This window comes from Streptomyces sp. NPDC002790 (assembly GCF_040295505.1).
In the GTDB taxonomy this organism is placed as follows: domain Bacteria; phylum Actinomycetota; class Actinomycetes; order Streptomycetales; family Streptomycetaceae; genus Streptomyces.
Map to the genome: position 1 here is coordinate 166097 of NZ_JBEOVM010000002.1, position 56800 is coordinate 222896.

The following is a 56800-nucleotide window of genomic DNA, read 5'->3' on the forward strand; positions in this document are numbered from 1 at the left end:
GAGGAACAGGCCCGCGAGCGCGCCGGGCGGGGTGAGGCGGCGCCACCAGATGCCCAGGATGAGCAGGGGGCAGAACGAGGACGCCGACACCGCGAACGCCATGCCGACCGCGTCCGCGACCGGCACCCCGTCCACCAGGAGCGCCCCGCCGAGCGGCATCGCGATCGCGAGCAGCACGGCGAGCCGGAAGTGCCGTACGCCGCGCGCCTGCAGCACGTCCTGGCTGACGACTCCTGCGACCGCCATGGTCAGCCCCGACGCGGTGGACAGGAACGCCGCGAACGCGCCGCCCGCGACCAGTGCGCCCAGGAGGTCGCCCGCCACCCCGTCGAAGACGCGCCCCGGCAGCAGCAGCACGGTGGCGTCGGCGTCCTGGGTGGCGGTGAGTTCGGGCGCGTACAGGCGGCCCAGCCAGCCGTACACGGGCGGCAGCAGGTAGAAGAGGCCGATCAGTGAGAGGACCACGACGGTGGTGCGGCGGGCCGCGCGGCCGTTGGGGCTGGTGTAGAAGCGGACGACGACGTGCGGCAGGCCCATGGTGCCGAGGAACGTGGCCATGATCAGGCCGTACGTGGCGTAGAGCGGGTGGTCGGCGCGGCTGGTGGCGAGCGGCCGGCCCGCGCCGACGCCGGCGGTCGGCGGGGTGAGGGTCGCGGCCTCCGGTGGCGGGGCGCCCTGGCCGTGCCAGGCCAGCAGGAGGAAGAAGGCGGGCACCAGGAGGGCCGTGAGCTTGAGCCAGTACTGGAAGGCCTGGACGAAGGTGATCGAGCGCATGCCGCCTGCCGCGACCGCGAGGACCACGACCGCGGCGACGAGCGTCGCGCCGAACCAGCGGGGCGCACCCGTGAGGATCTGGAGCGTGAGCCCCGCGCCCTGGAGCTGGGGCACCAGGTACAGCCAGCCCGCCCCGACCACGAACAGGCTGACCACGCGCCGCACCTGGCGGGATTCGAGGCGTCCTTCGGCGAAGTCGGGCAGCGTGTACGCGCCCGAGCGGCGCAGCGGGGCCGCGACGAAGACGAGCAGGACCAGGTAGCCGGCCGTGTAGCCGACCGAGTACCAGAGCATGTCCGGGCCGTGGATGAGGAGCAGGCCCGCGATGCCGAGGAAGGACGCGGCCGAGAGGTACTCGCCGCTGATCGCCGCCGCGTTGAGGCGGGGGCCCACCGTGCGGGACGCGACGTAGAAGTCGGACGTCGTGCGGGAGACGCGCAGGCCGAAGCCGCCGATGAGGACGGTGGCGAGGACGACGACGGCCACCGCGGGGATCGCGTACGCCTCGTTCACGGCGTTCCATGGTCGTGCGCGTCGGCCGGGCGGCCGCGTACGAGGTCGGCGAAGTCGCGTTCGTTGCGCTCGGCGCGGCGGACGTACCACCAGGCGATGAGCACGAGGAACGGGTAGCAGCCGAAGCCGAGGACGAGCCATTGGACGGGGGCGTTGCGCAGGGCGCCGAAGAAGAGGGGGAGGGCGGCGACGGGGACGGCGAGGAGCATGAACGCGGTGATTCCGGCGCGGAGTTGGCTGCGCATGAGGGAGCGGACGTAGGCGGCGCCGAGTGTGGTTTGTTCGTCGATCTCCCACTGCGTGCGGGGGCCTGCCGGGCCGGGGGGTCGGCGGGGTTCGCCGGTCACGGTTTCGCGTTGCGGGGGATCGTGCACGGGCGGAGTTTAGGCAGGTGGGGTTGGATCGGGGAAGGGGTGGCTCGCGGTTCCACGGGGGTGCGGTCGCGGGGCGCTGCCCCGGACCCCGCTGCTCAATCGCCGCAGGGGCTTCAGTGGCGCATCAGTAGTTCTCTCACTCGGCTTGCGTGGCGGCGGCTCACCGGGATCTCCGCCGTGCCGATCCGGACCGTCATTCCCGCGCCGTCGAGGCGGAGTTCGTCGATGCGGTGGAGGGCGACGAGGTGGCTGCGGTGGACGCGGACGAAGCCGAGTTCCTGCCAGCGTTCCTCCAGGGTGCTGAGCGGTATCCGTACCAGGTGGCTGACGCCGTCGTCCGTGTGCAGGCGCGCGTAGTCGCCCTGCGCCTCGGCGTAGGTGATGTCGGCGATGGCCACGAGCCGGGTGATGCCGCCGAGTTCGACGGGGATGCGGTCGGCGACGGTGGCCGGCGGCGCGCTGCTCGCGAGGCGTTCGGTGACCCGGCTGACGGCCTCCGCGAGGCGCTCGCGGCGCACCGGCTTGAGGACGTAGTCGACGGCCTTCAGGTCGAAGGCCTTGACCGCGAAGTCCTCGTGGGCGGTGACGAAGACGACGAGTGGCGGGCGGGCGAAGCCTGCGAGGAGGCGTGCCACGTCGAGGCCTGTCAGGCCCGCCATTTGGATGTCGAGGAAGAGGACGTCGATCGCGCCGTCCCCGCCCTCGAGTGCGCGGCCGATGCGGCGCAGCGCCTCGTTGGCGTCGGTGGCGCCCTCGGCGGTGCGGACGCGCGGATCGGCCCGCAAGAGGTACAGGAGTTCGGCGAGGGCGGGTTCCTCGTCGTCGACGGCCAGTGCGCGCAGCATGCGGCGGAGTGTAATCGCGCGGTCGCTTGAATGAATCAGCCGCCTCCTGCGTACCGGTAACCGACAGCAGGAGGAAGGCATGTGGTCCCTGGAACGGCATCGCGACGTAGGCGCCTACGCGCTCGGGGTTCTCGACCCCGCGGAACGCTTCCGCTTCGAGGACCACCTGCCCGAGTGCGCCACGTGCGCGGCCCTGGTCGGTGAACTGGCGCCCACGACGGGCGCGTTGGCGCTGTACGCGCGGGCGACGCCGCCGTGCGTGGAGGTGCTGGCGCGTCCGGCTCCGAACCTTCTCGACCGGTCCGTTGACCGGCTCGGGGCGCTGCACCGCAGGGCGCGGCGCCGGCTGTGGGGTGCGGCCGTCGCGGCGGTGCTCGTGCTCGCGGCGGCGGGGCAGGGAGTCGCGATGGTCACCGGGGTCGGTGCGGGCCCATCCCGGCACACGGCGACCTTGAGCGGGCACGACAACGGGAGCGGTGTGGCGGCGACGGTGACGGCGGACGACCAGGACTGGGGCACGCAAGTGGGCCTGGACGTCCGGGATCCGGGCGGGCCGCGGGTGTGCGAGCTGGTCGCGGTGGGCCGGGACGGCTCGGAGCAGACGGTGGCGACGTGGACGGTGCGCGGGGACCCGGTGACACTGGACGGCGGGGTGGCGGCGCGGCCCGCGGACCTCGCGCGGTTCGAGGTGCGGGCGGCGGACGGACGGCCGCTGCTGTCGCTCCCCATGCGCTGAGCGACTGGCCGAGCCGCTACTTGAGCAGCCTCGACATCCTGCGGTCCGCGAGCGGCTTGCCGCCCGTCTGACAGGTCGGGCAGTACTGGAGCGCGCTGTCGCTGAAGCTGACCTCGCGGACCGTGTCCCCGCACACGGGGCACTTCTCCCCGGCCCGTCCGTGCACGCGAAGCCCGCTCTTCTTCTCGGCCTTGAGCTTCCCGGCGGCGACTCCACGGGAACGCTCGACGGCATCGGTCAGTGTCGTCCGCATCGCCTCGTACAGGGTGTGCACGTCCTCGGCGCCCAGCCCGGCCGTCGGCTTGAACGGTGACATGCGGGCGGCGTGCAGGATCTCGTCGCTGTAGGCGTTGCCGATGCCCGCGATGAGTGACTGGTCGCGCAGGGCGCCCTTGATCTGGCGCCGCTCCCCCTTCAGCAGGCGCGCGAAGGCCGCCTCGTCGAAGTCGTCCGCGAGCGGGTCGGGGCCGAGGCGGACGATGCCGGGGACATCGCCGGGGTCCCGGACCACGTACACGGCGAGTTTCTTCGTGGTGCCGGCCTCGGTGAGGTCGAAGCCCTCGCCGGTCTCCAGGGCGACGCGCAGCGCGAGCGGTCCCTTGCCGGGCTTCGGAGGGCCGTCGGGCAGCCGCTCCTTCCACTGCAGCCAGCCCGCGCGGGCCAGATGCGTGACCAGGTGGGGCCCGCCCTCGGTGCTCACGTCCAGGAACTTGCCGTGCCGCGCCACGGCCGCGACCGTGCGGCCCTCCAGGGCGGTGAGCGGCGGGTCGTACGTCTTCAGGACGCTCACCGCGACCGGCAGGACGCGCACGATGTCGCGGCCCACCAGGTGCTCGGTGAGGAAGTCCTTGAGCGCTTCGACCTCGGGGAGCTCCGGCATGTCCTCCAGCCTCTCACCCGCGCGCGGGCACCACGAATTCGCACCAGACGCATTTGCCCGCGCCGCGTGCCTCCACGCCCCACACGTCGGCGAGCTGGTCGACGAGGAACAGTCCGCGTCCCGAGACGCCGTCCTCGCCCGCCTCGCGGCGGCGCGGCAGGGCGCTGGAGGTGTCCTCCACGTCGACCCTGAGTCGGCGGTCGGCGCCGGTGAGGACGCGCAGGGTGACGATCGCGGGTCCTTCGGTGTGCAAGAGGGCGTTGGTGATCATCTCGTCGGCGACGAGTTCGATCTCGTCGGCGCTCTCCGTCGCTCCCCAGGCGCGGACGGCGTGCCGGACCATGTGGCGGGCGGCCGTGAGCGCCTCCGGGTCGCCCGGCGGCACGTGTTCGGTGAGCCGGCCGCCGCGCTGCACCGCGCCCGCGCCGCGGCGGCGCAGGAGCAGCAGCGCCACGTCGTCCTCGACGTCGCGTTCCTCGCACGAAGCGACGAGCCGGTCGGCGAGTTCGTCGAGGTCGTCGGGCCCCGTACCGATCAGGGTGGTGAGGTCCTGGAGCCCGTCGGCGAGGTCGGTACCGGGCTGTTCGACGAGCCCGTCGGTGCACAGCACCAGCGCCTCACCGGGGTCGAGTTCGGCGGTGGTCACGGGGTATTCGAGCCGCCCGAACTCGGCGGACAGGCCGAGCGGGAGCCCGCCCTCCACCGGCAGCCTGTGGCAGTTGCCGCCGGGCAGGCGGAGCAACGGGTCGAGGTGTCCGGCCCGTACGAGCTGGACGACGCCGGTCGACAGGTCGGCCTCCGCGTACAGACAGGTCGCGAAGCGGTCGGTGTCGAGTTCGTGCAGGAAGGAGGAGGCGCGGGCGATGACGGTGGCGGGTGTGTGGCCCTCGGCGGCGTAGGCGCGCAGCACGATGCGCAGCTGCCCCATGACGGCGGCGGCGTGCGTGTCGTGTCCCTGTACGTCGCCGATGACCACGCCGACGCGGCCGCCGGGCAGCGGGATCACGTCGTACCAGTCGCCGCCGATGTCCCGGCCGAGGGAGGCCGCGCGGTAGCGCACGGCGAGGTCGGCGCCCGGCACGTCGGGGATGGTGCGCGGCAGCATGGCCTGTTGCAGGCCCTGGGCGAGGTCCTTCTCCTGCTCGTAGAACATGGCGCGCTGGAGGCTCTGCGCGATGCTGCTGCCGAGCGCGACCATGACGTTGCGCTCGGATTCCGTGAAGCCCTGGCGGTCGTGGAAGAGCAGGCCGACCACGCCGATGGGCTTGGCCTGCGCGATGAGCGGCAGGTAGGCGGCCGAGGTGATCTGCATGTGGGTGAGCCGCGCCCACAGCTCGGGGTACTGGGCGGCGAACTCCTGCGGCGACCCGATGAAGCGGGGCTGGAGGGTGCGCACGGCCTCGCTCATCGGGTACGGGTCGTCGACGCGGGTGGCGTGGATGCCCGGCACGAACGCACCCTCGGGGCCCTCGGCGACGAGGTGGATGCGCCCGGCTCTGACGAGGCCCATGACGAAGCTGGTCGCGCCGCGGTGGTCGACGCCGTGGGTGTCGCGCAGCACGTCGATGACGTCCTGGACGGTGCGGGCGTGCGCGAGGGCGGCCGTCGTGTACTGCACGATGCCGGTGTCGCCGTGCCGGAGGACGCGCCGGGCATCGCGCTCGGCCTGCACGGTGGCGTCGTTCAGTTCGTCGGTGGCGTCGCGGACGATGCCCAGGATGCGGCGCGGTCGGCCCTGCTCGTCGCGGCGGATGTAGCCGCGGGTGTGGGTCCAGCGCATCTCGCCCGTGCGGGTGCGGATGCGGAAGTACGTTCCGTAGGTCTCGTCGCCGCTCTTGAGAGCCCGGGACACGAGGGCGTCGAGCCGTCCGCCCTCACTGGGCGGAACCCGCAGGCCGAGGGTGGTCGGCCGGTCGTCGTACTCCTCCGGAAGGATGTCGAAGACCTCGTGGGCCTGGCTGTCCATGGCCATGAGCCCCGTGTCGAGGTCCCATTCGAAGCTGCCCATGCGCAGGCCGCGGCCGTACGCTTCCAGAAAACCCCGCGAGGAGTCCTCCGGGCTCTCCCCTCCTGGGGCGTTCCCGGACTCCTCGCCGCCCCCGTCACCCGCGCCCATGATCCCCACGCTAGGGCGAGCCCCCGTCGCCCGCACGTCAGACCCTTGCCGCGCGGCGGGGCACACACTGGAGGCATGGACTGGTTCGGCGCCTCGGACTACTGGCTCGCCCGCCTGGTGTTCCAGCGGGGCCTCGCGGCGCTCTACCTCGTGGCGTTCGTGGCGGCGGCGCTCCAGTTCAGGGCGTTGCTCGGGGAGCGCGGGATGACGCCGATCCCCCGGTTCGTGGCGCGCGTGCCGTGGAAAGCGGCGCCCTCGCTGTTCCGGCTGCACTACTCGGACCGGTTCTTCGCCGGGTGCGCGTGGGGTGGGGCGGTGCTGGCGGCCGGGCTGCTCGCCGGGGTGGACGGGTTGTTGCCGCTGTGGGCGGCGATGCTGCTGTGGCTGGTGCCGTGGGCGCTGTATCTGTCGATCGTGAACGTCGGCCAGACCTGGTACGGCTTCGGCTGGGAGTCGCTGCTCCTGGAGGTCGGTTTTCTGGCGGTGTTCCTCGGGAACGACGAGGTGGCGCCGCCGATCCTGGTGCTGTTCCTGCTGCGCTGGGTGCTGTTCCGCCTGGAGTTCGGGGCCGGGCTGATCAAGCTGCGGGGCGACGAGTGCTGGCGGAAGCTGACCTGCCTCGACTTCCACCACGAGACGCAGCCGATGCCGAACCCGCTGAGCTGGTTCTTCCACCACCTGCCGCGCCCGCTGCACCGGGTGGAGGTCGCGGCGAACCACGTCACCCAGCTGGCGGTTCCGTTCCTCCTCTTCACGCCGCAGCCGGTCGCCACGTGGGCTGCGGCCCTGATGATCGTCACCCAGCTGTGGCTGGTCGCCTCGGGCAACTTCGCGTGGCTGAACTGGCTCGCGATCGTCCTGGCCGCCTCCGCGCTCGACCTGTCCGCCCTGCACACACCACCGGCGCTGCCCGACGCACCGCTCTGGTACGAGGTGGTGGTCATCGCCGTCACGGTGGGGGTCGCGGCGCTCAGCTATCGGCCGGTGCGCAATCTGCTCTCCCGCCGCCAGTCCATGAACCGCTCCTACGACTCCTTGCACCTGGTCAACACGTACGGGGCGTTCGGCTCGGTCGGGCGGGTCCGGCAGGAGATCGTGATCGAGGGCACGGCGGACGAGGTGCCACGCCCCGAATCGGGCTGGCTGGCCTACGAGTTCAAGGGCAAGCCCGGTGATCCGCGCCGCCTGCCGCGCCAGTTCGCGCCGTACCACCTGCGGCTCGACTGGATGATGTGGTTCGCCGCGCTCTCACCCGCGTACGCCAGGCCCTGGTTCGAGGGCCTGGTCGAGCGGCTCCTTGAGGGCGACCGGGACACGCTGCGGCTGCTGCGCCGCTCCCCGTTCCCCGCCGACGCGCCGCCCGTGCACATTCGGGCTCGCGTGTACCGCTACCGGTTCACGTCGTGGCGGGAGCTGCGGGAGACGGGTGCGTGGTGGGAGCGGACCTACGTACGGGAGTTCCTGCCGCCGACCCGGCTGAGGTAGACGCGGCGGGCCGTCTCGCCGAGGACGTGCGGGTCCGCGCCGCCGACCAGCTCCTTTGCCGTGTCGATGACTTGGCGGTAGGTGGCCGCGAGCGTGCACACCGGCCAGTCGGAGCCGAACATCACGCGGGCGGGGCCGAAGGCGTCGATGACCGCGTCGGCGTACGGCCGCAGGTCCTCGACGGTCCAGCCCGACGGGTCGGCCTCGGTGACCATGCCGGAGAGCTTGCAGACCGTGTTGGGCAGCGCGGCGAGCGCGCGGATGTCGTCCCGCCAGGGTGCGAGGCCACCCGAAGCGATCGGCGGCTTGCCCAAGTGGTCGAGCACGAAGCTGAGTTCGGGGTTCTCGGCGGCGGCCTTGGCGCAGGCCGGCAGTTGGTGCGGCAGCACCACCAGGTCGTAGACGAGCCCGGCGTCCGCGACGGCGGCGAGCCCGCGCCGCACATCGGGACGGAGCAGCCACTCGGGGTCGGGTTCGCCCTGCACCTGGTGCCTGATGCCCACCAGGTGCCGCCCGCCCGGCAGTTCGCGCAGCCGCTCCAGGGCCTCGCGGGCGTCCGGCCGAGTGAGGTCGGTCCAGCCGACGACCCCCTCGACGATTTCGCTGCGATCGGCGAGTGCCAGGAGCTCGGGCGTCTCCTCGGCGACCGTCACCGTCTGCACGAGCACGGTGGCGTCGACACCGGCCGCCCGGAGCTCGGGGGCCAGGTCGTCGAGGGTGAACGTGCGGCGGATCGGGGCGAGTTCGGGACCGGTGATCCAGTCCTGGTCGCGTACGGAGAGGTCCCATACGTGGTGGTGCGCGTCGACGATGCCCGGCGCGCCGCTGTCCTCCGGTGTCACGGCAGCTCCCATACGACGGGCAGCCCGGCGTCCGCGCCCTCGGCGGAGTAGTCGTGGACGACGTCGAGGAGTTCGTCCATGCGGGCCTGCCAGGCGATGTTCACGGGGAGCTTGTCGAGTTCGGCGAGCATGCGGGCGTAGTCCTCGCACTCGATGAGGTGGAACAGCTCCGTCCCGCTGCGCCAGATCGTCCACTGCCGCGCGCCCGCCGCGCGGATCGCGGCGACGAGTTCGTCCGGCACCTCGCGGTGGGCTGCCTCGTATGCGTCGATCAGGTCGGCGCGGACCTTGGTGTGCAGGGCGATTCTCACGCGTGCGGCTCCTGTTCCAAGGGGACGGGCACGTCGGCCGGGAGGAGGCGCCGTTCGCGGGCCTCCTGCCAGAACGCGGCGGGCACCTTCGCGGTGAACTGCTGTGCCGTGTCGGCGACTTCGGCCGCCGAGCGGGTCCCGACGAGCACGCTCGTGACGCCCGGGTGCCCGAACGGGAAGGCGAGCGCAGCGGCGCGCAGAGTGATGCCGTGGCGTTCGGCGAGGTCCTTCAGTTGCCGGGCGCGGGCAAGGACCTCGGGTGGGGCCAGGGCGTAGTCGAAGGTGCCGCCCTGCCGGGGGTCTGCGAGCAGTCCGGAGTTGAAGACGCCGCCGATGACGACGGAGACGCCGCGTTCGGCGGCCGCGGGCAGCAGATCCTTCAGGGCGCGCTGGTCGAGCAGGGAGTAGCGGCCGGCGCACAGCACCACGTCCACATCGGTGTCGCGGACGAAGCGGGTGAGCATCGCGGACTGGTTCATGCCCGCGCCGATGGCACCGACGAGCCCCTCCCCGCGCAGCCGCTCCAGCTCGGGATACGCCTCACCGAACGCCTGCTCCGCGTGGTCGTCGGGGTCGTGGAGGTAGGCGACGTCGATGCGGTCCAGGCCGAGGCGGCCGAGGCTCTCCTCGATGGAGCGGCGCATGCCTGCCGCACTGAAGTCCCACACCCGGCGCGTGGTGGCGGGCACGGCGAAGCCGTGGGCACTGTCGTCGCCGCCCGCGTCGTGCGGTTCGAGCAGCCGGCCCACCTTGGTGGACAGGGTGTACGAGCCGGTGGGCCGGGTGCGCAGGTACGCGCCGATCCGGCGCTCGGACAGGCCGAGGCCGTAGTGCGGCGCGGTGTCGAAATAGCGCAGGCCCGCGTCCCAGGCCGCGTCCAGGGCGAGGTGGGCGTCGTCGTCGCGGACAGGCGTGTAGAGGTTGCCGATGCCCGCGCCGCCGAAACCGAGTGCGGTGACCGGGACGTCGCCGCGGCCGAGTGTGCTGGTGCGCATGCGGATCACTGTTCCACGGGGCGCAGCCGCAACCCCTGCATGCCGCCGTCCACGGCGACGGACGTGCCGGTCGTCGCCCCGGACAGTGGACTCGCCAAGTGGGCGATGGCGCCCGCGACTTCGGCGGCGGAGACCAGGCGCCCGGTGGGCTGGCGGGCTTCGAGGGCGGCGCGCTCGGCGGCCGGGTCGTCCGCCTTGTCGAGGAGCCGGCCGATCCAGGGGGTGTCCGCGGTGCCGGGGTTCACGCAGTTGACGCGGATGCCCTCACGGATGTGGTCGGCGGCCATGGCGAGCGTCAGGGAGAGGACGGCGCCCTTGGACGCCGCGTACAGGGCCCGCTGCGGGAGCCCCGCCGTGGCGGCGATGGAGCAGGTGTTGACGATCGCGGCGTGCTCGGAGTCCCGGAGCGTGGGGAGCGCGGCCCTGGCCACGCGGACCATCCCGATGACGTTGACGTCGAGGACCCGGTGCCATTCGGCGTCGTCGTTGTCGGCGACGGTGCCCTGGGCGCCGATGCCCGCGTTGTTGACGAGTACGTCGAGGCCGCCGAGCCCGGCGACCGCCGCGGCCACGGCGGCGCGCACGGCGGTGTCGTCGGTGACATCGGCGGCGTACCCGCGCAGCGGCTTGTCCACGTCGGTGATGTCACGGTCGAGCACAGCGACGTCGGCGCCACGCGCGGCGAGCAGTTCGGCCGTGGCCCGGCCGATGCCGGAGGCGCCGCCGGTGACGAGGGCCTTGAGGCCTGCGAAGTCCTGAACACTGTGGACGCTGGCATCGCTCATACGGCGGCTCCGTTCGGGTCGGTGGTGCCCTGTTCCTGTGCGGTGGGGCCCGCGAGGTCCTTCGCCCAGAACTCGCCGTCCGGGTAGGTGAATTCGACGATGGACGAGGGGTGCATGGTGGCGGAGAATCCGGGGGCCGTCGGGGCTGTGTAGTGGCCCTGGCGGACGACGACCGGGTCGACGAAGTGCTCGTGCAGATGGTCGACGTACTCGATGACGCGGTCCTCGGTGGTGCCCGACAGGGCGACGTAGTCGAACATCGACAGGTGCTGGACGAGTTCGCACAGGCCGACTCCGCCCGCGTGCGGGCAGACGGGGACGCCGAACTTCGCGGCGAGCAGCAGGATCGCGAGGTTCTCGTTGACGCCGCCGACGCGCGCGGCGTCGATCTGCAGGATGTCGATGGCGCCGGCCTGGAGGAGCTGCTTGAAGACGACCCGGTTCTGTACGTGTTCGCCGGTTGCCACCTTCACGGGTGCGACGCCCTGACGGATCGTCGCGTGTCCCAGGATGTCGTCGGGGCTGGTGGGTTCCTCCACCCAGTAGGGCTCGAACTCCGTGAGGGCGTTGGTCCATTGGACGGCGTCGCCGACGTTCCAGCGCTGGTTGGCGTCGATGGCCATGCGGATGTCGGGGCCGACGACGGCGCGGGCGGTGCGGCAGCGGCGGATGTCGTCGTCGAGGTCGGCGCCGACCTTCAGCTTGATCTGAGTGAAGCCGTCGGCGACGGCCTGCCGGGCGAGGCGGGTGAGCTTCTCGTCGCTGTAGCCGAGCCAGCCGGGCGACGTGGTGTAGCCGGGGTAGCCGCGCTCGACGAGGCGCGCGGCACGGTCGGCGGCGCCCTGCCGCCCGGCCCGCAGCAGCTCCAGGGCCTCTTCCGGGGTGAGGGCGTCGGCGATGTAACGGAAGTCGACCTGAGACACCAGCCACTCGGGGTCCGCCTCGGCGAGCAGCCGCCACAGTGGTGTGTCGGCCCGCTTGGCGGCGAGGTCCCAGGCCGCGTTGACGACGGCTCCGATCGCCATGTGCATCACGCCCTTCTCGGGCCCGAGCCAGCGCAGTTGGCTGTCACCGATCAGGTCGCGGTTGAGGCTGCCGGGATCGGCGCACAGCTCGTCGAGCGGGCGGCCGACGACGTGGTGGCTCAGCGCGCGGATCGCGGCGACCTGGACGTCGTTGCCGCGCCCGATGGTGAAGGTGAACCCGTGCCCCTCGTGTCCGCCCGGGTCGTCGGTGCGCAGCACGACGTACGCGGCGGAGTAGTCGGGGTCGGGGTTCATGGCGTCGGAGCCGTCAAGCTCCCGGGAGGTCGGGAACCGGATGTCGTACGTGTCGACGGCGGTGACGCGGGCCGGTGTTGAGGACAACAGGGTGCCTTTCGGGCGGGGTGGGCGGGGGCCGTTCCTGAGCGCGGGTCAGTCCTGGGCGCGGCCGGTGGTGACGCGGGCGACCATGAGGGCGAGCAGGATGATTCCGCCGTAGATGGCCTGGATCCAGAAGGACGGCACCTGGGCGAGGGTCAGCATGTTCTGTACGACACCGAGCAGCAGTACGCCGGTCAGGGCGCCGAACATGGTGCCCTTGCCGCCGTCGAGGCTGATGCCTCCGATGACCGCGGCGGCGAACACCGTGAAGATCATGTTGTTGCCCTGGTTAGCGCTGATGGCACCCACGTATCCGGTCTGCATGATGCCGCCGACGGAGGCGAGGACGCCCGCGACCACGAAGACACCGAGCATGACGCGCTCGACGCGGATGCCGGCGGCGCGGGCGGCCTCGGCGTTGCCGCCGATCGCGTACAGGGCGCGGCCCACGCGGTGGTACTTGAGGACGAGCCCCGCGACCCCGAACGCGATCGCGGCCAGCCACACCGACATCGGGACCCGCAGGAACGTGGAGGTGGCGAGCGCGAAGAACGCGTCGGGCATCCCGAACAGCGTCTTGCCCTTGGTCGCCCCGACGAGCAGTCCGCGCAGCACGATCAGCATCGCGAGCGTCACGATGAACGCGTTGAGCTTCAGCTTGACGACGAGCACACCGTTGAAGGCGCCGATGCAGGCCCCGGCCACGAGCACCGCCAACAGCGATACGGCGACTGGGAATTCGGTGCCGAACCCGGACTGCGCGACGGGCAGGACGAGCAGGGCACCGAAGGCGGGCGCGATGCCGACGACCGATTCCAGTGACAGGTCGAACTTGCCGCTGATCAGCACGAGGGACTCGGCGAGCACCACCATGGCGAGGGCGGCGGAGGAGCCGAGGATGGAGATGATGTTCTGCTCGGTCAGGAACGAGTCGTTGAGGACGGCGCCGAGGACGAGGAGCAGCAACAGGGCGGGTACGAGGGCGAGTTCGCGTGCGCGGCGGAGGAGGACGTTTTTGGCGGGAGCCGTGGTTGACGTCGCGGGGCTCTGCCCGCCCCGCGGCCTCTCGTCCAAAAGGCGGGCTTGATTACTGGACGTCACTGGAAACCCCCTCGATAGACGCGATCAACGCATGGTCCGCCCACCCGGCCGGGTGCTCCGCGGTGACGCGACCGTGGAACAGCACAAGGACCCGGTCGCAGCGCCGCAGATCGTCGAGCTCGTCGGACACGACGAGGACCGCCGTCCCGTCGTCCCGCGCACTGTCGACCCTCCGCAGCAGCGATTCCTTGGACTTCACATCGACCCCGGCCGTCGGATTGATCAGCACGAGCAGCCGCGGGTCAGAGGCGAGCGCACGGGCCATCACCACCTTCTGCGCATTGCCACCGGAAAGATCGGACACGGGCTGGTCGGGCCCCTCCGCATGGATGTCGAGCCGCTCGATCAGCTCGCGGGCGAACCGCCGGCGGCTCTCCGTGCCGATGAACCCGCGCCTGCCGAGCCGCCCGAGCACCGACAGCGTGGAGTTGTCACCGATGGACATCCCGGTGACGAGGCCCTGGTCGTGCCGATCACGCGGCACACACCCCACACCCGCGGCGAGCGCGGCGGACACATCACCGAAGGGCAGCGGACGCCCGTCGAGCCGGGCCGTGCCGGAGGTGGGTGTGTGCAGTCCGGCGAGGGACTCCGCGAGCGTGATCTTTCCGCTGCCGCTGGAGCCCGCGAGCCCGACGACCTCACCGCGTCGCACGGTCAGGTCCACGTCCTCGTACGTGTCGGAGGTCAGCCCCGCCACTTCGAGTACGACGGGCGCGGCCGCGTCGTCGGCCGCCTGCTCGACGACCGCCTCCGCCGCGGCCGCCGCCTGTTCCGCGACGGCCTCCCCCGCCATCGCCTCGACGAGGGCGGGCCGCGGCAGTTCGGCGACCGGGGCGGTGGTGATCCAGCGAGCGTCACGCAGGACGGTGACCGTCTGGCACACCTCGTAGACCTCTTGGAGGTGGTGCGAGATGAACAGGAAGGTCACGCCCGAGTCCTGGAGGGCGCGCATGCGGGCGAAGAGGCGGTCGATCTCGCGGCTGTCGAGCTGTGCGGTCGGCTCGTCGAGCACGATGAACCGGGCTCCGCCGCTCAACGCCCGTGCGATCTCGACCATTTGCCGGTCCTCGACCTTGAGCTCGGCGGTGCGCGCGCCGGGGTCGACACGCACGTCCCACGTATCGAGCAGCTCCCGGGCCTCGGCGTCGAGTTTCCTCCAGCTGAAGAAGCCGCGCCGGGCGCCCGGCTGCCGGTTCAGGAACAGGTTCTCCGCGACGCTCAACTCTGGGATGACAGTGGGCTTTTGGTACACGCAGACGACTTTTGCGCGCCACGCCTCCCGGTCGCCGAGCGGCGGCGCGGGCTCCCCGTCGAAGGTGAGCGTGCCCGCGTCGGCGCCCTGCAGCCCGGTGAGGACCTGGACGAGCGTGGACTTGCCCGCGCCGTTGCGCCCGACGAGCGCGTGGGACTCGCCCGCGTGCACGGTGAGCCGGCCGTCGGCGAGGGCGACCGTGGGTCCGTAGCGTTTGACGATGCCGCGGGCCTCGACCAAAGGCGGTGTGGCTGCGGTCATTTGGCGGTGTTTCCCCACAGCTCGGGGTCGTCGACGTTCTTCTTGGTGACCAGCGGGGCGGGCAGCTGGTCCTCAAGGGTGCCGCTGGGCAGCTTCACGATCTTCGAGCCGTGGTCGGTGGGACCGGGCTTGAACTTCTTCCCCTGCATGGCCGCCTTGACGTAGTACATGCCGTACTTGGCGTACGTGTCGGCGGGCTGCGAGACCGTCGCGTCGATCTGGCCCTTGCGGATGGCGGCGAACTCCTGCGGGATGCCGTCGTTCGACACGATCGTGATGTGCTTGGCGGACCCCGCCTTCTCCAGCATCCCCTTGGACTTGAGGGTCTGCAGGGTCGGCGCGAGATAGACGCCGCCCGCCTGCATGTAGATCCCCTTGATGTCGGGGTTGGCGTTGAGGAGGGTGTCGAGCTTGGAGGCGGCCGTGTCCGACTCCCACTTCGCCGGAATCTCCAGGACCTTGAGCTTCGGATACTTCTCCTTCACGCAGTCCCGGAACGCCTTGGACCGCTCACGCCCGTTCACCGACGCGAGGTCGCCCATGATCTGGACGACCTTGCCGGACTTCACGTGGTCGCCGAGGTACGTACAGGCCTTCTTGCCGTACGCGACGTTGTTGGCCCGTACGACCATGGCGACCTTGCCCTTGTCGGGCGCGACGTCCACGGCGACGACCGGCACGCCCTTGCGCTCGGCCTGGTCGAGCCCGGCGCCGATGGCGGCGCTGTCGAGCGGCGCGACGACGAGGCCCTTCACGCCCTGGTTGAGCTGGTTGTTGATGTCCGTGATCTGCTGCGAGGGGTCACTGTTGGAGTTGACGGTCTTCAGCGCGTCCACGCCCTCGGACTTCGCCATCTTCGGCACGTAGTCGTTGTACGACTGCCAGAACGGCGAGGTCAGCAGCGGCAGGATGACACCCACCTTGCCCTTGCCATCGCCACCCGCGCCGCCACCGCCCGCACCGGCCGCGGTGTCCTTGGTGCTGCCGCAGGCGGCGAGGGTGAGAGCCGCGCAGCCGAGCAGGGCCACAGCGGCCAACCCCCGCCTTCCGGAACCGCGGGCGCGTGCCGCCCTGTTCCTCCCGGTCGTTCCCTTCGGGTCCATCGTGGTGCCAGTCGTGCCAGTCATCGGACTGCTCCTCGGCTCCTGAAGTCATGGGCACGGCCGGTCCCCGCCCCTCCGGTTCCGGCCCGCGCCGAGATATTTATCAGACCACTTCGGTGCGCCAACACCCTTCGTAGGCAAGTTTTCCCGGTATTTACGCCCTCTGGTGTCGCGAAGAGGTCCGACTTCCCTGGTAGTGGTCGGACCACCTGGCTGGTTACACTGCGCGGCATGCAGAAGGCCACGGTCACCCAGCGGGCCATCGACCAGCTCAAAGCGATGATCGGCAGCGGCGAGCTCCAGCCGGGCCAACGGCTGCCCACCGAGCGAGACCTGGCGGTGCAGCTCGGCATCTCGCGCAGCTCCATGCGGGAGGCGATCCGCGCGCTCACCGTGCTCGGCGCCCTGGAGGCGCGGCACGGATCCGGTATCTACGTCACGCAGTTGGAGGCGGGCGACCTCCTGGAGACGTTCGGGGTGGTCGCCGACCTGTCGCGCGGGCCCCAACTGGTGGAGCTCCTGGAGGTGCGCCGCATCCTGGAGTCGACGGCCACGGCGCTCGCCGCGGCGCGCATCACCCGTGCGCAACTCGCTGAGGTGGAAGACCACTTGGCGGCGATGGAGGCGACGGACGACCCGGACGAGATCCTCTCCCACGACCTGGCGTTCCACCGAACGATCGCCGCGGCAGCCGGCAACGACACGATGGCGGCGATCCTGGAGGGGCTGTCCTCCCGGACCTTCCGGGCGCGGGTGTGGCGCGGCTACGAGCAGGAGGGGGCCTTCGAACGCACCCGCCGAGAACACGCCCGCATCCTGCGGGCCCTCGCCGCGCATGACCCGGAGGCGGCGAGAGCCGCGGCGGCGGCGCATGTGGGTGAGGTGGAGGAGTGGTTGCGGGGGCAGTTGGGGTGAGCGGTCCGGTCGGCCGGGGTTGACGTCGCGGGGCTCCGCCCCGGACCCCGCGCCTCAATCGCCGGCGAGGCTTGATAGGCGTACTCAATCGCCGGCGGGGCTTGAAGTGGCCGCGGCCTCCAAGGCTGTCAGCAGCAGTTCCAGCGCCACCTCGAATGAGCTTCCCGTCATCAGCGGCAAGTGATGGCGCACTGAAGCGAGTTGGGGATGCGTGTCCGCCGACAGGGTCGCGTACTCGCCCGTCCATGACCTGTCGTCCGCCTCCCGGCGCTCCGCGGGGAGTGCCAGGTATGCCGCGTCGAGGGCCGCGTGGCCGAGGACGGTGTCGACGAAGGCGGAGTAGTGCCGCACCGCGTCCTCGTCGCCGAAGCCGGCCCGCCTGAGCAGGCCGATCCCCGCGTCGACCGCCCGGAACTCGTGCGCCCGCCGCGTCACCCGGTACGCCGCGAGCGCCGCCACCCGCGGGTGCGCGCGGTACCCGCGGTGGATGCGGAGGCCGAACTCGCGGAGCCCGTCGCGCCAAGCCGTCCGCTCGGGGTGGAAGCCGTCCATCGCCTCGCCGATGATCCGGTCGGAGACGGCGAGCAGCAGGTCGTCCGTGCTGTGGAAATAGCGGTACAAGGCGCTCGGGTCGCAGCCCAGGGCCGCGCCGAGCCTGCGCACGCTCAGCGCGTCGCCGCCGTGCTGCCCGACCAGGCGCAGCGCGCAGTCGACGATCACGTCTTCGGACAGCAGCACCCCCGACTTCGTCGGCTTGCGGCGCCGCCGCTCCACCGGGATCCGCCCTTCCGACATGACCGTCACCTCCTCCTCGTCCAACACTTCCTCCTTATGACAACACCATTGACGCAAGCAGGCAAGGCCGATTTGATCGCGGTCACCGCCCCTCGCGCACCCCTCTCTCCCCCGCCTCCCCTGCCGCCAGGAGATCCATCATGAGTAGCGAACCACCAGGCCTGCGCCGCTCCCTCGGCATCGTCGACGGCATCGCCATCGCCGCGTCGAGCACCGCCGCGACCACGAGCATCGGCATCGGGATGGGTTCCCTCGCCGCCACGGTCGGGCTGCACGCACCGGCCGTCCTGCTCGTGGCGTTCCTGCCGATCCTGGGGATCGCGGTGGCCTACGCGCGCCTCAACCGCCAGGAGCCGAACATGGGCAGCGGCTACGTCTGGGTGGGCCGTTCACTCGGCCCGTGGCTCGGCTTTCTCACGGGCTGGGTCACGCTCGTCGGCACGCTGATCTTCATGGCGTACACGAGCGCGGTGACGGGCTCGGTCTTCTTGCAGTTCGCCAACAAGGCCCACCTGCATACAGTGTTGGGGCTGGACCTCGATCCGAATTCGACGGCGCTGTCGACGGTCGTCGGCCTGCTCGTGCTCACCGCCGTCACCGTCACCGCGGTCACCGGCGTCCGCAAGGCGACCCGCCTCCAGGCCTGGCTGCTCGTCTTCGAGTACGTGGTGCTGCTCGGGTTCTGCGGCTGGTCGCTGGTCACCGGCGCGCACGCCTTCCAGTGGTCGTGGTTCAACCCGTTCGACATCCACGGCGGCACGGCCTTCGCTCAGGGCCTGGTCCTCGCCGTGTTCTTCTTCTGGGGCTGGGACGCGGCGTTCACGGTGACCGAGGAGACGAAGGACGTGCGGGACGCGGGGCGCGGCGGCCTGATCGCCCTCTTCGCGATGCTCGCGCTGTTCCTCTACGGTTCCGTCGCCTTCCAGCGCGAGATGTCGCTGCACGAGCTGGTCGAGCAGGGCCCACAGGCCCTCACCTACCTCGGTGCGAAGCTCGCCGACGAGCCGGTGGCCAGCCTGCCGCTCCTCGCGCTGCTGTTCTCGGCGGTGGCATCCCTGCAGGCCAGCGTGATCCCGACGGCGCGCGGACTGCTCGCGATGGGCCGGGACAGGACGATGGGGCAGGTGTGGACGCGGGTGAGCCCCCGCTACGGTTCGCCGGCGGCAGGTACCGTCGTCGTGATGTCGATCGCGGCGGTGATGGCCCTACTGGCCCTGGCGATACCGAAGTTGAACGAGATGATCCTCGCCGCCGTGAACTCCATCGGGCTCACCGTCGCCCTCTACTACGGCCTCACGGCCCTCGCCTGCTCGGTCCGCTTCCGCTCACTGCTGCGCACCGCACCCCGGGAGGCGGTGCGCGCGGTCCTCGTGCCGGGGGTCAGCGCCCTCGCGCTGCTCGGCATCGGGGCGTATCTGGCCTACTCGTACGCCACGATGAGCGACCACTTCCAACTGTCGCCGGACAATGGGTGGTTCATGCTTGCGGTGCCCGGGGCGATCGTCGTGTCCGGCCTGGTGATGGCCGCTGTCGCCAAGTACGGGCGCCGCTCCCCCTACTTCACAACCGGGCGCGGCACGAACGCCGCCGCCGTCGAACTTGCCGGGCCGCCGACGGCCAATTGACCGACACCCCGCCTCGTAACACCCGCACATGCACTAGGAGTTGAGACCATGCCCGCACCCGCCGACCTCGTCTTCACCGGCGGCCCCGTCCACACCGGCTCCCCCGCCCGCTCGCGCGCCACCACGGTCGCGGTGCGGGGCGAGCGGATCGTCGCCGTCGGCCACGACGAGGTGCGTGAACTGATCGGCCCGCGTACCGAAGTGGTCGACCTGGCCGGGAAGTTGCTGATCCCCGGCTTCCAGGACGCGCACGCGCACCCCGTCGGGGCGGGCATGGAGATGGGGCAGTGCGACCTGAGCGGTTCGACGACGCTGGCCGAGTACCGGGAGCGGATCGCCGCGTACGCGAGCGCGCATCCGGACGTCGAGTGGATCACCGGGGGCGGCTGGGCGATGGAGGCGTTCCCGGGTGGTCTGCCGACGGCGGCCGAGCTGGACGCCCTGGTGTCGGACCGGCCGGTGTACCTGGTCAACCGCGACCACCACGGCGCCTGGGTCAACTCCCGCGCCCTGCGGGCCGCCGGGCTCGACGCCCGCACCCCGGACCCTTCGGACGGCCGCATCGAACGCGACAGGGACGGCGCGCCGACGGGCATGCTCCAGGAGGGCGCCGCGAACCTCGTCGGACGGCTGCTCCCCACGGTCACCCGCGAGGAGAAGATCGCGGGGCTGCTCCGCGCCCAGGAACACCTGCACTCCCTCGGCGTCACGGCCTGGCAGGACGCCATCCTCGGCGACCACGCCAACCTCACCGACCCCACGGAGGCGTATCTCGCGTGCGCCGACGACGGGCGGCTCACCGCACGTGTCGTGGGCGCGCTGTGGTGGGACCGGGCGCGCGGCACCGAGCAGATCCCGGAACTGCTCGCCCGGCGCGAGGCCGGCACCCGTGGCCGGCTCCGCTCGACGACCGTGAAGATCATGCAGGACGGGGTCGCGGAGAACGGCACGGCGGCGCTGCTCGGCCCGTATCTCGACGGCTGCGGCTGCCGCTCGGACAACAGCGGCATCAGCTTCGTACCGCCCGAGGCGCTGAAGAAGTACGTGACCGAACTGGACGCCCACGGTTTCCAGGTGCACTTCCACGCGCTCGGCGACCGGGCCGTCCGCGAGGCACTCGATGCCGTGGAAGCGGCACGGGGGGCCAATGGTTGGACGGATACGCGTCCACACCTCGCGCATCTTCAGGTGGTGCACCCCGATGACATCGGCCGGTTCCGGGAGCTGGGCGCGACGGCGAACATGCAGGCGCTGTGGGCCGCGCACGAGCCGCAGATGGACGACCTGACGATCCCGTTCCTCGGGGCGGAGCGCTCGGCCCGGCAGTACCCGTTCGCGGCGCTGCTGCGGGCCGGGGCGACGCTTGCGGCGGGCAGCGACTGGCCGGTGAGCAGCCCGGATCCGCTTCAGGGGATCCATGTGGCGGTGAACCGGGTACTGGCCGACGCGCCCGCGGGCACGCCGGTGTTCCTGCCGGAGCAGCGCATCGGTCTGGGCGACGCGCTCGCGGCGTATACCTCCGGTAGCGCGTATGTGAACCATCTGGACGCGGAGACGGGGGTCGTCACGGCGGGCCACCTCGCGGACCTCGCAATCCTGGACCGGGACCCGTTCGCAGGGCCGGTCGAGGAAATCGCCGCGACTCGAGTCGAGCAGACTTATGTGGGTGGCCAACGGGTGTTCGCAGGCTGAGTCTCCACAATCAAGCCCCGCCGGCGATTGAGGCGTGGGGCCCGGGCAGAGCCCCGCGGCCCCAGCCCCGGCCCAGCGAAACTAATCCACGCTCGGCAGAATGTGCGGCTCCGCCAAATCGTCCTCGTACCCCGCGAGGCGAATCGGCGCCGACCTCGCCCACACGTCGAGACTTCCGAGCTTCTCCGGCCTACGACGGCCGGCCCGCTCGGTTCGGTCCTTCGGGCTCTGTTCGCGATTCGTCTTCTCTGGTGTCACCGCGCACTCCTTGTGTGTCGGGTAACCCGCTTCGGCAGTCCGGCCCAGCGTCGCGCGGGGTCCGGCGCCCGATCGGGCTTGTGTAGAAGGCCAGTTCGGGCGCGGTGGCGCCGGTTGTCGCTGGTGGGGTCGGCCGTGGTTCTCGGTCTCTCCCTGTACGGCCACCATGGGTCAAGGTGTCGGACCCACTTGCGGTAACCGTGCGGCTACAGCCTAACCATATGAGCGGGAGCCCGCTCACTGGGGCTGGAATCGCTGCGTCTTTCGGAGGTCGCCCGGCGTTCATTCAGCCACGGGTGGTCGGCCCCGCGCGACAGGTTTTCGCTCGTACGGGGGCACTTCAGGACAACACGGCGTGTCACCGTGCGGTGTTGACGCGGCCCCGGGCGTCGCCCGGGGCCTGCGGGGCGCGTGGGGCGGGGCGGTCGCCGCCGGAGATTGGCGTCAACTCGCCCACTGCCACCGGGCGCTATTCGCTCTCGACGGGTACGTTCTCCGCTCGCCCGCGCAGGGCCCGTACGAGGAAGAACGCGCCGACCAGCACGACGACCGCGACGAGCACGAGCAGGTCCGGGACCCGGTCGCCGATGCCGCGCGCCCACTGCTCGGCGGCGAACGAGTTGTCGACGTCGAGGAGTCCGGGCAGCGCCGTCGTCCCGTCGAAGACGAGGAACAGCGTTCCGAGCGCCAGGAAGAACAGGCCGGAGGCCAGCGACGTCGAGTGCGTCTCGAAACGGCCGATACGGACCGGGCGCCCGCGCAGCCACCGCTTCCCGCCCAGTTCGAACCGGTCCCACAACAGGGCAAGCAGGAACAGCGGCACGGCCATGCCCAGGGCGTACACCGCGAGCAGCGCCCCGCCGTACACCGGGTGCCCGCCGAGCGCGGCGACCGTGAGGACGCTGCCGAGGATCGGTCCCGCGCAGAAACCGGCGAGGCCGTAGACCGCGCCGAGCGCGTACACGGACACGGCCTTGGTGGGGCGGATGCGGCCGGAGAGTTCCGACATGCGGCGGGAGGCGAAGCCGCGGCCCGCGATCTGGAGCACCCCGAGCGCGATGATCAGCCAGCCGCCGACGGAGACGAGCAGGTCACGGTTGCCGTAGAAGAAGCGGCCCGCGTACGAGCCGGCGGCGCCGAGCGGGACGAGTGTGGTGGCGAGCCCCAGGTAGAAGACGCCGGTGCGGGCGACGAGCCGGGTCGGGCTGTCGATGGAGTACGCGAAGAAAGCCGGCAGCAACAGGGCGCTGCACGGGCTGAGCAGAGCCAGCAGGCCGCCGAGGAACGCCGCGAAGTAGCCGATGTCGATCACTTGCCGCCGCCGGACTTCGCGGACTGCGCCTTCGCCGCGTCGATGACCTGCTCGAACGCGGCCTCGGGCTGCGCGCCCGCGAGGGGCTGCCCGTTGATGAGGAAGGACGGCGTGGAGGTGGCACCGAGTGCATAGGCCTCGTCACTGTCCTGCTTCACCGCTGCCTCCGCCGCCTTGCCGGCGTGGTCGGTGCGGAACCGGTCGAGGTCCTTTACCCCGGCCTCGCGGGCGAGCGCGTCGAGGCGGTCCGCGCCGAAGCCCTTGTCCTTGGCGCCGTCGGCGTAGGCCGCCTTGTGGAACTGCCAGAAGCGGCCCTGCTGTCCGGCCGCCCACGCGGCGCGCGCGGCGGACTGCGAGTCGGCGCCGAAGATGGGGAAGTTGCGCCACTCGATGCGCAGCGTGCCGTCGTCGACGTACTTCTTCACCAGGTCGGGTTCGGTGTCGCGGGCGAACTTCCCGCAGTAGCCGCACTTGAAGTCGGCGTACTCGATGAGGACCACGGGCGCGTCGGCGCGGCCCTGTGCGAGGGGGTCCTTGGCGTCGCGCCGTGCGAGCTTCGCCAGTTTGTCGGTGAGCTCGCCGTTGGCCTCGGTGGTGTCCGCCTGCTGATCGGACGCATCGGCCGCGTCCGTACGGGCCTCGGGCCTGGTCGCGGTGTACGAGACGGTGCCGAGGAGGATCGCGGCCACGGCGACGGCCGCGGCGATCGCGGCGGCGCGGCGCTGCTTGGTGCGGGTGGAGGTGTTCTTGGGCATGACGAAGTCGTCCTTGCGTGCGTGAGGAGTGCGTGATGACGGGTGGGGCTGGGCGTCATCTACACGCGCAGGACGGACAGTTCGACCGGTGAGGGCGGATCGTTGGGCGGCGGCGGGCCACGGCCCACCGGGGGCGGCGGCACGATGCCGGTGAGCGGCGCGGTGGCGCCGTGCCCGTGTGCGTACGCGAGCGGGGCGAGGAGTTCGTGGGCGCTCGCGCCGCGCGTGGGCACGCCCTGGCGGCTGTCGGGGGCGTGCTGTCCCTGCGGGTCGCAGTCGGGGGTGCCGGGCGACGACAGGTGGTGCACGGATGCGAGGGCCGGGGCCGGCTCGACGGGCGCGCCGCGGAAGTCGCTGCCCCATGCCGCGCCCACCACGGTGACCAGGAGGGTCACCAGGAGAGCGGGAACGGTGAGGCGGCGCATGCGGCAATTCTGCACCATGGGAGAAAGGGGACAGCGTTCACGTCCTGTTGACCGGTGGGTCGACTCGGCCTCGGTTCACCATGGTCTGCTTCCGGGCAGGCTGCGGAAGAGCTTCGGGAGGAGTCGTCCATGGAACACGTCGAACTGCGCACCGTCGAGGAGTTGATGGCCTCGTTGAACGCCTGCCGGGGCGCCTGGGACACCCCGGACCGCAGCGGCGACCCCGTCGATCTGCACGATCACGCACTGCAGACGGCGGCGCTGCTGCGCCGCTCCCGGCCCAGCGACAAGGAGTTGCAGGTCGCGGGGCTCGTCCACGACATCGGGCATCTGCTGTGCCCAGGGGACGACGCGGGGCACGCGGACCGGGCGGCGGACGCGGTGCGCGGGCTGCTCGGCGAGCGGGTGGCGCGGCTCGTACGGCTGCATGTGCCGGCGAAGCGGTATCTGGCGACGACCGAGCCGGGACGCGGCCTGTCCGCGCAGAGCGCGCTGACGCTGGGCGTTCAGGGTGGCCCGATGACACCTCGGGAGGTCGCGGCGTTCGAGGCGGACCCGCACGCGGAGGACGCGGTGACGGTGCGGCATGCGGACGACGCGGGCAAGGTGGTGGGCCTGGACGCCGGGGACCTGGAGGACTGGCGCCCGGTGCTCGAACTCGTGGCGGCCACCCACGCCTCGTACGTGCGCTAGCCCCACCTCCACAAACGACCCACGAATCATGCACTGCTGACGCATCGTCACACACTGGTCGCTCATGAGACCGTACGCCCATGGCAGCGTCCTCGATGACCTCCACGGATCAACCGCGTGTGCTCGACGGCAGGGCGGCCGTCGTGACTGGCGCCTCGCGAGGCATCGGTCGCGCGATCGCGGAGGAACTCGCCGACTGCGGGGCCCTGTTGTGCGTGACGGCCCGGGATCCGCACGGGGTGCGGGAGGTGGTCGCGGCGCTGCGGGCGCGCGGCGCGCGAGCGGTGGGTGTGCCCGGGTCCGTGGCCGATCCGGCGCATCTGTGGGAGGTGACGGAGCGGGCGATGGCTGAGTTCGGCCGGGTCGACATCGTCGTGAACAATGCCGCGACCAACCAGCCGTACGGCCCGCTCATGGACGCCGACCCGGAGATCTGGCGCGCGGCCTTCACGATGAACGTGGAGGCGCCGCTGCGTCTGGTGCAGTGCGCGTGGCGGGCGTGGATGAGCGAGCACGGCGGCGCCGTCGTGAATGTGTGCACGGAGGGCGCGGGCCATGTCGGCCCGAACGTCGGCGCGTACGGCACGAGCAAGGCGGCGCTGCTGCACCTGACCGCTCAACTGGCGGGCGAGATGGGCCCGTTGGTGCGCGTCAACTCCGTCTCCCCCGGCCTCGTCCGCACCGAGATGGCCCGCTTCGTGTGGGAGCGGGCCGAGGAGTCGGTGGCGGCGGGGCTCCCGGCCGGGCGGATCGGGGAGCCGGAGGACGTGGCGCGCGCGGTGCGCTGGCTGGTGTCGGACGAGGCGTCCTGGATCACCGGCGCGGAGCTGCTCGTGGACGGCGGTACGCGGGTGCGCGCCGCCTCAGCGGGCGGCGCGTCGAACGACGCCGTCCACCAGCAGCTGCGTCACCACTTGCCGGGCTCGTAGTCCTTGAGGAAGACGCCGTACACGTCGTCGCCCGCCTCGCCGCGCACGACGGGGTCGTAGACGCGGGCCGCGCCGTCGACCAGGTCGAGGGGGGCGTGGAAGCCCTCCTCGGCGAGGCGCAGCTTGTCGTAGTGCGGGCGCTCGTCGGTGATCCAGCCGGTGTCGACGGAGGTCATGAGGATGCCGTCTGCCTGGAACATCTCGTGGGCGCTGGTGCGCGTCACCATGTTCATGGCCGCCTTGGCGGCGTTGGTGTTCGGGTGGCCCGCGCCCTTGTAGCCGCGGCCGAAGACGCCCTCCATCGCCGAGACGTTCACGACGTAGGCGCGGCCGCTCTCCGCCTTCTTCGCGGCGTCGGACATGGCCGGGCGCAGCGCGCTGATCAGGATGAACGGCGACGTGTAGTTGCACAGCTGGGTCTCGAGCAGCTCGACCGGCGAGATCTGGTCGATGGTCTGCACCCACGTGTTGGACTCGACGACGTCGGGGACGAGGCCGCCCGCGTCGATCGCGGAGCCGTCGAGGTGCCGTGCGACGCTCGCGTTGCCCGCGACGAGCGCGAGGTCGGCGACCTTCTGGGCGTCGATGCCGCTGGTGCCGATGGGCAGCGCGGCGATGCCGTCGACTGATCCCGAGTTGAAGGCGCCGATGACGTGGTGCGGCGGCAGCTCGCCCGCGGGCAGCGGCGCGCCCTCGCCGTCGACGAGGGCGGCGTAGGCGGAGGGCAGGCGGCGCACCGTCTGCGTCGCGTTGTTGATGAGGATGTCGAGCGGGCCCGCGGCGGCGACCTGCTCGGCCAGGGCGACGGCCTGGCCCGGGTCGCGCAGGTCGAGGCCGACGACCTCCAGGCGGTGGATCCAGTCCGCCGAGTCCTCCATCGCCTTGAAGCGGCGGATGGCGTCCTTGGGGAACCTGGTGGTGATCGTGGTGTGCGCGCCGTCGCGCAGCAGCCGCAGCGCGATGTACATGCCGATCTTGGCGCGGCCACCGGTGAGCAGGACGCGCTTGCCGCTGAGGTCGGCGCGGGCGTCGCGCTTGGTCCGGTTCAGGCGGGCGCAGTCCGGACAGAGCTGGTGGTAGAAGTAGTCGACTTCCACGTACCGGGTCTTGCAGGTGTAGCAGGAGCGGGGGCGCTGGAGTATCCCCGCGACCCTGCCCTCCTCGGTCTGCGAGGACGGCAGGATGCCCTCGGTCTCGTCGTCGATCCGCTGCGCCGAGCCGGTCGCCGTAGCCTCGGTGACCGCCTTGTCGTGGGCGGTCTTGGCGGCGCGGCGGTCCTGGCGGCGGCGCTGCTTCACGGTCCGGTAGATGCCGGCGGTGGCGCGGCGGACGGTGATCGCGTCGGGGTGGTCGACGTCGATCTCGTCGAGCTCCTTCAGCACGCTGAGGCAGACGGCGAGCCGCTCGGGGTCGATGCCGGGGCCGTACGCGACGACGTCGCCGCTCTCGGCGGACGCCGTGGCCTCGGCGGGCTCGGCGGCCTGGTTGTCCTCTGTCACGGTCATCGCCGCTGCTGTTCCTCGCGTCGCTCGTGCCGCGAGGAATCCTTGAGTGCCGCGCGGCTGCCAAAAGGCGGCACCTTACAGGTCACTCGGTTGATCCCGCCAGATCCGGAGGATACTGGCGGGATCGGGGTCGACCAAATGACGGGCGTCACTGCGCCCTGGTCATGGGTCTCATACACGTGTCTCAGACAGGCGTCTCAGACACCCGCCTCGCAGACCGCGGCGAGCTGGGCCACCTCGTCCCGCACCGCCCGAGCCAACACATCCAGATCCGGCACGGCCGCCGCGTCCGCGACGAGGCCGTAGTGGACCCGCCCGCGGTACGTCGACACGGCGACCGCGAGGGACTGGCCCTGGGCCAGGGGCGCCAGCGGGAAGACCTCGGTGAGCGGGCAGCCGCCGAGTTTCAGGCCGAGGCTGGGCAGCGGGACGCTCGTGACCAGCAGGTCGAAGAGGAGGCGGGCGTTCTGGCCGACCAGCCCACCGCCGAGCCGGAGGCCGAGCGGCGGCACGTGGTCGGCGAGGAGGGCCACCGCACCGGCGCCGCGCGAGGGCCCCGCATCCTTGTGGCGGTCCATGGAGCCACGCACGGAGCGCAGCCGTTCCACGGGGTCCGGCTCGGAGACGGGCAGCCGGACCAGGTAGCCGGACAGCCGGTTGCCCTGCGGGTGGGCCGTGCGGGGCCTGCGCCGGGAGACCGGGACGAGGGCGCGGGGCTCGACGCCGTCGCTGCCGTCGCCGCGCTCGTCGAGCCAGCGCCGCACGGCTCCGGCGACCACGGCGATCAGCACGTCGTTGACCGTGCCGCCGACCGTCTTGCGGATGCGGTGCACATCGTCGAGGTCGAGCACGACACCGGCGGTGCGCCGGGTGCCGCTGGCCTTCGAGGTGAGCGCGGGTGACGTGCGTACGCCCCAGGTGGCGCGGGCGACGGAGGCGCCGATGGACGCAGCCTGCGTGGCGCTGCCCACCAGCGTGCGCACATGGTCGGGGTAGCGGCGCGGGTCGAGGTCGCCGAGCGTGATCTCGCGCAGGCCGGGGACCGGCAGGCGCAGGCCGCGGCGTGCGGCGGGCGCTTCCTTCGGGGTGCGCCGGGCGGGCAGGTCGATGGGGTCCATGACGCCTGCGGCGAGGGTCAGGGCGCGCAGCCCGTCCGCGAGAGCGTGGTGGAACTTGAAGAGGACGGCGAACGACGCGCCGTCGGCGGCCGACAGCACGTGCGCCTCCCACGGCGGGCGGCCGCGGTCCAGCGGGCGTTCCATGAGCGCGCCCGCGGCGGCGTGGAAGTCGTCGACGGCCCCGGCCATCCACACGTGGTCGAGCGGGTCGAAGTCGGCCGCGGGCACGCGGGCCGCGCCGCCGACCGGCACGAGCACGCCGGCGATCCGCATCCGCAGGCCCGGCACGCCCGCGGCGCGGGTGGCGAGCAGCTCGAAGGCGTGCCGGGCGGCGCCGGGGTCGTCGGCCTCGAAGACGCCCAACGCCCCCAGGTGCATGGGGTGTTCGGCGGTCTCGATGTTCCAGAAGGTCAGGTCGAGTGGAGCGAGCAAGTCCGAACTCAGAGAGGTCATGGAGGGCTCTCGCGTCGACGACGGTGAGAGCGCAGTCAATCGCCAGCAGTCGATTACGGTCAAGTACGATCATGACACTCTGCGTTAACAACTGATGAAGACCCGCCCCTCTGGGAGAGGCGGGTCTCATGTGACACAGAAGGCGACTCAAGTGGCCTGTCGGTTACGTCACTTGAGGGCCGGCGGCGCCGCGTCGGGACCGGTCCCCCACGCCGACGGCTCGCCGCCGACGGTGAAGGACAGGTTCCGCAGGCCCCGCAGATCCTTCGTGGTCAGATACGTCTTGTCGTACGCGGCGCCGTCCGTCCGCGCCGACTGGATGTACCGGTTGTCGTCCGAGGTGCCGGGCGCCCGGACGGTCAGCCCGCCCTTCGGGTAGTAGCGCCGGTCGAGCGTGACGTCGACCCGCTCGAAGACGGGCGTCGACAGGCTCCACGTGTCCGTTCCGGGCTGCACCGGGAAGATCCCGATCGACGACAGGACGTTCCAGGCGGACATCGTGCCCAGGTCGTCGTTGCCGGTCATGCCGGTCGGGGTGTCGGTGAACAGGGTCAGCGCGGCGTGCACCACATCGGTGGTCTTCCACGGCTGGCCGGTGGAGAGATACGTGTACGGCGCGATCAGGTCGGGCTCGTTCTGCGGGTTGTACTTGTCGGCGTTGTAGTAGTCGTACGGGCCGTTGACCCACACCTCGCGCGCCGTCTTCGCCGGGTCCTTCACCAACTGCTCGTAGGCGAAGAACGAGTCGAGCCGCTTGTTCGCGGCTTCCTTTCCGCCGATCAGGTCGACCATGCCCGGCAGGTCCTGCGGCACGAGCCACTGGTACTGCCAGGACGTGCCCTCGTGGAAGCCCTCGCTCTTGGCCGGATCGGCCGGGCCAGTGAAGGCGCCGGACGCGTCGCGCGCGCGGAAGAATCCGGTCGAACCGTCGAAGATCTTCCGGTAGTTCTGCGCGCGCTCGGCATAGCGGGCGGCGTCCTCGTCGTGCCCCAGCTCCTTCGCCATCTGGCCGAGCATGGCGTCGGACAGGGCGTACTCCAGGGTGGCCGATGCCCCGTGGTCGTAATCGGAGTCGCCGGGCTTCACGTGCTCGCGGTCCTTGATGTACGGCGCGAACCCGTCGGCCAGGTACTCCTTGTTGGCCTCGCGGCCCACGGGGGCGGAGTCGGCCGGCGGCACGCCGTCGGCGTTCTTCTTCAGCGCCCGGTAGGCGTCCTCCTCGTGCCCCTTGAGCAGGCCCTGCTGGTAGGCGTTGGTGAGGAACGGGGTGACCGGGTCACCGGTCATGATGTTCGTCTCGACCGTGCCGTAGCCCCACTTGGGCAGCCAGCCACTGTCCTTGTCGATACGGATCACCGACAGCGCCATGTCTCGCGACTCGCGCGGGGCGAGCAGCGACAGCAGCTGCGCCTGGGTGCGGTACGTGTCCCAGAGCGACCAGTTCTGGTAGTACGTGAACCCGTCGGCACGGTGGATCTTCTGGTCCCAGCCGGTGTAGCGGCCGTCGACGTCGCTGCCGATGTTCGGCGCGAGGAACGAGCGGTACAGCGAGGAGTAGAAGGTACGGCGCAGTGTCTCGCTGCCGCCCTGTGCCCTGACGTCGTCGAGCCGGCCCTCCCACGCGGACTGTGCCGCGCCGCGCACGGAGTCGAAGGAACGGCCGCCCTCCTTACGGAGGTTGAGCGCCGCGCCGTGCGCGTCTACGTAGGAGATCGCGGTGGTCGCCTCGACGGTGCGGTCCTTGCTGGTGTCGAAGCGGAGATACGCGCCGTTGCGCTCGGCGTCCGCGGCCGAGGACGTGGAGCCCTCGGTGACGGTGTCGTCCTTCCAGGTGCCGCTCGTCTTGAACGGCCGGTCGAACCTGGTGATCGTGTGGAGCGTGTACTGCTTGGTGTCCTGGCAGAAGCCGCTGCCGGTGATGGAGGTGCGTACGGTCCGGCTGTCGAGGATGTCGACCTTGGTGTGCACGGTCTTGTGCAGCGACTGGCCGGCGTTGATCATCACGTTGGCCTTGTCGGTGGCCGGGAACGTGTACTTCTGTACGCCGGTCCGCTTCGTGGCGCTCAACTCGGCGTCCACGCCGGACTTCAGGCCCACCTTGTAGTAGCCCGGCGACGCCTTCTCGTCGTCGTGGCTGAACTCGGCCGCGTACTTCGCGTAGTCCGTGCTCCCGATGTCGCCCACGGTCGGCAGCACCGGCAGGTCGCCGCCCAAGCCGCAGCCCACGCCGGACAGATGGACGGCGGAGAACCCTCGGATGTGGTCGTCCGAGTGGTCGTAGCCGGTGTTGTGCCCGGTGTCGGGCGAGAACTGCACCATCCCGAAGGGCACGGCGGCGCCGGGATAGGTGTTCCCCTCGTTCTCGGTGCCGATGAACGGGTTGACCAGATCGGTCAGGCGCTCGTGTGGTTTCGCGGCCTGCGCCGCTGGCGCCGCGAGACCGGTACCGAGCAGCACGGCGGCCGCGAGCACGCCCAGCGCGCGTGATCCGGGCCTGCGGGTGCGTCTTATCATCGTGGGCCTTCTCATCCTGCGCCTCTCGACAACGTTGTCAGCATGCGCGGTCATTCTTCGTCCGCCCCGACGGCCCGTCAAGGCTTCACGCGCCACAGGTGATCCTCCGTCCCGTTGTCGGCGAACTGGACGACCTGCGCGCTGTCTTCGGTGGACATGCCGTCGACGCCGAGCACCTTTCCGCTGTGCTTGTTGCGCAGCAGGAACCAGCCGTCGCCCTTGTCCTCGCACGTCCACAGCAGGTCGGGGCGCCCGGAGTCCTCGTACTGCACGGCGAGAGCACTGTCGTCCGTCGAACTCCCCTTGACGGCAAGGAACTTACCGCTCTGACCGTTGCGCAGACGCAGCGTCCCGTCGCCCGCCGGCAGCAGCTGCCACGCGTGGTCGCCGGTGCCCGCGTCGCGGAACTGCACGACACGTGCGTCGTTGTCCGTGGACATTCCGTCGACGGCGAGGACCTTGCCGCTGTGCTTGTTGAGGATGCGGTGGTACGCCGGTTCGGGTGTCCAGGCCCGGCCCTGCGGCGTCGCCGTCGGGAACGTGGTGATCCGTAGCCGGGCGGCGCCCATGGGCACCAGCGTCACATCCTCCACGGCGGCCCTGCTGCGTGCCGGACTCGACTGGAGCGGTGCGACGACGTGCTCGTCGTCGGCCACCCACTCGGGGATGCGACGGGCCTTCACGGTGAGCGTGAGGGGCGTACCCTCCAAGGTGAACGGGTTGGCGGCGAGGGGCCCGGACTTTCGGTGCACCACTGCCGCGCCGCCCGGCACCAGACCGTAGTTCCAGGCTGTCGTAGCGTGCACGTCGTACTCGGGGAACGTGTCGCTGCCGCCCGTGCGCACATACCGTTCGCCGATCCTGAGCGAATAGGTCAGCGGCCCGTGGTCGACGCTCACGCTGTCGTGATTGCCCTCCCAGGTGCGCAGACCGGTCCGCTGCGGCAGCCGCAGGCGCACCACGTCGCCGTCGTGCCACGTGCGGCGGATCTCGGCGAACGAGGGGCCTCCGCCGACCTTGACGGGGCGGCCGTTCACGGTCAGGCGCGGCGACGCACACCAGCCGGGCACGCGCAGCCGCAGCGGGAATTCCGCGGCCCGCTCGACGCCGACGGTCAGGGTGACGGTCTCGTCGAACGGGTAGTTCGTCTCCTCCCGCACGTGCACCGCGACGTCGCCCACCTTCGTGCGCACCTCGCAGTCGGCGTACATGGCGGCGACGAGCCCGCCGTCGGCGCCCGCGAGCCACAACTCCTCGGTGAAGTAGGGCCAGCCCATGCCGTAGTTGTGCGGGCAGCAGCGGTACTGGTCCACGCCCGGCCGGTACGACTGAAGGGCGAAGCTGTTCTGGAACTGCCCCTGCGATTTGGGGCTGTTGTCGAGGTCGACGCTGTTGGCGCTGGTGACGTAGTGGATGCCCTTGCCGCTCGGGTCGAGAGCGGCGGGCAGCATGTTGAACGCGAGGTCCTCGCAGCGGTCCGCCCACACCGGGTCACCGGTGATACGTGTGAGCAGCTCGTGGCTGGCCATGAACTCGACGATGCCGCAGGTCTCGAAGCCCTGGCGCGGGTCGCCGAATCCGGGCCGGTAGTTCTCGTCGCCGGCCATGCCGCCGCCCGGGAACTGCCCGTAGGTGTCGAGGACTTGGTCGTAGGTGCGGTACGTGGCGCGGGTCAGGGCGTGGGCCCCGGAGTCTGTCCACTGGGCGTACTGGGCGGGTTCGCGGAAGCCCTGGGCGATGTTCACGTTGTGCGGGGTGGGGAGCTTCCCGGTCCAATCGGCACCGTAGCGGTGCATCTTCTCGACGAGGCCGACGAGGAACGCGTCACCCGTGCGCTCGTAGAGCCAGCGGGCGGTGTCGATGCCGTCGCCCCAGCGAACGGAGACCCAGCTGGAGTCGAAGGCTCCCTTGCCCTGCGCCGCCATGTACGTCATGAAGCGGGTGAGGAAGGGCACGATGCGCTCGTCGTGCGTGTACTCCTGCCAGGTGCGCAGCGCCATGAGGAGCGGCAGGTACGGCCAGAAGTCGGGGCCGTCGTTGAGTGCGGTGCGCAGGGCGCGCGGTCCGAAGAACCCGTCGGACTCCTGGGTGGCGAGGATGGCGTCGAGCCAGCGCTCGCTGGTGGCGAGGGCGTCGGCGTCCTGCGTCGTGATGGCCAGCGGGACGAACCCTCTCAGCCAGTAGGGGACTTCCTCCCAGGCGTCTCGTTCCGGGTGGACCCAGCCGCAGGTGTCCATGTCGAGGAAATGGGACTTCTCCTCGTAGCGGCCGAACAACCCGTCGAGTTGCAGGCGGAGTTGGCCCGCCAGCCAGCCGTGGGCGGTGACGCTGCCGACGGGCAGCCTGGTGAAGGCGTCGCCGGCCACGGCCGTCCTCCCTGCCGCCGTCGCGGCGCTTGCTGTGCCTGTGACGCCCGCCGTGCCGCCGATCAGCGTGGCGGCGGTGACCACGGTGCCGGTCCGCAGCACACCTCGTCGTGTGACTGTCATCGATGTCCTCCGGGGACGTGGGGGAACGCGAAGGGGGCGGGCCCGGTGTTCGGGCCCGCCCCCGCGAGCGGTCGGATCAGGAGCAGTTCGCCACGGTGTCCTGCGAGGCGTCGCGGATCAGCGCCTGCTGGGCGTCGTGTACGCGCTTCACGTCCGGCTTGACGACCCTGCGGTCGTACGTCAGCAGGCCGTTGAGCTCACCCTCGACGTCGGAGATCTGCGTGTAGACGGCGCCGTTGCCGCCCTTGCAGGCGAGCTTGTACACCTCGTCGAGCTTCTCCAGGTAGCCGTCCGTGTACGTCGTCGGGTCGACATCGACGTAGGACTGCTGCACCGCCCAGGCGTGGCCCGGCACCGCGAGGCCGAGGCCGCCGTACTCGCCCGCGACCAGGGCCCGCTTGCCGTCGGGGTTCGGTGGCAGGGCGGGGCTGGGGTAGCCGTGTTCGTCGAGGATGTCGCCCGTGCCGCCGTCCTTGCCCAGGTTGATCCCGGACATGGAGTTGATCAGGCGGGTGGGGTCCCAGGACTTGGCCTGGTCGGCGAGGCGTGCCTCGTCGTACTGACCCCAGCCCTCGTTGAGGGTGACCCACATGACGACCGACGGGTGGTTGGAGTGCTGGTCGATCATGATCTTCATCTCGCGCTCGAACTCGGTGCGCGCGGACTGGCTCGGGTTCACGCCTGCCGTCATGGCGGGCATGTCCTGCCAGACCATGAGGCCCAGCTTGTCGGCCCAGTAGAACCAGCGGTCGGGTTCGACCTTGATGTGCTTGCGGACCGAGTTGAAGCCCATCTGCTTGTGCATCTTCAGGTCGTACGCGAGCGCCTCGTCACTGGGCGCGGTGTGCAGTCCGTCCGGCCAGAAGCCCTGGTCGAGGGTGGCCATCATGAACGTGGGCTTGCCGTTGAGCATGGTGCGCGGGGTGCCGTTCACCTTCTCGACGGAGATCGAGCGCATACCGAAGTAGCTGCCGACCCTGTCGGCGCCGACGCTCACCTTGAGGTCGTAGAGGAACGGGTCGTCCGGCGACCACAGGTGCGGCTTGGCGATCTTCAGGGTGAGCGGTCCGCCGGAGGTGCCGGTGGCGGTGGCGACCTTCTTGCCGTCCGCGTACGCGGACGCCGTGACGGGGACACCGTCCCGAACTCCCGTGGCGGAGACGGCCACTTCGCCCGTCTTCACATTCGGCGTGACCTTCAGGTCGGTGGCGTGGTCGGTGGCGACCGGCTCCATCCACACGGTCTGCCAGATGCCGGAGGAGGGGGTGTACCAGATGCCGCTGGGGTCGAGGCGCTGCTTGCCCATGGGCGGGTTCTCGCCCTTTTCGGCGTCGGTGGGGTCGTAGACGCCGACGATCAGTTCCTGGGTGCGGCCCGGCTTGAGGGCGTCGGTGACGTCGGCGCTGAACTTGTCGTAGCCGCCCTTGTGATCGGCGACCTTCTTGCCGTTGACGTAGATCTCGGACTTCCAGTCCACGGCACCGAAGTTGAGGTTGAGGCGCTGTCCCTTGCCGACCTTCCAGTCGGCGGGCACGGTGAAGGTGCGCCGGTACCACATGCGGTCCTCGTGGCGCTCGACGCCCGAGAGCTGGGACTCGACCGGATAGGGTACGAGGATCTTCTCGTCGAGCTTCTTGCCGACCGGCGGCTTGTCCCCCTCCTTGGCGGCGGCGAACTGCCACCTGCCGTTGAGGTTCCGCCACTTGTCGCGGGTGAGCTGGGGACGCGGGTACTCGCGGTGGGCGTTGGCCGGGGTGACGTCGTCGCCCCACTTGGTGGTCAGCTCGTGCGTCGAGTGGTTCGGCCCGCTGGACCAGAACCTGCCGATGGCCGTTCCGTCACTGCCGGCCAGTCCGCCCTGGCCGTCGTAGGTGAGGTCGGCCTCTCCCGAGGCGTCACCCTTCTTGTTTCCGACGACCGGCTGTTCCAGGCCCACGAGCAGCGCCCGCGGGTCCTTCGGGTCCGCCTTGACGCTGCTCAGCGGCCACTTGGCGCCTCCGATGACGGCGGACATGTGCTCGTTGACGCCGCCGGGCAGCGCTCCGAGCTTCTGCGCGAAGTCAAGCTTCAGGGTGCGGCCGTCGCCGAGCACGGTGGTGCCGATGGCTCCGTCGTACTTCCAGTCGGCAGGCAGCCGGAACGCGGACGACGGGATCGCTTCCTTCGTCCCACCCCGCTCGGTCCAGCGCAAGTGGAGGTTGGAGCCGCCCTCGTGCTCGAAGTACTCGACCTTGATGTCGACGGCGTCGTCGGCGGTCAACTCGACGGGCTGGGAGGTCTGTTCCTTCTCCCAGTCGTCGGTCCAGTGGTCGATCACCAGCTTGTCGTCGACCCACAGGCGGAAGCCGTTGTCCCCGACCATGGAAAACGTTGTCATGCCGGACTTCTCCGGGACGACCTTGCCGGTCCAGCGCACGCTGGCGTTGTCCGCCTGGCCGGTCGCGGTCTGCAGTCGGGATTCCAGGCTATTGAAGTCGATCTTCGGGTCGAACCCGGTGGCCTTCAACGAGTCGAAGTCGAAGGCCCCTTCGGCGGACTGCGTGTAGTACTCGCCCTTGAGACCGTGCGGAACGGCCGGGTCGTCTTCGGCCGAGGCCGCTCCTGAGGGGGCGACCGTGAGCGCGGTGAGTCCGAGTGCCGTGGTCAGGAGCAGTGCCAGATGTCGCCCGTGACGTCTGAGGTGGGTGGTGCGCACGGATCCTCCTATGCAGGAACTGCAGGAACGCTTCGAGGAAGGGTGGCGGCTCGCCGCTCCAGTCGGTACAACGAGTCTGTACAACGTTGGAAGGAACGACAGTTGGCATGACAGCACGCGCACAGCATGCTGTCCAGAGCATGGACACGAACACTGCCAGGATCCGGATCGGGTTGGCCGATCACGGCTGCTTACGGGCCAACGTCCGCCCCCGGCCCATCAATCCACGCCGACCCAGGGAGTTTTCGTGCGGGTGAGCCTCAAGGATGTCGCGGAGCACGCCAGCGTCTCGATCAAGACCGTGTCGAACGTCGTGAACAACTACCAGCATGTGACCCCGGCGATGCGCTCCCGCGTCCAGGAGGCCATCGACGAGCTGGGCTACCGGCCGAACCTCACCGCCCGCAATCTGCGCAAGGGCCGCACCGGCATCATCGCGCTCGCCGTGCCCGAGCTCGGCAACCCGTACTTCGCGGAACTGGCCGGCGCCGTCATCGACGCGGCGGCGGAGCGGGACGTGACGGTGCTGCTCGACCACACCCGGGGCGAGCGCGAACAGGAGGTTCTGGTCAGCCAGGGTTTCCGGGCCCGGGTGATCGACGGCCTGATCCTCAGCCCTCTTGAGCTGGAGGCGGAGGACTTGGCGGGGCGCGAGGACGACGTGCCGCTGGTGCTGCTCGGCGAGCGCGAGTACGACCTGCCGTACAACCACATCGCGATCGACAACGTCGCCGCGGCCCGCACCGCCGTGCGCCATCTGATCGGCCGGGGCCGCACGAGGATCGCCTACCTGGGCGCCCGCACGGATTCCGCGAACCGTCCGGCGCATCTCCGACTCGCGGGCTGGCGCGACGAGTTGACGGACGCGGGGCTGCCGGCACCGGACACCCTGGTGGGGCCGACCGGCGGCTGGGACCGGGGCGACGGGGCCGAGGCCATGGCGCGCCTGCTGGACTCCGGGGTGCGCCCCGACGCCGTGTTCGCGTACAACGACCTGGTGGCGATCGGCGCGATGCGCGTGCTGCACGAGCGGGGGCTCAGGGTGCCGTGGGACGTGGCGGTGGTCGGGTTCGACGACATCATGGAGGGGCGCTTCGGGGCCGTCACACTCACCACCGTCTCCCCGGACAAGCGGGCCATCGCCCGGCTCGCGGTGACGTCGCTGCTGCGCCACCTCGAGCATCCGGAGGGGCCCGTGGGACGCGAACTCACGGCGGAATTCCGGCTGGTGGAGCGGGAGAGCACGCTGGGACGACGGTGAACCGTGCCACGGTCACGTGGCGGCCAAGTCTCTGCGCAAAGCCTTTACAGCGCCCTTCCAACGATGTAAAAACCTGGCCTGTACCACCGATCCGACTGGTCGAACACATTCACCCCGTCAGCGCGTTCACGCGCCGGGCCGTGCCGTTTTGGGGACCACCAATGACGCAGACCGCACTTCGCCGTACCACCACCAGGGCCCTGCTCGCCACCGGCCTCGTCGCGAGCCTCGCGCTCGCCACCGGTTGCGCGAAGTCGGAGGACGACAACAGCTCGACGGACAAGGGGAGTTCGAGCGCAAAGAGCGATAACGCCGGGCAGGAGGTCGCCTCGCCGGGCGGCGGCAAGACCTGTGACGTCACCACCTACGGCGGCAAGAAGCTCGACCTGAAGAACGCCACCGTCGGCTTCTCGCAGTCCGAGAAGGAGGCCAACCCGTTCCGCATCGCGGAGACCGCCTCCATCAAGGCCGAGGCCAAGAAGCGTGGCGTCAAGCTGCTCACCGCGAACGCCCAGTCGCAGTTCTCCAAGCAGATCAGCGACGTCCAGGACCTCATCTCCAAGGGCGCGGACCTGCTGGTCATCGCGCCGCTCAACTCAGACGGCTGGGAGCCGGTGCTGCGCGCGGCGAGCGCCAAGAAGATCCCGATCGTCACCGTCGACCGCAAGATCAACTCGACGGCGTGCAAGGACTACGTCTCTTTCATCGGCTCGGACTTCGTCGAGCAGGGCAAGCGCGCCGCCGACGAGATGATCAAGGCCACGGGCGGCAAGGGCGAGATCGCGATCCTGCTCGGCGCCGCGGGCAACAATGTGACCACCGAGCGCACCAAGGGCTTCCAGGACCGGATCAAGGAAAAGGCGCCGGACCTCAAGGTCGTCTTCAAGCAGACCGGTGAGTTCGCCCGCGAGAAGGGCCAGCAGGTCACCGAGCAGCTGATCCAGTCCAAGCCGGACATCAAGGGGATCTACGCCGAGAACGACGAGATGGGTCTCGGCGCGGTCAACGCCCTCAAGAGCGCGGGCAAGAAGGCCGGCGCCGTGAAGATCGTGACGGTGGACGGCACGCGCAACGCGGTGCAGGGCATCGTCGACGGCTGGATCTCCGGCGTCATCGAGTCCAACCCGCGCTTCGGCCCGCTCGCCTTCCAGACCCTGGACTCCTTCACGAAGGGCGACAAGGTCGGCCAGGACATCGTCATCAAGGACAGCGCGTACGCGAAGGACAACGCCAAGTCGGATATCGACAAGGCGTTCTGACATGTTGTCCGCACAGAATCTCAGCAAGACCTTCCCCGGCGTGCGCGCCCTCGACGGTGTCGACTTCACCGCGCGCGGCGGGGAGGTGCACGCCCTCATCGGGGAGAACGGGGCGGGCAAGTCGACGCTGATCAAGGTCCTCACGGGCGTCTACCAGCCGGATGCCGGCGCGGGCACGCTCATGTTCGACGGCCGACAGATCACGTTCTCCACGCCGCTCGAGTCACAGCACGCGGGCATCTCGACGATCTATCAGGAGGTCAACCTCGTCCCCCTGATGAGCGTGGCCCGCAATCTGTTCCTGGGCCGCGAGCCGCGGGGACGGCTCGGCCTGATCGACTTCCGGCGGATGCACCGGGACGCCGACGCGGCACTGCGCGACCTCGGCGTACACGTCGACGTGCAGCGTCCGCTGCGTGAACTCGGCGTCGGGGCGCAGCAGATGGTGGCCCTAGCGCGCGCGGTGTCGGTCGACGCCAAGGTCGTCGTCATGGACGAGCCGACGTCGTCACTGGAGCCGCGCGAGGTGCGCACGCTCTTCGGCGTGATCCGCATGCTGCGCGACCGCGGCATCGCCGTCGTCTACGTGAGCCACCGCCTCGACGAGCTGTACGAGGTGTGCGACGCGGTCACGGTGCTGCGCGACGGCAAGCTGGTGCACACCGGCCGCCTCGCCGACCTGGACCGGCTGCGGCTCGTGTCACTGATGCTGGGCCGCGACGTCGGCGACGTACAGGACGAGGGCCTGACCAAGTTCTCCGGCGAACACGACACGTCGGCAGAACCCGTGCTGAGCGCCGAGGAGTTGACGGTCCGCCACCAGTTGCACGGCGTGACGCTCGACGTGCGTCCCGGCGAGGTCGTCGGCCTCGGCGGACTGCTCGGCTCCGGCCGCAGCGAGACCGCCAAGGCCATCGCGGGCGCCCTGCCCACGGACAGCGGCCGGGTGACGGTAGCCGGGTCCCCGGTGCGTACGGGCTCCACGCCTGCCGCGATCCGGGCCGGCATCAGCCTGCTGCCGGAGGACCGCAAGGCGGAGGGCATCGTGCCGGGCCTGTCGGTGCGCGAGAACATCGCGCTCGCGGCGCTGCCGGGGCTGTCCCGCTTCGGCCTGGTCGACGAGGCCCGCATCGACCGCATCGTCGACACGTTCGTGAAGCGGCTGCGCATCAAGTCGGCCGGCCCGCACCAGAAGGTCGGCGAGCTGTCGGGCGGCAACCAGCAAAAGGTGCTGCTCGCACGGTGGCTCGCGATGAACCCGAAGGTACTGCTGCTGGACGAGCCGACGCGCGGTATCGACGTGGGCGCCAAGGCCGAAGTGCAGAAGCTCATAGACGAGTTGGCGGACGACGGGCTCGGCGTCCTGCTGATCTCCTCCGACCCGGAGGAGCTGATCGAGGGCTCGGACCGGGTCGTCGTCCTGAAGGACGGCGCGGTGGTCGCCGAGCTGACCGGCGACGCGGTCACAGAGGACCGGCTGATGCGCGCGATTGCCGCGACTCCCGCTGGAGGGACGTCCGTTGAGTGAAGCAACCCTGGGCAGCACCGGTGTCGACAAGGCCCGGATGCTGCGCCTCCTCCAGGACTACGGCGTCTATGCGGGCGTCGCCGTCCTCCTCCTGGCGAACATCGTCTTCACCCCGCACTTCCTGTCCGCGGAGAACTTCCGCACGCAGGCCGTGCAGGTCGCACCCGTCCTGATCGTGGCGCTCGGCATGGCCCTCGCCATCGGAACCGAGGGCGTGGACCTCTCGGTGGGCTCCGTGATGGCGCTCGCCACCTCGCTGGTCGCGCTGTATCTCGGCTATGGGCCGCTGTTCGCGGTTGTCGCCGCGCTGATCGGAGGCGCGCTCGTCGGTGTCGCGAACGGCGCGCTCGTCGCCTTCATCGGGGTCCAGCCCATCGTCGCCACACTGGCGTTGATGGTTGGGGGCCGTGGCCTGGCGCTCGTCCTGCTGCCCCAGCTCAAGGACGTGCGGGACCCCGGGATGCGGGCACTCGGCACCGGCGATGTGCTCGGCATCCCCTATCTGGTGCTGATCGCGGCGGCGCTGGCGCTGATCGTCGCGTTCGTGGTGCGGCGCACCACGTTCGGCCGTCAGCTCCTCGCCATCGGCGACAGCCGTCCGGCGGCCAAGCTGGCAGGGCTTCCGGTGCGGCGGGTGCTGATCCTCGTCTACGTACTGTCGGGAGTGCTCGCCGCCGTCGCCGGTGTACTGGCCACGGCGCGGCTCACCGCGAGCGACCCGACGTCGCTCGGCACGCTGATGGAGCTGTCCGCGATCACGGCCGTCGTGGTCGGCGGCACTCCGCTGACCGGCGGGCGGGTGCGCATCGGCGGCACGGTCGCGGGCGCCGTCCTCATCCAGCTGCTCACAGCCACACTCATCAAGCACGACCTGCCGCCGTCGTGGACGCAGATCGCCCAGGCCGTGGTGATCGTGCTCGCGGTGTACGCGGCGAGGGAGCGGGGGAAGCGATGACGGTGACGGACATAGGGACCTCTCAGCCGGCGGGTCCGGCCCACGAGGACGAGCCCCAGGGCGCGACGCGCGCGGAGCGGCTGAGCGCGCTGGCCCAACAGCACGGCGCGCTGGTCACGTTGGTGATCGCGGTGATCGTCGCCTCGCTCTCCTTCGACACGTTCCTGACCGGGGACAACCTGGAGAACATGGCGCTGTCGTCCGCGTTCCTCGCGATCGTCGCGCTCGGCATGACGTTCGTGATCGTGACCGGTGGTATCGATCTGTCGGTGGGCTCGCTGTTCGCCCTCGGCGGGGTCCTCGCGGCATGGGGTTCGCGGTACGGGACGGTGGTGGCGCTGCTCCTGCCACTGGCGGTGTGCGGGCTGATCGGCCTGGTCAACGGGTTGCTGATCGCGCGCTCGCGGCTCGCACCGTTCATCGTGACGCTCGCGGCGATGCTCGGGGCGCGCGGCATCCTCCTCTCCATCACCGATGAGGGTTCCGAGACGTATCTCGTCGACAAGTCCACGTTCTTCGCGACGCTCGGCCAGGGGAAGCTGTTCGGTATCGGCGCCCCGGTGTGGATCACGCTGGTGCTGTTCGGCATCGGCGCCCTGGTGCTGCGCCGTACGCGCTTCGGGCAGTACGTGTACGCGGTCGGCGGCAACGAGGACGCGGCGGCGCTGATGGGCGCGCCGGTGGCCCGCACCAAGATCAGTGTGTACACACTGTCAGGGTTGTGCGCGGGCCTGGCCGGCGCGCTCAATGCCGCCTGGCTGGTGTCGGGCGTGACGATCCTCGGCTCCGGCATGGAGCTGGAGGCGATCTCGGCGGTCGTCATCGGCGGCACGCTGCTGACGGGCGGGTTCGGGTTCATCAGCGGTTCGCTGGTCGGTGTCCTCCTGCTCAAGGTCATCCAGAACGTGATCAATCAGATCGGCTCGCTGGACTCCGCGTACCAGCAGGTGGTCAGCGGTGCGTTCCTGGCCCTCGTCGTGATCGCGCAGACGTGGCTGGGGAAGCGTCGGCGAGTGCTGTGAGGGCTGGAGCTAATGCACCGCCTGACCCTTCCCCAGCGCGATCACGCCCGTCTTCGACACCGTGTACAGCTCCGCGTCCCGGCTCGGGTTGACGCCGATGGTCGCGCCGACGGGGACCTCGACGTTCTTGTCGAGGACGGCGCCGCGCACCACCGCTCCCCTGCCGACCCGCACGTTGTCGTGCAGGACGGAGCCCTGGACGACCGCGCCGTCCTCGACGACGACGCCCGGTGAGAGCACGGAGCGGGTCACCTGGCCGCGGATGACGCAACCGGGGCTGACGATCGACTCACTCGCGATGCCGCCCGCGCAGAACTTGGCGGGCGGCAGCTGGCCGGGGTGGGTGTAGATGGGCCAGCGCCGGTTGTCGAGGTTGAAGACCGGGGTGTCCGAGATGAGGTCCATATGAGCCTCGTAGTAGGCGTCGAGGGTGCCGACGTCGCGCCAGTAGCCGTGATCGCGGTCCGTCTCGCCCGGCACGTGGTTGCCGTCGAAGTCGTAGAGCTGGGCGACGCCGCGCTCGGTGAGCATCGGCACGATCGAACCGCCCATGTCGTGCGCCGAGTTGGTGTCTTCGGCGTCGGCCTGAAGCGCGTCGACGAGGACCTTGCTGGTGAACAGGTAGTTGCCCATCGAGGCGAAGACCTGGTTCGGGGTGCCGGGCAGCGGCGGCGGGTCGGTGGGCTTCTCCAGGAAGGCGTCGATGCGTGTGCCGTCGCGGGCCGGGGTGATGATGCCGAAGGACGGGGCCTCCCGGCGCGGCACCCGGATGCCCGCCACCGTGACGCCCGCGCCCGACTCGATGTGCTGGGCGAGCATCTGCCGCGGGTCCATCCGGTACACGTGGTCGGCGCCGAACACCGCGATGTAGTCGGGCTGTTCGTCGTGGACCAGGTTGAGGGACTGCAGGATCGCGTCGGCGCTGCCCGAGTACCAGCGCGGGCCGAGCCGCTGCTGGGCCGGGACCGGCGTGACGTAGTTGCCGAGCAGGCTCGACATCCGCCAGGTGGTCGTGACGTGCCGGTCGAGGGAGTGCGACTTGTACTGCGTCAGGACGCAGATGCGCAGGATGTCGCCGTTGACGAGATTGGACAGGGCGAAGTCGACCAGGCGGTACGTGCCGCCGAACGTCACCGCGGGCTTCGCCCGGTCCGCGGTGAGCGGCATCAGCCGCTTGCCCTCCCCGCCTGCCAGTACGATCCCGAGCACCGAAGGTCCACCGCGCATCCCAACCCCCCTGTGATTCACGTGCCGTTGAGGATCTCCTCGTACACGTCGACCGTGCGCCGGGCGATCGCGTCCCAGCCGAACTCCGCCGCCGCCCGCTCCCGGCCCGCCTCGCCCATCACCCGCGCCGCTCCGGGATCGGCGACGACCCGGTTCAGGGCGTCCGCGAGCCCCGCCTCGAAGCCTTCCGGGTCCTCGGCCGCGTACGGGACGAGCAGCCCCGTCTCGCCGTCCGCGACGACCTCGGGGATGCCGCCGACCCCCGAGGCGACCACCGCGGTGCCGCAGGCCATCGCCTCCAGGTTGACGATGCCGAGCGGTTCGTACACGGAAGGGCACACGAACGCCGAGGCGTGTGTGAGCAGTTGAATGACATCGGTGCGCGGCAGCATCGACGGAATCCAGCGCACCCCGTCACGCGTGGCCTTCAACTCGTCGACGAGTTCCCGGAATTCGCGGCCGATCTCCGGGGTGTCGGGCGCGCCCGCGCACAGGACGATCTGCACGCCTTTCGCCACCTGCTTGGCCGCGCGCAGCAGATGGGGCACGCCCTTCTGCCGGGTGATGCGGCCGACGAAGAGGATGTAGGGGCGCTGCGGGTCGATGTCGTAGCGGCTCAGCACGTCCGTGTCGGCGTCGGCGTGGTAGAGCGAGACGTCGATGCCGTTGTGCACGACACGGACCTTCTTCGGCTCCAGGGCCGGATAGCAGGCGAGGATGTCCTTGCGCATCGCGTGCGACACCGCGATGACGCCGTCGGCGGCCTCGATCGCGGTCCGTTCCGCCCATGCCGACAGCGCGTAGCCGCCGCCCAGCTGCTCCGCCTTCCAGGGGCGCAGCGGCTCCAGGGAGTGGGCGGTCAGCACGTGCGGGATTCCGAGGTGCAGCGCCGCCAGGTGCCCGGCCAGGTTCGTGTACCAGGTGTGGGAGTGGGCGATCTCGCGGCCTTCGAGGGCCGCGGCGATGGCCAGGTCCACGGAGAGCGTGCGCAGCGCGTCGTTCGCCCCGTCGAGCGCGGGCCAGGCCCGGTGCCGGCGCACGCCGTCGGCCGTCCCCTCGCCCCACGTGTGCACCTCGAGGTCGACGAGCGGGCGCAGCTCGCGCGCCAGGAACTCCACGTGCACTCCGGCGCCGCCGTAGACATCCGGCGGGTACTCCCTGGTCAGCAGTCCCACACGCACGCGCGGCCCCCGTAGTCGTCGGTCGGCGACACTCGCTCTGGATCGCTGTTCGAAAGCGCACCTCATGGTCACCCATGGACGGCCCGTGCGGAAGGGCGCGGACGCCAACTCGGCCCGAGTCTCCCCCGGGTCCCCGGGGCACCCGCCCTGGGGATGAATCAGGACGCGGCCTACTCCAACGGGAGTAGGACCCAATGCGTGCTCAAGTCGGACGACGCGGAGGGCAGGGAAGCGCCATCGTGGAGGGTATGAGAAGCGACCGTGCGCCACGCCGCACCTCCAGGGGCGCCACATGAGCGACCTGGTGCTTTCCGTGCTGCTCTCGCTCGTCTCCGCCGTCGCGTACGCGGGCGGGGCGATCGTGCAGGAGCGCGTGGCCGCGACGTCGCCCAAGGCGGCGTACGCCCCGCTGCGCAGGCCCGCCTGGTGGGGCGCCGGAGGGCTGAACGGCCTGGGCGCGTTGCTGCACGTCGCGGCGCTGGCCTTCGGCCCGCTCAGCGTCGTGCAGCCGCTGGGAGCCCTCACGATCGTGCTCGCGCTGCCGATGTCGGCGCTCCTGGTGCGTCGCAAGGCAGGGGCGACAGCCTGGCGCGGCGCGATCATGGCGACGGTCGGGCTGGCGGGACTGCTCTCGCTGACCGGTTCCACGACCGAGCAGTCCCTGGACGGGACGCAGCGCCTGTTCGTCGGCCTGATCACGGCAGGCGGTGTGCTGGCCCTGATGTCGACTGCCCGCGTGGCGCACCGGCACCCCGTGGTACGCGCGGTGCTGCTGGCGGTGGCGGCCGGCGGCGCGTTCGGCATGGCGTCGGTGTTCACGAAGTCCGTGACCGAGGACTGGACCGGGCAGCCGTTGGAACAGCTCGCGACGCTCCTGGCGATCGCGGGCCTGGCCGTGACCGGCATGCTGCTGTCGCAGGCCTCCTACCGGGGCGCCGGGCTCGCCGCGCCGCTGGCGACCGCGACGGTCGTGAATCCGGTGGTGGCGGCGACCATCGGCCTCACGATGTTCGGCGAATCGTTCCGGTACAGCACGATCGGCACGGTGCTCGCGCTCGGCTGCGGCGTCGTGGCGGCGGGCGGCCTGATCCTGCTGACGACGGAGCGCATCGGGCGGGGCCGCCGGGCGGGCGCCTCGGTCGTCGCCGCCGTCCCGCACGGAGCGGCACAGCCGATCCCGCCCGTGGTGCCGGACAGCCCGGCCGGGCTCGACTCGGTGCCGCTGCCGCCGCGCGCGCCGGGGGCCCGGCAGGAACCTCCGTGCGGGGGCTGGACGACCGAGGACATCCGGTCCTGACGCCTGCTTTCAGGCCGGATGCGGGGTTCAGATCCTGACGCCGCGGGCCCGCAGGTACGCCAACGGGTCCACGTCGCTGCCGAAGCCGGGCCCGGTCCGCACCTCGAAGTGCAGATGCGGGCCCGTGCTGTTCCCGGTGGAACCGGAGCGGGCGATGCGCTGGCCCGCCACCACGCGCTGGCCGCTCTTCACGGACAGCGCGGACAGGTGTCCGTACTGGCTGAACTTGCCGTCGGCGTGCCGGACAACCACTTCGTAGCCGTACGCGCCGCCCCAGCCGGCCGAGACGACGTGTCCGGCGGCGACGGCCTTCACGGACGTCCCGGTGGGCACCGCGAAATCGACGCCCGTGTGGTACCCCTTCGACCAGGAGGAACCGGCGGCGCGGTAGGGCGTGCCGAGGGACGCGGCGACGGGGGCGACGACGTGGTGCGTGGTGGCCTTCGCCGTGTCGGACTTCTTGGCGACGGGTTTGGCAGCGGCCTTCTTCTCGGTCTTCTTCGCGGCTTGCGTCCCCGGCACCGCGAGGCGCTGCCCGGGGGTGATCAGGTCCGGGTCGGCGCCGATCGTGGCGCGATTCGCCGCGTACAGCGCACGCCAGCCGCCCTTCACGGACCGCTCGGCGGCGATGCCGGAGAGGCTGTCGCCGCTGACGACGCGGAACATCTGGGCGCGTCCGGCCCGGGACTGCGGCGTGGTCTGCGGCCGTACGTCGGGTGTCGCGGCCTCGCGGGTGAGGCCCGCGCGCTGCGAGCACACCGGCCAGGCGCCGGGCCCCTGCCCCTTGAGCACCTTCTCCGCCACGGCGATCTGCTGGCCCCTGGTGGCGAGGTCGGCGCGCGGCGCGTAGGCGGTGCCGCCGTACGCGGCCCAGGTGGAGCGGGTGAACTGGAGGCCGCCGAAGAAGCCGTTGCCGGTGTTGATGTTCCAGTTCCCGGAGGACTCGCACGCGGCGACCTTGTTCCACGTCTGCGTGTCGGCGGCCTGCGCCGTGCCCGCGCCGATGATCGGGATGGCCATGCCCACGCCGCCCACGGTCACGGTGAGCGATGCCCGGTTGACCCGGCTCGGCTGGTACCGGCGGTGCCGGCCGCGTAACGCCATGAATGCCCCCTCAGCCACACGTAGGAGCGGCAAATTAGCCGCTCCTACGGAAGTGGACAAGAGCGCCCTGAGCCACCTTGGCGGGATTCAGCCCCTCAAGTACCCGGGAATCCAACGGAGTTGTGCGGCCTGCTGGAAGGGGCCGCCGCCCTCGTGGTCGTTGAACGCGTACACCTCGATCGACTTGTCGGCGCCCGCCCAGTGGTTGTACGCGCCGAAGACCGTGGACGGCGGGCACGTCAGGTCCTCCAGGGCGGCGGAGAACAGGGTGGGCGCCGTGGCGCGCGCCGCGAAGTTGATGCCGTCGAAGTAGGAGAGCGTGCGGAAGGCGCGCTCGTCCTCGCCGATGTGCGCCTTCAAGTAGAGCGCGATCTCGCGGTACGGGTGACGCTCGGTGAGCGTGGCGGCGCGCCGGAAGTCGCACAGGAACGGCACGTCAGGGGCTGCTGCCACCAGGTCGGGCACGAGTCCGGCGACGGCGATGGTGATGCCGCCGCCCTGACTTCCACCGGTGACGGCGACCCGGTTCGCGTCCACGAGCGGGTGCGAGCGGGCGGCGTCGACGGCGCGCACGGCGTCGGTGTACACGCGCCGGTAGTAGTACTCGTGCGGGTCCTGAATGCCCTTCGTCATGAAGCCCGGCTGGGACGGCGTGGAGCCGACCGGGTCGGGGGTGTCGCCGACGGTGCCGCCGCTGCCCTGCCCGCGGGTGTCCATGACGAAGTGCGCGAACCCGGCGGCCGCCCAGCGCAAGTGGGTGTGCGCGAGGCCGCGGCCGCCGCCGTAGCCGACGTACTCGACGACGGCCGGAAGCAGCTCGTTCGCGCCTGCCGGAAGGACCAGCCAGCCCTTCACGGGATGCCCGCCGAAGCCCGCGTACGTAACGTCGAACACGTCGACCGCCGTGTACGGGACGTCGACGGGCTCGAAGCGTGCGTCCAGGTCGCGCTCCCTGGCCTCGACGAGGGTCTTCTCCCAGAAGGCGTCGAAGTCGTCGGGCGCCGTCAACTCCGGCTGATAGGTGCGCAACGCGTCGAGTGACAGGTCGAAATGAGGCACGCACGGCTCCAAATTCGTAGAGAGTCCACGATGGGGATCGGACGCAAACCTAACCCGGGCCCCTTTCCCGTCTGAACAGAATCTTTCAACTTCCCAATCCAGGAGCGACACACATGAGCACAACAGCCCAGATCGGTGTCACCGGCCTCGCTGTCATGGGGCGCAACCTCGCCCGGAACTTCGCCCGCAACGGCTACACGGTCGCCCTCCACAACCGCACGGCGTCCCGCACGCACGCGCTGGTCGAGGAGTTCGGCGAGGAGGGCATCTTCGTACCGACCGAGAGCGCCGAGGACTTCGTGGCCGCGCTCGAGCGGCCGCGGCGCCTGGTCGTCATGGTGAAGGCGGGCGAGCCGACCGATGCGGTGATCAAGGAGTTCGCGCCGCTCATGGAGCCGGGCGACATGATCATCGATGGTGGCAACGCGCACTTCGCGGACACCCGGCGCCGCGAGAAGGAGCTGCGCGAGCAGGGCATCCACTTCGTCGGCACGGGCGTCTCCGGCGGCGAGGAGGGCGCGCTGCACGGCCCGAGCATCATGCCCGGCGGCAGCGTCGAGTCGTACAAGTCCCTGGGCCCGATGCTGGAGAAGATCTCCGCCAAGGCGAAGGACGGCGCGCCCTGCGTGACGCACGTCGGCCCCGACGGGGCGGGCCACTTCGTGAAGATGGTGCACAACGGCATCGAGTACGCCGACATGCAACTCATCGGCGAGGCCTACCAGTTGCTGCGCGACGTGGCCGGGTACTCCCCCGCGCGGATCGCCGACATCTTCCGCACCTGGAACACCGGACGCCTCGACTCCTACCTGATCGAGATCACGGCCGACGTCCTCTCGCACGTGGACGAGGCGACCGGCAAGCCCTTCGTGGACGTCGTCCAGGACCAGGCCGAGCAGAAGGGCACCGGCCGCTGGACGGTGCAGATCGCGCTCGACCTGGGCGTGCCGGTGTCCGGGATCGCGGAGGCGGTCTTCGCGCGCTCCCTGTCCGGGCACGCGGAACTGCGCACCGCGTCACGGGAGTTGGCGGGACCCACGGCCGTGACGCTGGGCGAGTCGGAGGCCGCGGCCTTCGCCGACCGCGTCGAACAGGCCCTGTACGCCTCGAAGATCGTGTCGTACACCCAGGGCTTCCACGAGATCTCCGCGGGCAGCGAGGAGTACGACTGGAACATCGACTCGGGTGCGGTGGCCCGGATCTGGCGCGGCGGCTGCATCATCCGCGCCGCGTTCCTGGACCGGATCACGGCGGCGTACGAGGCGGAGCCGAACCTGGTCTCGCTGCTGTCCGACAAGGGCTTCGCCGACGAGATCGCCGCGGCGCAGGACGACTGGCGCTCGGTCCTGGTCGCGGCGACCACGCAGGGTGTGCCCACGCCCGGTTTCGCGGCGGCGCTCGCCTACTACGACGCGCTGCGCGCCGAGCGCCTGCCGGCCGCGCTCACGCAGGGCCAGCGGGACTTCTTCGGCGCGCACACGTACCGCCGCGTCGACCGGGAGGGCTCGTTCCACACGCTGTGGGGCGGTGACCGCTCCGAGGTCGACGCGTAAGCGTCCGCTAAGCGGGTGACGGCTCGGGCTCCGGCGGATGTGGGTCGGGGTCCGGGTCCGGCAGCGGCGGCGTCGGGGACGGCGAGGGCCGGGGCGTGGGCTCGGGCACCGGTGTCGGGAACGGGTCCGGCATCGGGCCGGGCTCGGGCCGGTCGGGCCCGGGGCCCGGGTCAGGTCCGGGACCCGGACCGGGGCCGGGTGTGGGGGTCGGCGGGACGGGGTCGGGGAACGGTTGGGTCATCGTTGGTTCCTCCAACGGTTCGGAGGGGACCTGTCCACTGTCTCCCGGCTCGCGTGCCCACGCCCGACGAGTCCACGCCTGCGGCCGGGTCTCAGCCGTCGGTGCGGCGCAGCCGTACGACGGGAATGTCACGGCTCGTCTTCTTCTGGTACTCCGCGTACGGCGGGAACAGCTCCACCAGGGAGTCCCACACCCGCGCCTTGTCCTGCGCCGACAGGGTCTCGGCGCGCGCCGCGAACCTCTCGGTCCCCACGCGCAGCCGGACCTCGGGATTGGCCTGAAGGTTCAGGTACCACTCCGGATGCCGGTCCGCGCCGCCGTACGACGCCACGATCAGCTGGTCGTCACCGTCCGTGCCGTAGATCAGGACGGTGCGCCGCCACTGGCCGCTCTTGCGGCCCTCGTAGTCGAGGAGCAGGCACGGGGCGCCCTGCATGGTGGTGCCCTTGGTGCCCCCGGACTCCTCGTAGGTGCGGGCCTGCTCGGCGACCCAGCCGGTGGGGCTGACGACGGTCTCGGTGTCATGGTCGGTCATGTGCGCTGCCTCCTGTTCGGGATTCCTGTCCGGGGCTCCTGTGCCGGTTCGGACAACTCCCTCCAACCTAAACGCTCTTGGAGCGCGCGCATTCCGTGGCGGCGGCGGAGAGTCCGGGGCGTGGGCTGGAGAGCACGGGCAGGGTGGTGGTTCGGGTCCGCTCGGCGGCGTCGGCCAGGGATGCCTGGGCGAGGACGACGGCATCGGCGTCGGTGATGCCGTCGACGGCATCGGCGACGAGCGCGAGATAGCCGTCCCGGTCACCCGCGAGGAAGCGCTCCCAGGCGCCCTCGACGAACACGGTCCGCACGTCCACCGGGCGCCCCGCCCGCGCGGCTTCCTCCTCGACCAGCTCGGCCGTCGGCCCGAGGGTGCTGCGCAGCGTGGCGACCACGGCGATCCGCTTCCCCTCGGCGACGGCCCGCGCGGCCATCGGCCGGTCCACGCGCAGTACGGGCACTCCGGCGTCCGCGGCGAGCCCTTCCGCTACGGCGCCGAGCGTGGAGCACGTGCACAGCACGGCGTCCGCCCCGTCGGCGACGGCCGCTTCGAGCAGCGCCCGGACCTCGTCGGTGACGGCGGCGGGCCCCTCGACGCCGGCCCGCACGAGCAGTTCCTCGCGTACGACGTGACGCAGTTCAAGGCCCGGGTGGTCGCTGTCGCGCAGGGCGTCGAAGACCGGCACGTGGACGGGCGAGGTGTGCACGAGCGTCAGGTTCATGGCCAGGACCCTACGCGCGGATGATCACCGCGCGCAGGGCCGTCTCACCACTTGTCCGGGTCGGCCTCGATGGCGGCCTTCGCGGCGAGCAGCAGGTCGGCGGAGGCCTCGGGCGCCTCGCCGGGGTGCCGCTCGGCCCACCGGACGACGAACGGGCACAATGGCGCGACGGCCACCGACTCGGCCGCGGCGATGGCGTACAGCTCGCGGGCGAGGGAGCCCGCGATCCCCTTGCCCTCGTTCTCCGGCTCCACGATGGTGTGCACCGGGACGAGCGCCCGCTCGGGTTCTTCCAGTACGAAGTACTGGATGTGGCCGACGACTTCGCCGCCTGAGCGGGCCCGCAGCAGCCCGTGCTCACGGTCGTCGCGGATCTCGATGTCACTCATGGGCTCTCTCCTGCGTCGTGGGCGGACCGGGTCTCATCCTGCGGGTACCGCGTGCGGGCCGCGTGTCACGTCCCCGCCGGGGATCGGCTCCGAGGCATCGGCGCCGAGCGCCGCGATCCGGTTGTCCCGGTCGACGTGCACGATCCTCGGCCGCAGGGCACGCGCCTCGGCGTCCTCGATCTGACAGTAACCGATGATGATCACGAGGTCGCCCGGGTGCACGAGGTGGGCTGCCGCCCCGTTGATCCCGATGACACCGGACCCGCGCTCGCCCTCGATGACGTACGTCTCCAGGCGGGCCCCGTTGTCGATGTCGACGATGTGCACGAGCTCGCCGGGCAGCAGATCGGCGGCGTCGAGCAGGTCGGCGTCGATGGTGACGGAGCCGACGTAGTGCAGGTCGGCGTGGGTGACGGTGGCGCGGTGGATCTTGGACTTGAGCATGGTGCGCAGCATGGAGGCACTCCTCAACTTCGGCTCCCTGCCCGCGGCCTGCGGGTCAAGGGCTGGTGAGCGAGTTTACAGCGGTGCGGCGGAGCGCCCGGTGGGCACCAGGTTCGACGCCGATGCCTTGATGAGGTCGAGGGCCTGCGCCACCACCGGGTGCCGCGCGCCGCCCTTGCGGGTGGCGGCGAGGATGCGGCGGGCGGGGGCGGGTTCGCCGGACAGGGGGATGCGGGCGACGGGCCATTCGGTGTCGATGCGGGCGAGGCGCGGCACCAGGATCACGCCCAGGCCGTGCGCCACCATCGCCGTACCGGTGTCCCACTCGTCGCACTGGTGACCCATGTCGGGCATGAACCCGGCGGCCATGCAGGCCGTGACCAGCAGGTCGTGGTACGTGGTGCCCGGTGTGCCCACGATCCACGTCTCGCGGGCGGCGTCCGCGAGGACCACCCGCTCGCGCGCCGCCAGCGGATGGTCGGCCGGGACGACCAGGTCGAGCGGGTCGTCGAGGAGCGGCTGCTGTTCGAAGCGCTCGTCGGTCAGGGGTGGCGAGTCGGCCGTCACGACGACCAGGCCGAGGTCGGCCTCGCCCGTGAGCAGCAGCTCGAAGCAGCGCGCCGGCTCCGCCTCCACCAGGCGGACCCCGAGCTGGGGGTGGCGCTCGTGCAGGGTCGCGGCGGTGGACGGCAGCAGATGCGTGGCGGCCGTGGAGAACCCGCAGAGCGTGAACGAGCCGGTCTGTACGTCGGCCATCGCGGCGAGGTCACTGCGCGCCCGCTCCCACTGCGCCTCCAGGACGGCCGCGTGCTGGAGCAGCGTACGGGCGGCGGCGGTCAGCTTGATGCCGCGGCCCGCGGGCTCGATGAGCACCACGCCGACCTGCTCGGCGAGCTGCCTCAGCTGGTACGAGACCGTGGACGGCTTGAGCCCCGTGGCCTCGGCGGCCGCGGTCACTCCGCCGTGCGCCTCGACCAGCTGCAGCACCTTGAGCTTGGGATCGATCATCCAACTATCCTGCACGGTCACATGCAAGATCGTGTAATTGTGTCGATGAGTTACGCCTGGCACTCTTCCCGGGTGCTGTCCAAGAGTCCTTTCCCGCGCCGGAATCGGATCGTCCCGACGGGAATGCGCGACCTGTTCGCCATGGTCTGGGCCGTCCGCTTTCTCGCCTGGGCCACGGCGGGCCTGTTTCTCGCCGTCGTTCCCGCTGTCCTGATCGTCTCGGGGCAGAGCGGCCCTGCCGTCGTCTGCGGTGTTCCGCTGTCCGTTCTCGTCTGCTCGACGCTCGCGCAGCCGCTGGCCGCCGAACTCGGCAGCCGCTGCGCGCAGTTCGCCGGTCTCACCGCCTTGCTGGTGAGCCTTTCCGCGCTGTCGCTGACGGTGGGAACGTCGACCTGGGCGACTCTGGGCGCCGCCGTGTTCGCCGGACTCGGGCACGGGCTCGGCCGCGCCGGAGCGAGCGCCGCCCTCGGTGTGCACACACCTGCCGCCACCTGTCTGGGCCTCGGCCTGCCGGTCCTCGCCACGGCGCTGCTCGCGCCCGCGAGCTCCGCGGCGACCACCACGACCGTGGTGGCCTCGGTGGTCGCGCTCCTCGTCTTCCCAGCGTCCGGTCTCGTCCTGGAGGCCGGTCGCACCGCACGCCGGCCGGGGCAGCACCTCCCCCACCCCCTCGTCCACTGGATCGACCCGAAGCCCCTGTGTGGGCGTCCCACCCGCAGTACCGCGCAATTCTGAGGAGTAGTACGTGCCAGCCGCGCACACCGTTTCCGAGCCTTCCGACACCACGGCGGGCCCGGCCGACGAGACATTGGTGACCGACCCCAAGGTGACCAGGAGAGCCGTCGGCGCCGCGGCCATCGGAAACATCACCGAGTGGTTCGACTTCGGCGTCTTCGCCAATCTGACCCCGGTGCTCACCGCGGTGTTCTTCACCGGCGCGAGCCAGACCGTCGGCACGATCGGCACCCTCGGCCTGTTCGCGGTCGCCTTCCTGGTGCGCCCCATCGGCGGCATGTTCTTCGGCCCGCTCGGCGACCGCATCGGCCGCACCAAGGTGCTGTCGATCACAGTCGTCATGATGGCCATCGGCACGTTCGTGATCGCGTTCATCCCCGGCTACGAGACGTGGGGCCCCGCCGCCCCGCTGCTGATGCTGCTCGCCCGCCTCGTGCAGGGCTTCTCGACCGGTGGCGAGTACGGCGGCGCGATGACGTTCATCGCCGAGTACGCCCCCGACAAGAAGCGCGGATTCCTCGGCAGCTGGCTGGAGTTCGGCACCCTGACCGGCTATCTCCTCGGCGGCGTCGCGGGCCTTGTCATCCAGCTGCCGGGCGTCATGTCGCACGAGGACCTGCTGTCCTGGGGCTGGCGCATCCCGTTCCTGATCTCCGGCCCCATCGGCATCGTCGGGCTCTACCTCCGCCTGAAGCTGGAGGACACCCCCGCGTTCAAGGCCGCCCTGGCCAAGCAGGAGCACCGTGAGGACAACCAGACCCTCAAGGAGATCCGCCGGGTCTTCACCGACCACTGGCGCCCGATGCTGATCTGCATGGGCCTCGTGCTCGTCTTCAACGTCACCAACTACATGCTCACGACGTACATGCTGGAGTACATCGACAAGTTCGCCCCGTCGGTGAGCACCACCTGGGCGCAGCTGTTGGAGATCTCGGTCCTCGCCGTCGGCATGCTGCTCATCACCTTCGTCGGCCGGCTCTCGGACCGCATCGGGCGCAAGCCGGTGCTGTACTTCGGTTGCGGCATGCTGATCGTGCTCGGTGTTCCTTCCGTGCTGCTGATTCAGCAGAACACCCTGACGTCGGTCTTCTTCGGCCTCGTGCTGATGTCGCTGATGCTGCTCTGCTTCAACAGCACCATCCCCTCCACGCTCCCGGCGCTGTTCCCGACGGACATCCGCTACGGCGGTCTGTCGATCGCGTTCAACATCTCGGTCTCGCTGTTCGGCGGCACGACCGCCGTCGTCAACGCCCTGCTGGTGCAGGCGACAGGCGATGTCAACGTGCCCGGCTACTACCTGATGGCGGCGGGCGCGATCGGCGCCGTGGCCGCCTACTTCGCGGCGGAGTCCGCAGGACGGCCGCTGCCGGGTTCGGCCCCGGCGGTGGAGGCCCGCGCCTGATCCGTCGTCCCACCACCCCGGTCACACCTGTTGGTTTTTGTGTGACCGGGGTTTTGGCGTTGTCCGGATGATGTCGCGGGGCTGTCACAGCGAATCAATTGCGCGCAGATCCGTGCCTACGGTGTCGGTGCAGTGGACAGCGATCCCCCCACACACAGAAACGGACAGCAGTGACTCGCCACACCACATCCCGCCGCATGCTCCTGGGCGTCACCGGTTCAGCCTTCCTCGCGGCGGCGTGTTCACCGTTCTCGAACGACCCCAAGCCCGCCGGCGCGAAGAGTTCGCCGTCGAAGTCGGCCTCGGAATCGGTCGAGGGGAAGGCCGCCGCGGGCAAGCTCCCGGGCGGCGCGCCCGATGGCGCCCTCGGCGTGAACTTCAATGAAGACCCCGCGGGCCTCGGCGCCCCCCAGCTGAAGGCGCTCTCGGCCACCTGGGTGCGCGGTTTCGTCCCGATGACGCCGGGCGACCTCGACGGGGACGTCACGCAGCAACGCGCCGTCAAGGCGCTCCTGGCCGCGCACGGTGACGGCCGCAAGACGATCCTCTCGCTCAAGTTCCCCTATCTTCTGGGGCCCACGAAGGGTCCGCTCCCCGCGCCGGGCAGCCCCGAACTGAAGGATCTGCTGGCCCTCGTGGACCGGGTGCTGGCCGCCGTGCTCGGCAAGGTCGACATCCTCACGATCGGCAACGAGCCCTTCCTGGAGACGCTGAAGGAAGAGCGCAACGAGACCCTCAACGTCTTCTACGAGGCGTTGGCCCGGCACGTCATCGCGTACCGCAAGCAGCACGGCGGCGCGGGCTCCGGCACCAGCCTCTACATGGGCGCGCTCAACAATCTCGACGACCCGGCGGCCCGCACGCCCGCGACCGAGCGGTGGCTGCGGTTCGTCAACAAGACGCCCGAGATCGACGGCGTCGACATCCACCCGCATGTCACGTCGCTGCAGAACGCGGCCAAGTACATCAACTACGTCGTGCCCACCCTGCGTTCGGACCAGAGGTTCCTCGCCACGGAGTTCTCCCTGGTGGAGTTCTGGAAGGGCCACATGCACGACCTGGTGTCCCCGACGTTCGCCAAGCGCTACCACCTGGACTCGCAACAGCAGGTCTGGCAGGTGATCGGGGACGCCATCGAGCAGCCGTTCACGCAGCAGAAGTGGAACGACTTCGTCTCCATGACCCAGTGGTTCGACAGCAGCAGGAACTACCTCACCGAGCAGATGAAGGCGTTCCGCGACACAGGGAAACTGGCGGTGGCGACCTACGGGGGCCTGCAGATCGAGTCGATGGCCTCAGGTTGGGACGGCGACAAGATGCCGTGGATCCTCAACCCTCTGTACGCCAACCGCACCGTGCGGCGGGGCGAGGGCGGCACCCTCGGCCGCAATGTGTCGTTCGAGCAGTTCCGCGCGCTGCAGAAGACCGGCTGAGCCCGGCCGGTCAGCACGCGGCGGTGGGGGCGTGGCGCGCTTCGTTGCCGACCACCGTGTTGCGCAGCGTTCCCAGCCGCTCCACCTCGACCTCCACGACGTCGCCGGGGTGCAGCAGCCACGGCGGCGTGCGCGCGTAGCCGACGCCGGAAGGGGTGCCGGTGGCCAGCAGGTCGCCGGGGCGAAGGGTGAAGGTGCGGGAGATGTGGGCGAGCGTGTCCCCCACCCCGTACACCATCTCGTCGGTCCCGCCGTCCTGGACGACCGTGCCGTTGACCCGGGTCACGACGCGCAACCCGGCCCGCAGGTCGCCGACTTCGGCCGCGGGGACCAGGGGGCCGAGCGGCCCCGAGCGGTCGGCGTTCTTGCCTAGGATCCACTGCGAGGTGAGCTTCTGGGCGCGGCGCGCGGTGAGATCGTTGAACGTCGAGTAGCCGACGACCGCGGCCAGCGCCTCCTCGGGGGTGGCGTCCACGAGCGGCGCCCCGACCCAGGCGACCACTTCGCCCTCCCAGTCCAGACCGTCCTCGCCG

The 56800-nt window shown here is 70.7% G+C and carries 50 protein-coding genes (2 of these 50 cut by a window edge); 17 read left to right on the forward strand and 33 right to left on the reverse strand.

Features of this window, described 5'->3' with window-relative positions:
• From ABT004_RS02190 to ABT004_RS02200, 3 genes are all read right to left on the reverse strand, one after another.
• On the reverse strand, positions 1–1287 hold the 5' portion of the coding sequence (locus ABT004_RS02190) for a sodium/solute symporter (RefSeq protein ID WP_351330896.1). 291 nt of this gene lie to the left of the window's left edge; the window shows 1287 of its 1578 coding nt (coding positions 1–1287); the start codon lies at positions 1285–1287; the stop codon falls past the left edge of the window.
• Positions 1284–1634, reverse strand: a complete 351-nt coding sequence (locus tag ABT004_RS02195; RefSeq protein ID WP_351330965.1) for a DUF485 domain-containing protein — start codon at positions 1632–1634, stop codon at positions 1284–1286. Before ABT004_RS02195 ends, ABT004_RS02190 begins: the two co-directional genes overlap by 4 nt.
• A gap of 140 nt (positions 1635–1774) precedes the next feature.
• The gene (locus ABT004_RS02200) at positions 1775–2506 is read right to left on the reverse strand and encodes a LytR/AlgR family response regulator transcription factor (RefSeq protein WP_351330897.1); all 732 of its coding nucleotides are present in this window, start codon (positions 2504–2506) and stop codon (positions 1775–1777) included.
• A gap of 79 nt (positions 2507–2585) precedes the next feature.
• Here ABT004_RS02200 and ABT004_RS02205 point away from each other — a divergent pair, with 79 nt between their 5' ends.
• Positions 2586–3242 (forward strand): zf-HC2 domain-containing protein, encoded by a 657-nt coding sequence (locus ABT004_RS02205; protein ID WP_351330898.1) that lies wholly within the window; start codon positions 2586–2588, stop codon positions 3240–3242.
• A 16-nt stretch (positions 3243–3258) separates the two neighbouring features.
• Here ABT004_RS02205 and ABT004_RS02210 read toward each other — a convergent pair whose 3' ends face one another.
• Positions 3259–4122 (reverse strand): Fpg/Nei family DNA glycosylase, encoded by an 864-nt coding sequence (locus ABT004_RS02210; RefSeq protein ID WP_351330899.1) that lies wholly within the window; start codon positions 4120–4122, stop codon positions 3259–3261.
• Positions 4123–4135: 13 nt separating this feature from the next.
• Positions 4136–6238 carry a SpoIIE family protein phosphatase gene (locus tag ABT004_RS02215; protein ID WP_351330900.1) on the reverse strand — a complete coding sequence of 701 codons (2103 nt, stop codon included), beginning with the start codon at positions 6236–6238 and terminating at the stop codon, positions 4136–4138.
• A 75-nt stretch (positions 6239–6313) separates the two neighbouring features.
• Here ABT004_RS02215 and ABT004_RS02220 point away from each other — a divergent pair, with 75 nt between their 5' ends.
• Entirely contained in the window at positions 6314–7723 is a 1410-nt protein-coding gene (locus ABT004_RS02220; RefSeq protein ID WP_351330901.1) for a lipase maturation factor family protein, read from the forward strand.
• Here ABT004_RS02220 and ABT004_RS02225 read toward each other — a convergent pair.
• Genes ABT004_RS02225 through ABT004_RS02260 form a run of 8 tightly spaced genes read right to left on the reverse strand, consistent with a single transcriptional unit; the run spans position 7684 to position 15764 of the window.
• The gene (locus ABT004_RS02225) at positions 7684–8577 is read right to left on the reverse strand and encodes an amidohydrolase family protein (RefSeq protein WP_351330902.1); all 894 of its coding nucleotides are present in this window, start codon (positions 8575–8577) and stop codon (positions 7684–7686) included. The genes ABT004_RS02220 and ABT004_RS02225 overlap by 40 nt on opposite strands.
• Entirely contained in the window at positions 8562–8876 is a 315-nt protein-coding gene (locus ABT004_RS02230) for an L-rhamnose mutarotase (protein ID WP_351330903.1), read from the reverse strand. Before ABT004_RS02230 ends, ABT004_RS02225 begins: the two co-directional genes overlap by 16 nt.
• Entirely contained in the window at positions 8873–9871 is a 999-nt protein-coding gene (locus ABT004_RS02235) for an aldo/keto reductase (protein ID WP_351330904.1), read from the reverse strand. The genes ABT004_RS02230 and ABT004_RS02235 overlap by 4 nt, the downstream gene beginning before the upstream one ends.
• A gap of 5 nt (positions 9872–9876) precedes the next feature.
• Positions 9877–10656 (reverse strand): SDR family NAD(P)-dependent oxidoreductase, encoded by a 780-nt coding sequence (locus tag ABT004_RS02240; protein WP_351330905.1) that lies wholly within the window; start codon positions 10654–10656, stop codon positions 9877–9879.
• On the reverse strand, positions 10653–12023 hold the full coding sequence (locus ABT004_RS02245; protein WP_351330906.1) for an L-fuconate dehydratase: 1371 nt from the start codon (positions 12021–12023) through the stop codon (positions 10653–10655). The genes ABT004_RS02240 and ABT004_RS02245 overlap by 4 nt, the downstream gene beginning before the upstream one ends.
• A gap of 48 nt (positions 12024–12071) precedes the next feature.
• Positions 12072–13094: an ABC transporter permease gene (locus ABT004_RS02250; RefSeq protein ID WP_351330966.1), complete on the reverse strand. Its 1023-nt coding sequence runs from the start codon at positions 13092–13094 to the stop codon at positions 12072–12074.
• 13 nt (positions 13095–13107) lie between these two features.
• Positions 13108–14637: a sugar ABC transporter ATP-binding protein gene (locus ABT004_RS02255; protein ID WP_351330907.1), complete on the reverse strand. Its 1530-nt coding sequence runs from the start codon at positions 14635–14637 to the stop codon at positions 13108–13110.
• Positions 14634–15764 (reverse strand): sugar ABC transporter substrate-binding protein, encoded by a 1131-nt coding sequence (locus tag ABT004_RS02260; RefSeq protein WP_351330908.1) that lies wholly within the window; start codon positions 15762–15764, stop codon positions 14634–14636. Before ABT004_RS02260 ends, ABT004_RS02255 begins: the two co-directional genes overlap by 4 nt.
• Positions 15765–15971: 207 nt before the next feature.
• Between ABT004_RS02260 and ABT004_RS02265 the strand changes: the two genes are divergently transcribed.
• Complete coding sequence (locus ABT004_RS02265) at positions 15972–16655, forward strand: FadR/GntR family transcriptional regulator (RefSeq protein ID WP_351330909.1); 684 nt, start codon at positions 15972–15974, stop codon at positions 16653–16655.
• Between the two features lie 84 nt (positions 16656–16739).
• Here the strand turns inward: ABT004_RS02265 and ABT004_RS02270 are convergent, their stop codons facing one another.
• Positions 16740–17450, reverse strand: a complete 711-nt coding sequence (locus tag ABT004_RS02270) for a TetR/AcrR family transcriptional regulator (RefSeq protein ID WP_351330967.1) — start codon at positions 17448–17450, stop codon at positions 16740–16742.
• 140 nt (positions 17451–17590) lie between these two features.
• Here ABT004_RS02270 and ABT004_RS02275 point away from each other — a divergent pair, with 140 nt between their 5' ends.
• Both ABT004_RS02275 and ABT004_RS02280 read left to right on the forward strand, forming a co-directional pair.
• Positions 17591–19075 (forward strand): APC family permease, encoded by a 1485-nt coding sequence (locus ABT004_RS02275; protein ID WP_351330910.1) that lies wholly within the window; start codon positions 17591–17593, stop codon positions 19073–19075.
• A gap of 48 nt (positions 19076–19123) precedes the next feature.
• The gene (locus tag ABT004_RS02280) at positions 19124–20767 is read left to right on the forward strand and encodes an amidohydrolase (RefSeq protein ID WP_351330911.1); all 1644 of its coding nucleotides are present in this window, start codon (positions 19124–19126) and stop codon (positions 20765–20767) included.
• An 81-nt stretch (positions 20768–20848) separates the two neighbouring features.
• Here ABT004_RS02280 and ABT004_RS02285 read toward each other — a convergent pair whose 3' ends face one another.
• From ABT004_RS02285 to ABT004_RS02300, 4 genes are all read right to left on the reverse strand, one after another.
• On the reverse strand, positions 20849–21025 hold the full coding sequence (locus ABT004_RS02285) for a hypothetical protein (RefSeq protein ID WP_326014670.1): 177 nt from the start codon (positions 21023–21025) through the stop codon (positions 20849–20851).
• 469 nt (positions 21026–21494) lie between these two features.
• Complete coding sequence (locus tag ABT004_RS02290; protein WP_351330912.1) at positions 21495–22337, reverse strand: cytochrome c biogenesis CcdA family protein; 843 nt, start codon at positions 22335–22337, stop codon at positions 21495–21497.
• Positions 22334–23092 carry a DsbA family protein gene (locus ABT004_RS02295; RefSeq protein WP_351330913.1) on the reverse strand — a complete coding sequence of 253 codons (759 nt, stop codon included), beginning with the start codon at positions 23090–23092 and terminating at the stop codon, positions 22334–22336. The genes ABT004_RS02290 and ABT004_RS02295 overlap by 4 nt, the downstream gene beginning before the upstream one ends.
• A gap of 59 nt (positions 23093–23151) precedes the next feature.
• The gene (locus tag ABT004_RS02300; RefSeq protein WP_351330914.1) at positions 23152–23517 is read right to left on the reverse strand and encodes a hypothetical protein; all 366 of its coding nucleotides are present in this window, start codon (positions 23515–23517) and stop codon (positions 23152–23154) included.
• 129 nt (positions 23518–23646) lie between these two features.
• Between ABT004_RS02300 and ABT004_RS02305 the strand changes: the two genes are divergently transcribed.
• Positions 23647–24210, forward strand: a complete 564-nt coding sequence (locus ABT004_RS02305; protein WP_351330915.1) for an HD domain-containing protein — start codon at positions 23647–23649, stop codon at positions 24208–24210.
• An 80-nt stretch (positions 24211–24290) separates the two neighbouring features.
• Complete coding sequence (locus ABT004_RS02310) at positions 24291–25139, forward strand: SDR family oxidoreductase (protein ID WP_451187152.1); 849 nt, start codon at positions 24291–24293, stop codon at positions 25137–25139.
• Here the strand turns inward: ABT004_RS02310 and ABT004_RS02315 are convergent.
• The 5 genes from ABT004_RS02315 to ABT004_RS02335 form a co-directional block, all read right to left on the reverse strand.
• Positions 25118–26644, reverse strand: a complete 1527-nt coding sequence (locus ABT004_RS02315) for an SDR family NAD(P)-dependent oxidoreductase (protein WP_351330916.1) — start codon at positions 26642–26644, stop codon at positions 25118–25120. The genes ABT004_RS02310 and ABT004_RS02315 overlap by 22 nt on opposite strands.
• 197 nt (positions 26645–26841) lie before the next feature.
• Positions 26842–28206 carry a wax ester/triacylglycerol synthase family O-acyltransferase gene (locus ABT004_RS02320; RefSeq protein WP_351330969.1) on the reverse strand — a complete coding sequence of 455 codons (1365 nt, stop codon included), beginning with the start codon at positions 28204–28206 and terminating at the stop codon, positions 26842–26844.
• Positions 28207–28383: 177 nt separating this feature from the next.
• The gene (locus ABT004_RS02325) at positions 28384–30729 is read right to left on the reverse strand and encodes a GH92 family glycosyl hydrolase (RefSeq protein ID WP_351330917.1); all 2346 of its coding nucleotides are present in this window, start codon (positions 30727–30729) and stop codon (positions 28384–28386) included.
• Positions 30730–30806: 77 nt separating this feature from the next.
• Entirely contained in the window at positions 30807–33218 is a 2412-nt protein-coding gene (locus tag ABT004_RS02330) for a beta-L-arabinofuranosidase domain-containing protein (protein ID WP_351330918.1), read from the reverse strand.
• Between the two features lie 76 nt (positions 33219–33294).
• The gene (locus ABT004_RS02335; RefSeq protein ID WP_351330919.1) at positions 33295–35913 is read right to left on the reverse strand and encodes a PA14 domain-containing protein; all 2619 of its coding nucleotides are present in this window, start codon (positions 35911–35913) and stop codon (positions 33295–33297) included.
• Positions 35914–36160: 247 nt separating this feature from the next.
• Here ABT004_RS02335 and ABT004_RS02340 point away from each other — a divergent pair, with 247 nt between their 5' ends.
• The 5 genes from ABT004_RS02340 to ABT004_RS02360 all read left to right on the forward strand — a co-directional run bounded on the left by ABT004_RS02340 (position 36161) and on the right by ABT004_RS02360 (position 41938).
• A complete protein-coding gene (locus tag ABT004_RS02340) occupies positions 36161–37174 on the forward strand; it encodes a LacI family DNA-binding transcriptional regulator (protein ID WP_351330920.1) in 1014 nt (337 codons plus the stop codon).
• Positions 37175–37335: 161 nt separating this feature from the next.
• Positions 37336–38433, forward strand: coding sequence for an ABC transporter substrate-binding protein (locus tag ABT004_RS02345; protein ID WP_351330921.1), 1098 nt, complete (start codon positions 37336–37338; stop codon positions 38431–38433).
• 1 nt (position 38434) lies between these two features.
• Complete coding sequence (locus ABT004_RS02350; RefSeq protein WP_351330922.1) at positions 38435–39961, forward strand: sugar ABC transporter ATP-binding protein; 1527 nt, start codon at positions 38435–38437, stop codon at positions 39959–39961.
• Entirely contained in the window at positions 39954–40916 is a 963-nt protein-coding gene (locus tag ABT004_RS02355) for an ABC transporter permease (RefSeq protein ID WP_351330923.1), read from the forward strand. Before ABT004_RS02350 ends, ABT004_RS02355 begins: the two co-directional genes overlap by 8 nt.
• The gene (locus ABT004_RS02360) at positions 40913–41938 is read left to right on the forward strand and encodes an ABC transporter permease (protein ID WP_351330924.1); all 1026 of its coding nucleotides are present in this window, start codon (positions 40913–40915) and stop codon (positions 41936–41938) included. Before ABT004_RS02355 ends, ABT004_RS02360 begins: the two co-directional genes overlap by 4 nt.
• A gap of 9 nt (positions 41939–41947) precedes the next feature.
• Here ABT004_RS02360 and glgC read toward each other — a convergent pair whose 3' ends face one another.
• Both glgC and glgA read right to left on the reverse strand, forming a co-directional pair.
• Positions 41948–43165, reverse strand: a complete 1218-nt coding sequence (gene glgC, locus ABT004_RS02365; protein ID WP_351330925.1) for a glucose-1-phosphate adenylyltransferase — start codon at positions 43163–43165, stop codon at positions 41948–41950.
• A gap of 17 nt (positions 43166–43182) precedes the next feature.
• Entirely contained in the window at positions 43183–44340 is a 1158-nt protein-coding gene (gene glgA, locus ABT004_RS02370) for a glycogen synthase (RefSeq protein WP_351330970.1), read from the reverse strand.
• Between the two features lie 298 nt (positions 44341–44638).
• Here glgA and ABT004_RS02375 point away from each other — a divergent pair, with 298 nt between their 5' ends.
• Positions 44639–45643, forward strand: coding sequence for a DMT family transporter (locus ABT004_RS02375; RefSeq protein WP_351330926.1), 1005 nt, complete (start codon positions 44639–44641; stop codon positions 45641–45643).
• Positions 45644–45670: 27 nt separating this feature from the next.
• Here ABT004_RS02375 and ABT004_RS02380 read toward each other — a convergent pair whose 3' ends face one another.
• Both ABT004_RS02380 and ABT004_RS02385 read right to left on the reverse strand, forming a co-directional pair.
• A complete protein-coding gene (locus tag ABT004_RS02380) occupies positions 45671–46747 on the reverse strand; it encodes a transglycosylase family protein (RefSeq protein WP_351330927.1) in 1077 nt (358 codons plus the stop codon).
• An 87-nt stretch (positions 46748–46834) separates the two neighbouring features.
• Entirely contained in the window at positions 46835–47806 is a 972-nt protein-coding gene (locus tag ABT004_RS02385; protein ID WP_351330928.1) for an acetylxylan esterase, read from the reverse strand.
• Positions 47807–47919: 113 nt separating this feature from the next.
• Between ABT004_RS02385 and gnd the strand changes: the two genes are divergently transcribed.
• Entirely contained in the window at positions 47920–49359 is a 1440-nt protein-coding gene (gene gnd / locus ABT004_RS02390; protein WP_351330929.1) for an NADP-dependent phosphogluconate dehydrogenase, read from the forward strand.
• 332 nt (positions 49360–49691) lie between these two features.
• On the opposite strand, the gene ABT004_RS02395 is transcribed toward gnd, so the two are convergent.
• The 5 genes from ABT004_RS02395 to ABT004_RS02415 all read right to left on the reverse strand — a co-directional run bounded on the left by ABT004_RS02395 (position 49692) and on the right by ABT004_RS02415 (position 52697).
• Complete coding sequence (locus ABT004_RS02395) at positions 49692–50135, reverse strand: nitroreductase family deazaflavin-dependent oxidoreductase (RefSeq protein ID WP_351330930.1); 444 nt, start codon at positions 50133–50135, stop codon at positions 49692–49694.
• A gap of 67 nt (positions 50136–50202) precedes the next feature.
• A complete protein-coding gene (locus ABT004_RS02400; protein WP_351330931.1) occupies positions 50203–50856 on the reverse strand; it encodes an aspartate/glutamate racemase family protein in 654 nt (217 codons plus the stop codon).
• Between the two features lie 44 nt (positions 50857–50900).
• Positions 50901–51245, reverse strand: coding sequence for a GNAT family N-acetyltransferase (locus tag ABT004_RS02405; RefSeq protein ID WP_351330932.1), 345 nt, complete (start codon positions 51243–51245; stop codon positions 50901–50903).
• A 33-nt stretch (positions 51246–51278) separates the two neighbouring features.
• On the reverse strand, positions 51279–51701 hold the full coding sequence (gene panD, locus ABT004_RS02410; RefSeq protein WP_351330933.1) for an aspartate 1-decarboxylase: 423 nt from the start codon (positions 51699–51701) through the stop codon (positions 51279–51281).
• Positions 51702–51764: 63 nt separating this feature from the next.
• The gene (locus ABT004_RS02415; protein ID WP_351330934.1) at positions 51765–52697 is read right to left on the reverse strand and encodes a LysR family transcriptional regulator; all 933 of its coding nucleotides are present in this window, start codon (positions 52695–52697) and stop codon (positions 51765–51767) included.
• A 123-nt stretch (positions 52698–52820) separates the two neighbouring features.
• On the opposite strand from ABT004_RS02415, the gene ABT004_RS02420 reads away from it, so the two are divergent.
• From ABT004_RS02420 to ABT004_RS02430, 3 genes are all read left to right on the forward strand, one after another.
• The gene (locus ABT004_RS02420; protein WP_351330935.1) at positions 52821–53432 is read left to right on the forward strand and encodes a hypothetical protein; all 612 of its coding nucleotides are present in this window, start codon (positions 52821–52823) and stop codon (positions 53430–53432) included.
• A gap of 10 nt (positions 53433–53442) precedes the next feature.
• On the forward strand, positions 53443–54834 hold the full coding sequence (locus tag ABT004_RS02425) for an MFS transporter (RefSeq protein WP_351330936.1): 1392 nt from the start codon (positions 53443–53445) through the stop codon (positions 54832–54834).
• 170 nt (positions 54835–55004) lie between these two features.
• Complete coding sequence (locus tag ABT004_RS02430) at positions 55005–56267, forward strand: hypothetical protein (RefSeq protein WP_351330937.1); 1263 nt, start codon at positions 55005–55007, stop codon at positions 56265–56267.
• Positions 56268–56277: 10 nt separating this feature from the next.
• Here ABT004_RS02430 and ABT004_RS02435 read toward each other — a convergent pair whose 3' ends face one another.
• Positions 56278–56800 carry the 3' portion of a fumarylacetoacetate hydrolase family protein gene (locus ABT004_RS02435; protein ID WP_351330938.1) on the reverse strand. The gene runs 341 nt beyond the window's last position, so the window shows 523 of its 864 coding nt (coding positions 342–864); its start codon lies beyond the right edge, outside the window; the stop codon is at positions 56278–56280.

Bases quoted from the DNA above. Each gene is read 5' to 3' on its own strand.
- ABT004_RS02200 (WP_351330897.1), bottom strand. From the start codon at position 2,506: ATGCTGCGCGCACTGGCCGTCGACGACGAGGAACCCGCCCTCGCCGAA.
- ABT004_RS02205 (WP_351330898.1), top strand. From the start codon at position 2,586: ATGTGGTCCCTGGAACGGCATCGCGACGTAGGCGCCTACGCGCTCGGG.
- ABT004_RS02210 (WP_351330899.1), bottom strand. From the start codon at position 4,122: ATGCCGGAGCTCCCCGAGGTCGAAGCGCTCAAGGACTTCCTCACCGAG.
- ABT004_RS02215 (WP_351330900.1), bottom strand. From the start codon at position 6,238: ATGGGCGCGGGTGACGGGGGCGGCGAGGAGTCCGGGAACGCCCCAGGA.
- ABT004_RS02220 (WP_351330901.1), top strand. From the start codon at position 6,314: ATGGACTGGTTCGGCGCCTCGGACTACTGGCTCGCCCGCCTGGTGTTC.
- ABT004_RS02225 (WP_351330902.1), bottom strand. From the start codon at position 8,577: ATGGGAGCTGCCGTGACACCGGAGGACAGCGGCGCGCCGGGCATCGTC.
- ABT004_RS02235 (WP_351330904.1), bottom strand. From the start codon at position 9,871: ATGCGCACCAGCACACTCGGCCGCGGCGACGTCCCGGTCACCGCACTC.
- ABT004_RS02240 (WP_351330905.1), bottom strand. From the start codon at position 10,656: ATGAGCGATGCCAGCGTCCACAGTGTTCAGGACTTCGCAGGCCTCAAG.
- ABT004_RS02255 (WP_351330907.1), bottom strand. From the start codon at position 14,637: ATGACCGCAGCCACACCGCCTTTGGTCGAGGCCCGCGGCATCGTCAAA.
- ABT004_RS02260 (WP_351330908.1), bottom strand. From the start codon at position 15,764: ATGACTGGCACGACTGGCACCACGATGGACCCGAAGGGAACGACCGGG.
- ABT004_RS02265 (WP_351330909.1), top strand. From the start codon at position 15,972: ATGCAGAAGGCCACGGTCACCCAGCGGGCCATCGACCAGCTCAAAGCG.
- ABT004_RS02270 (WP_351330967.1), bottom strand. From the start codon at position 17,450: ATGTCGGAAGGGCGGATCCCGGTGGAGCGGCGGCGCCGCAAGCCGACG.
- ABT004_RS02275 (WP_351330910.1), top strand. From the start codon at position 17,591: ATGAGTAGCGAACCACCAGGCCTGCGCCGCTCCCTCGGCATCGTCGAC.
- ABT004_RS02280 (WP_351330911.1), top strand. From the start codon at position 19,124: ATGCCCGCACCCGCCGACCTCGTCTTCACCGGCGGCCCCGTCCACACC.
- ABT004_RS02295 (WP_351330913.1), bottom strand. From the start codon at position 23,092: ATGCCCAAGAACACCTCCACCCGCACCAAGCAGCGCCGCGCCGCCGCG.
- ABT004_RS02300 (WP_351330914.1), bottom strand. From the start codon at position 23,517: ATGCGCCGCCTCACCGTTCCCGCTCTCCTGGTGACCCTCCTGGTCACC.
- ABT004_RS02305 (WP_351330915.1), top strand. From the start codon at position 23,647: ATGGAACACGTCGAACTGCGCACCGTCGAGGAGTTGATGGCCTCGTTG.
- ABT004_RS02310 (WP_451187152.1), top strand. From the start codon at position 24,291: ATGGCAGCGTCCTCGATGACCTCCACGGATCAACCGCGTGTGCTCGAC.
- ABT004_RS02315 (WP_351330916.1), bottom strand. From the start codon at position 26,644: ATGACCGTGACAGAGGACAACCAGGCCGCCGAGCCCGCCGAGGCCACG.
- ABT004_RS02325 (WP_351330917.1), bottom strand. From the start codon at position 30,729: ATGATAAGACGCACCCGCAGGCCCGGATCACGCGCGCTGGGCGTGCTC.
- ABT004_RS02330 (WP_351330918.1), bottom strand. From the start codon at position 33,218: ATGACAGTCACACGACGAGGTGTGCTGCGGACCGGCACCGTGGTCACC.
- ABT004_RS02345 (WP_351330921.1), top strand. From the start codon at position 37,336: ATGACGCAGACCGCACTTCGCCGTACCACCACCAGGGCCCTGCTCGCC.
- ABT004_RS02350 (WP_351330922.1), top strand. From the start codon at position 38,435: ATGTTGTCCGCACAGAATCTCAGCAAGACCTTCCCCGGCGTGCGCGCC.
- ABT004_RS02360 (WP_351330924.1), top strand. From the start codon at position 40,913: ATGACGGTGACGGACATAGGGACCTCTCAGCCGGCGGGTCCGGCCCAC.
- glgC (WP_351330925.1), bottom strand. From the start codon at position 43,165: ATGCGCGGTGGACCTTCGGTGCTCGGGATCGTACTGGCAGGCGGGGAG.
- ABT004_RS02375 (WP_351330926.1), top strand. From the start codon at position 44,639: ATGAGCGACCTGGTGCTTTCCGTGCTGCTCTCGCTCGTCTCCGCCGTC.
- ABT004_RS02380 (WP_351330927.1), bottom strand. From the start codon at position 46,747: ATGGCGTTACGCGGCCGGCACCGCCGGTACCAGCCGAGCCGGGTCAAC.
- gnd (WP_351330929.1), top strand. From the start codon at position 47,920: ATGAGCACAACAGCCCAGATCGGTGTCACCGGCCTCGCTGTCATGGGG.
- ABT004_RS02395 (WP_351330930.1), bottom strand. From the start codon at position 50,135: ATGACCGACCATGACACCGAGACCGTCGTCAGCCCCACCGGCTGGGTC.
- ABT004_RS02400 (WP_351330931.1), bottom strand. From the start codon at position 50,856: ATGAACCTGACGCTCGTGCACACCTCGCCCGTCCACGTGCCGGTCTTC.
- ABT004_RS02405 (WP_351330932.1), bottom strand. From the start codon at position 51,245: ATGAGTGACATCGAGATCCGCGACGACCGTGAGCACGGGCTGCTGCGG.
- panD (WP_351330933.1), bottom strand. From the start codon at position 51,701: ATGCTGCGCACCATGCTCAAGTCCAAGATCCACCGCGCCACCGTCACC.
- ABT004_RS02415 (WP_351330934.1), bottom strand. From the start codon at position 52,697: ATGATCGATCCCAAGCTCAAGGTGCTGCAGCTGGTCGAGGCGCACGGC.
- ABT004_RS02420 (WP_351330935.1), top strand. From the start codon at position 52,821: ATGCGCGACCTGTTCGCCATGGTCTGGGCCGTCCGCTTTCTCGCCTGG.